Source organism: Clostridium sp. BJN0013 (assembly GCF_040939125.1).
Lineage (GTDB): Bacteria > Bacillota > Clostridia > Clostridiales > Clostridiaceae > Clostridium_B.
The window spans coordinates 1,670,153-1,722,821 of record NZ_CP162495.1; the positions used below are offsets into that span (position 1 = coordinate 1,670,153).

A 52,669-nucleotide genomic window follows, 5' to 3' on the forward strand; every position below is an offset into this window, starting at 1 on the left:
TACCTTTGATTTTATTTCCTTTCATTTCAACATCTACTACCCGTGATATTAAGTTTAGTTTTATTCCTTTATCTAGAATGTATTTCCTCACAATTGGTTCGATTTTATTTACATCATACAACCAGGCGTGAGCATGATGTATTGTATTGCGACATATTTAGCGAACTATAGGACGAAGCGTGTGTTTTTTTTTTACTTCCCCATAACTGAATATCAACATCACCGGTATTGCCATTCCAGTAAACTTTATCGATTATATTCTCAAGTATAAGTCTTTTCTTAGAAGTGTCTTTTATCATATCAAAAGATGAATTAAATTCATGTAATGATTTTTCTATTATTTCAAAGTTTAATTTCTTCTGTATGTTTTCTTGTTTAGTATCTTTAGACTTCTCTAGTTTTAGATTTAATTTTTTTATTTCATTTCCTAAGGATTCAATTTTATCTTTTATAAATTCAGATGCAATAGAATTATTTGCATTTGTATGAGATAGCTGTTCCAATAATGTATTTATTTGATCGCTTTTATCTTTAATTTCTTTAGTTATTGTTTCAGTAAAATTATTTTCAATAGACGCTGCAGCTTCGTTCTTGGCAACTTGTAATTCTTTTAGTATCTTGGTTGTATTTAGTTGTTTAATATTTTCGATAATGGCCTTTTCAAGCTCTGGACCTTTTACATTAGGATTATTGCATCTATTTTTGGCTGAATGAGCTTTCATTGTACACATATAATAATAGATTCTTTCACTTCCATCTTTTTTAGGTCTGCCATAGCTTACGCGCATAGGAGCACCACACAAAGCACATTTTAAAACCCCGGATAATAAAGATTTTTTAGAAGTTCCTTGTCTTGGATTGGCTTTCTTTTTATTTTTATTTAAACGAAATTGAACCTCTAGCCAGGTACTGCTATCTATAACTCCTTCGTGTTTTCCTACTGCAGCAATCCATTCAGTCTTTTTTTTAAGAACATACTTTGAATTACGTTTATTATAGGTCATAATACCATTACCATTAGGAGTGCCGCATGTAATTATGCCCGAATCTGATAAATATTTAAAAACTCCATCATCTGACTTAACATACACAGGATTTCTTAAAATATCATTTATAGACATAGATGCAAAATCTCCTCCGTTTTTACCCCTTATATTATTAGATAATAAGTATTTAAGAACTAAGGATATAGAGCCAAATTCTATATATTTATTGTAAATTAATTTAACTTTTTTAAGTTCTTCTTTTACAGGGGAAAGTTTATACATAGATTTTTCTTTCATTTCAGAGTTGTAATAAAGTATTTTTTCAGAGTTAAATCCTAGAGGAGTTTGCCCCCCAAGCCATCTTCCTGTTTTGGCAAGTTGAATCATATTATCTCTAATTCTCTCTGCTATGGTCTCCCTTTCTAGTTGGGCAAATACAGAGGCTATATATACCATAGCTTTACCCATAGGAGTAGAAGTGTCGAATTGCTCTTTTATACTTACAAAAGATATGTTATGTTGTTGTAGCAATTCTAATGTAGTTGAGAAGTCAGCGACATTTCTGCTTATTCTATCAAGTCTGTAACACATTAGGACGTCAAATTTTTTCTTTTTTACGTCTTTCAATAGTTCTTGAAACTTAGGCCTGTTTGTATTTCCACCTGAAAAGCCCTCATCCTCATATATTATAAAATTGTCATCTTTTAAATTTAAATTTTTTTCTCCATATTCTTTGCAGAGCTGAATCTGATTTTCAATAGATTCACCTTTGCCTGTGAATAATGATTTTCTACTATATATGGCTGCTTTTATGATAATCACATCCCTAAAAAATACTATAATTTATAAAAATAAATTTAAATGAGTTTAAATTTAATATAATTGTGGTATAATATATTTAAAAGAAGCCGTTGCGGTTTTAAGCAGTTTGTTTTTAGTTATTAAAGATGCACTTTGTAGGAAGGGTGCATTTTTAATTTTTTGAGTTTTTATCTTCAGCAGTTATAGAAATTTCATTTTCAGTTAACTTATGAACCGAAGACTTACCTTTAATTTCAAGTCTATCTTTTAAATATGTTCCTACAATCACCATAGCTGTTAAGCCAAGTGATGTAGCACATATAAATCCTAATGCAATGATAGTTTCACTCAAATTTGCCACCTCCTCTGTTGTCAGATTAACCGCAACGACCTCTTTTGTAAGAGATAAAACACTGGGAGGTGACTAACTAAAAACATTTTTATTCTCTTGGTAAATATTATAACATATTTTAGCTATAGCTTAATAATATATTTTTGTATAAATTAGATAAGATATAATGGATAATTCAACATATTTAGATAAAATATATATATTTTTTTATCTAAATATGGACAAATAGTTAACTATTTGTTACAATGTAATAGAAAATACATAATTTAAATAAAGGAACATTTGCAGTTCCTTCATTTAAATTAATCTTTTATTTATTAAATTTATATCAAATAGGTTTATAGCTGTAAGTTTTTTAATATCTTTTCTTTAAATCATTTAACAAACGCCTTGATCCAAGGTGGCTGATTGTTCGTCTTTATTCTTATCCAGGCTCTGTTTAAGTTTAAGTAGTTCAATATATTTTTCAGCTTCCTTTTTTAAATCATCATCTAAAGAAGTTATATCATCTATTAGTTTTTTATCTATTTCGGAAATTTTAGATTCATCAATGTTTCTATTATTTGAATTACCTAGTAGATAATCTATGTACACGTTAAATTTAATTAATATATCTATTTAATACTTCAATCAATCTATCTGAATATGAGTATAAATCATCTAAAGAATTTAATTCGTATTTTGTATGAGTTTTATCTTCATTGGGTAATGTCAGTATTTTTTTTACGTTAAGAGATAACCTGCAGATCCACTTTCTTGTATTACCATCAAATAAGACTCCAAAATATGATTCAGTATCTTTATATGTAATATGTGATAAATCGATAGTATTTCTAAGAATTGATTTTATTATTGCGTATGCTTCAAGTTCTTCTACTGTAGTGAGAACTTTATACTTATTTTCCACGATATCATCTGTAACAGCAATTTCTTCTTTTGATTTATCATTAACTTCTGGATCTGTTCCTTTTAGTGTTTCTCTAAATTTATCGCTCATAGTTTCATTAATAAATTGATTGAGTGATTTTTTTACTATAGGGATAAATTTTTCTATAATGGAAGATGTTCTTCTACCTTCGTATATTTCTCCTAATATATAATTAGCAAAATCCTCAGATGGTTTCTCTATTTGTTTTTTTAGAAAATCTTTTATAAGGCTTGTATATTTCAACTCTGATGCAGAATTAACGATGGCATCTATATCCAGTTCATCTTTAGAAAAGCGTTTTAAATATTCAATAGAACTGTCTTTTAAATCAAATAGATTAATTTCAAAGAATGGTTTTTCATCCATTTTATTTGGTTCATCTAAATCTGCGTAAAATCTATATTTTATACCATTAGTTAAAATTCTGAATTTAGCTGGTGACGTGGTATAATATCTAAAAAGTTGAGAGCCATGTTTATCAAGATTATCATTGCAGTCTTTTGCCTCCACAAGAATTATAGGAGCCCCATTTATAAGGATTGCATAATCAACCTTTTCACCTTTTTTTACACCATAATCAGCATCAAATTCAGGACAAAATTCTAGTGGATTAAAAACATCATAACCTAGCATTTGAAAAAATGGTAATATTAATGACTGCTTGGTTGCCTCCTCTGTTTTAATCTGAGTTACTAACATTTCAGCTCTATCTGATAATGCCTGTATTTTTTCTTTGATTTCCATTCAACTTCATCCTTTCTCATATGTTACATATAATTACAAAATTTTCTCAAAAGTGTAAAAATAAAAACTCAAAATTATAAACTTGAGTAAGTTACTTAATGCTATACAATTTATTAGCTATATTATCGGCAGAGAGCTCCATACACGTATACTGCATGTCCAATCCTATTATGTATCCGATACTAGGCATATCTTCAGCTATATGTTTTACTTCATGCAAGAAAACATGGCATTGAGTTTCATAATTTACATTGCCATTTAGTATGAGATGATAATTTTCACGTCTGCTTAAATAAACAAAACCTAATGTATTTGCTGGAATGCTGAAGGCTATGGTGGTCTTTATATCAAATTCATTCATAACTTCATAGAAAGGAATGTCTTCGTTTAAAAGTGCCCTTAACAAAGGCTTATCCAATATGTCCATAATATCATCCCCCATAACATTACAATTTAGTCTCTGAAATTTTTATTGGATAATTCTTTTATAAAATCGTAGGCTTTTTCACCTTTAGTTGATGTTTTAGAAATATTTTTAATAGCTCTATCATGCAAAGTGTAGTTTCTTTCTATTGTTTCATTTACTTCTGCAAATTTATGATCCATTTGCTCAGATAAATTTTTGTGACCTTCAGCCAGTAATTTTATATCTTTGCCTTGTTTTTCAAGCAGTACTGAATTCTTTTTAACTTCCGATTCTACAGAATTTATTCTCTCATTTACATTTTTAAATCCGTTTTGCATTTCAGTATGTATGCTTTTAAGATTCTGTTGCATTTCAGAATACATTTTAGTCATAAGATCAAAAGTTTTATCTTCTTCCACATTACTTCCCCCTTTCAATATATTTTATAGATGTGATATATGTTTATCCGTCATTTCTATCTTCTTCATCTTCAATTGCTTTTATAATTCTTATTATTTTTTTTATATCATTAGGAGGCATAGCCCTAGTTTGCTTAAATAGTAGTTTTAAATCTTCTCTATCTTTTAATGAATCCCAAAACTGAGCCAATTCAGGATCGTCATTTAAAGATTCAGTTATTTTATCGGCGGAGTCATATGAATTTTTAACATCCGTTCTTCCAAGTAAATAATCTATAGAAACGTTAAAATAATCAGCTATTTTTTTCTTTATAGAATCACTAGGAATTCTTTTGCCTGATTCGTATTGAGACAATGTTGTATTAGCTATGTTAAGTATTTTAGCCAATTCCAATTGGCTTATAGATTTTTCTTCACGTAAAATTCGTATTCTATTTCCTAATATATTATTTTCCATCTATTATTTTCCTTTCACAATTAGTGAATTTAAACTTATTATAGCAGATAGTTTATTAAAATATAATATTTTTCACAAAATGAGAATAAAGCATTGACTTTCTCATAATGTGAAAGTATAATAAAGATAAAGACTTTGCTTATTGTGAAACAAGGAGGTGATTGGAACGAACAATAAAATGAAATTTTATAGGCAAAAAAATAATCTAACTCAAGAAGAAACAGCTAAAAAGTTAGGTATCTCAGTTAGTGCCTATAATATGATAGAAAACGGTAATAGAGGAATATCTCTATTAAGGGCAAAGGAGTTAGAAAAAATATTTAAAGCTACAATGGATGAAATTTTTTTTAATAATAGCTTTCACAATAAGCAAAATATACAAGAATTCCAAAAGGAGGTCGTGTGATGGATGCAAAGCTCCATCTACCTAGCAGATTTAAGGTAAGCTATATCCATGATATTCTTACCAGTGGCACTTTCAATAAAAGCTACATCTTTTGACAGTATATCAACATCTTTTTTTATTGATTGTATATCACCGAAAATATTAGCTAAATCATGCTTCATATTTTCCTGTTCAGCTTTTATGACATCTACTTTATGTTCAAGAGCTTTAAGAATTTGAGTATTTTCAGATGTTTGAGATTGAAGTCCATCAAATTTGGATTCAAGCCCGTTAAGTTGAGATTGCATTGATTCGAGGACTTTTAATATTTTTTCTTCATTGTTCATGGAATCATTCCTTTCGATTTATTTTAAATACCAAAATCAAATATAGCTAATTCTCAGATGTAGAAAACTTGTTAAAGTTTTCAAGGAAATCATAAGCTTTTTCGCCTTTAGTTACAGCAGCTTTAATTGATTTTACATCACCGGATAATTCAGCAACAGCATGGGTTAAATTATCTATTTCAGCCTTATGTACTTGGGAGCTATGTTCTAATGCTTTGAGGATCTGAGTATTCTCTGATGTTTGAGATTTAAGACCATCAAATTTTGATTCAAGTGTACCAAATCGAGATTCAAGATTATTAAGACGTTCGTTGGTTTTATTTTGAGAATCAAGTATTTGTTGTAATAGTTTCTCGGTAGAAGGCATTTATATCATATCCTTTCAGAATTTATTTTAGGGATTGTATAAATTTAGATAACAACTCCAATTGCTCTGGACTAAGGTCACGAATAGCATCAAGTAGATTTCTTATTTCAGGAGTAATAGAAGATGAATTGAAGAAATCACTAATACTTATTCCAAAATAGTTGCATATTTTAAATAGATTATCTAAAGATGGTAATTTATTTCCGTTTTCAATTTGAGTTATGTATGAATTTGATAGACCTAAATCAAGACTTAATTTTCTACTAGAGATATTTTTACTCAATCTTAATTCAGTTATTCTTTTAGCAACAAAAGCTACATCATTCATAATATACCTGCTTTCTAATAGTTAGCATACTTAAGTTTATTTTATTAATTTTTATCCTTTTAAACAACGTAATTAATATAAATGCTAACTTTTAGTAAATATTTATATTGACATGCTAACTTAAAGTAAGTATAATGTAATTAAAGTTAGGAGGTGCATTTAAAAATGAACCTAAAAAATAATATTAAAAAATATAGAGCACAAAAAAATTTATCGCAAAGAGAGCTGGCAGAAAGAGCCAAAGTAACTCCTGCCTATATAGCGTTATTAGAAACTGGGGATAGAGAAAATCCATCTACAAATATACTGTTAAGGCTATCCATGGTATTAGAGGTATCAGTAAGCGAACTTTTGGGGCTAAACGAAGCAAAGGAGGTCGTGTGATGGATGAAGAGCGACAGGTTAATGAGACTGCTCCTGAAGTATCAGTTAAAGAGCAATCAGATTATACAACTGAATACAAAATAGATAAACCAGTACGTTTAATATTAACTACTGATAAAAATTTATATGATGAAATTATTAATAAAAGTAATGGGATACCACTTCCTATGGTTTGCTCATCTACAAAGGCCGTGGGAATTTGTTTAAGTCAATCCGGTCAGGCTTTGTACTTGGTTCAAATCCCTGTGGGTAAATAGGATCATCTGCTTTGTTCCATACAAATTGAATGAAAGTATGTACTTTAGCAAGATCCCAAGTACCATTGCATTTCCATCCAAGGGATGTGAATTTATTAAAGACTTCATCAAATTCAGATTGTTTCATACGTTCAATTGACAAATTGAATATATGCTCTTTCATTAATTATCACCACCTTTCTAAATATCAAAATCAATATTTTGAAAAACAGGTGATTTGAAAAACTCATACAAAGGAATTTCAACACCATAGCATATTTTTAAAATGGTTTTAAGTTGAGGATTTTTACTTTTACCATTAATTATACTATCTACCGTTGATTGTGTGAGTCCCGAAATAGATGCAAGTTTATTTACACTTATGTTTTTATTTTTGCATAGTTCAAGTATTCTTTCAGCTGTAGCTTCTGATATGTTCAATAATAACACCACCTGTTAACGAATTACCGTTAAAACAATTATATCAAAATAATAGAAAAACTTTTAACGATAGATCGTTGACAATTTATAAAAGTAATAATATAATAATATTAACGATACATCGTTAAGAAGTAAAAAGGAGGTTCTTAATAATGTTCGGCAAAAAACTTAGACAAGTAAGAACTAAACTCAAATGGTCACAGGCATTTTTATCTAAGAAAACCGGCATACCGCAAACTACAATTAGTGATATAGAAACCGGTAAAAGTATAGCCAATGTTGAACAAGCACTAAAGCTATCCCAAGCCCTAGAAGTACCGATAAGTAAACTGCTGGAGTTAGATGAAGTAAAGGAGGTCGTGTGATGAATGCAGATATTTTAAAAAGCTTAACAGAGCAATTTAATTTATTAAAAAATCAATGTCAGGAAATAGTTTCAAGCGAAACAATCGAACCTGAGCAATATGATTTTTTAATAAAAGCTTCTTTAGCTATGATTGATATTACTAACTGCTTGTCTGGTTATTATCAATTGAATCAAGAGTCTTACAAATAGACTTAATGGCGCTAGTAACAGTATTAATATTTGCACCAAAACCCCAGGAAACTGTATTGTTGTTATTTATAGTAGTTTTAGGGTTAGAGTTAATCATAGCAATGACAACATCCACAGCGAGTTCTTTATTGGTTTTTGACATAATAACATTCATTCCTTTCGCTGTGCTCAAGGCACAAAAATTAATGAAAGAGTGATTAAAATTACCAATTACTGTGAATAATATAGACAAGTATACAGGTGTACTACAGAGCACGGCGGGGTGAGTGTGATTGCACTTCACTGTAATCCGTATAATAACATGTGCCGATTACTCTTTTAAGTACAAATAAGTGTGCCCTAGGGCACGTAAGTTAATCTTTGTTTAAACAAAGACCGTTTAAAAGTATGAGTATTCAGTCAACACCTGTGTACTTTATTTTTTTATTTGTAGGTGATATAAATGTTAAAAATCGTTTATTCTATTTGTTGCGGTATTGATGTTCACAAAAAATTTGTAGTTGCAACTGTAACATCAACCAATGAGAATAACATCACTACCTATGCAACCAAACAATTCAGTACTTACTCAAAGAATCTTTTCCATTTAAAAGAGTGGTTATCTGAGCATAACTGTAAAGAAGTTTGTATGGAAAGCACCGGAAAGTACTGGATACCTATCTATAACATACTTGAAGATTCCTGTAATATTACTCTGGCTAACCCAAAGTACGTTAAAAACATTCCCGGCAAAAAAACTGATAAAAAAGATTCTCTATGGCTTGCAGACTTACATAAGCATGGATTAGTTAAAGGAAGTTTTATTCCTCCAAAGGCCATAAGAGAACTACGAGACCTTATGCGCTATCGCTTTAAACTTACAAATTTCCGTTCAAGTGAGAAAAACAGATTCCAAAATTCATTAACAGTTTCAAATATCATGATTTCAAGCGTAGTATCAGATACCTTTGGTAAATCATCATCAGCTATAATTAAATATGCCATGGAGCATCCTGATAAATTAGATATAGACTATACTCAATTTCTACACAAGAGTATGTTATCTAAGGCTGACGAAATTAAGATTGCTATGCAAGGAAGCATCTCTAAAAATCAAACAGCAAAGATGTCTGTATGCTTGAATCATTATGATTATATTAACAATTGTATTTCTCAACTTGATACTGCCATTTCATTAATTTCAAGTGAATTTAAGTCACAAATTGAGCTTATTGCTTCTGCCCCTGGGATAACTACACAATCTGCTACAACTATAATTTCTGAAATTGGAGTGGATATGTCAGTCTTTCCAGATGCTAAACATCTGTGTTCTTGGGCAGGTCTTACACCACAAAATAATGAAAGTGCTGGCAAAAAGAAAAGTGTTCGTATAAGCCGTGCCGGAGCTTATTTAAAGCCAATACTTATTCAGTGTGCTAATGCAGCAATAAAAAACAAGTCCTGCCCATACTTTAAATATCGTTATGAAAGTATAAAGAAAAGACGTGGGCACAAAAGAGCAATTATTGCTATAGCAAGAATGCTTTTAACCTGTATTTATAATATGCTTTTAAAAAATGAAGCCTTTGATAATTCTATTTATGAAAAATATCTAAAAAGAGAAAACACTTCTCGACATTTTCAACCTGATATAGATAGAATTATTTTATTTCTTCAAGCTCAAGGCTTTGAAGTAACAAAAGTAAGTCAAGAGATATCACCGAAAATAAGTTGATTTTTAATTATAAATAATATAAGTCTCTTTTTTTGACCTCATTTTAATAGGTCTTTTTGTCATGTTCAAAAACACCTGAATTTCTTTCAAGTTACCTCCCGTCCTTGAAAGCCTTGGCAGTTATTTTAAGAGCTTCAAGTTGGGAAGGGGTTAAATCCTTAGCACTATTTAAAAGTTCCTTGAGTTCAGGGGTAATGTTTTCTAATTCAAATTGAGAATCAGAAGAAAAAAGTTCAACAAGGGTGATATTAAGGGCTGAACATATTTTCGAAAGCGTAACTATGGTAGGGGATTTCTTACCAAGTTCAATTTCGCTTATTGTGGATTGTCCAAGACCTGCTTTTTTAGCAAGTTTATCAGCACTTAGATTTTTAGATGTTCTTATATTTCTAATTTTTTCACCAATTTGCATTTTTTAAACCGTCCTTTTTTATAATCGCTATAGCAATTATAACATATATTTTTATAATATTTTTATCGCTATAGTATTGACATTAAATCGCCAAAGCGATAAAATACAATTACAGGAGGTGTTCAAGGTGAATAAACTTACTAAGTTGAGAGAATCAAAAGGTTGGTCTCAACAAAAGCTAGCTGATAAATCAGGAGTATCACAAGCATATATAAGTGAACTGGAACTCGGGAGAAAAAATCCCACAGTTAAAATATTGCTAAAACTATCCCAAGCCTTAGAAGTATCGGTAAGTAAGTTGCTGGAGTTGGATGATACAGAACCAACTCAAAAAGAAGTAGTATAGCCAACTCACACAATAATTAAAACTGCATATAATACTGTAGCTAAGTATGCTTAAAAATACCGGGGAGGTGTTATTTTGCAAAAGCCAATAAACGTAAGAGTCCATTATCCAGAAGATCCTAAGCTGCTTGATGAATTGGAAACAAGGAAAGCAAGATCTTTTGTTAGGGCATTAGTGAGTGAATATGAACTACCTCCTGACCAGATAGATGAACTTATAGAAAGAATAAAGGAAAAACAAACAGTGGCTAGTTAAAGATTCATCTACCAGGGATAACAAACAAGTTAACTAAAGCTTAAATATCTTAATTTATATAATAAGTATATTTAAAGTAACAACTTAAATATAACAAACTTTAAAGTAGATATAAATATGGTAAAATCTACATTTTAAAAAATATCTATCAAAGATTCTACAGCGAAGGGAGGTGACAGAAAGAGTGATAGGAACTGCAATAAAAGAAGCTAGGGAAGAAAGGGGGATGACACAAGAAGAATTAGGGCAACTAAGTTTTTTATCAGACAAAATGATAAGCGCTATAGAGACAGGCAGGAGGAGACTAACAAAAGAGAATTTAAAAAACATTTGTAAAGAGCTTGATGAACCAAGGCTTTATTTTGAAGCAGCAAGTGAAGTTACTGGTGATGTTTTTACATTACATTGGTTGGATGGTGAAGCTACTGATTTACACAGGGCTTCTGTAAAGGACAAGGTAATAGAAGAATTAGACGAAGCAATAAAAGCAATAAATTTAACAAAACTTTATAAAAAACCAATTTGTTGTAATTCAGAGGATAAAGAAATTATAGAAGAAAGCATACAGGAGACAATAGATGTTTACATTGCAAGTGCTATTTACATAGCAATAATGTGCAAAGAATATAGTGTAAATATTAAAGGAATGTTTGATCAGCAGAAAGAAAAAATGATTACTCGCAGATACATTAAAAGATAAGAATATCCGCTACTATATAAAAATTATTTTGTAGATAAATGCAAAAACTTCTCCAATATATTCTATGCTGCAAAGTAAAAATTATTACTATTAAAAATAAAAAACGAAAGGATGGTCTAAGTTGGCAAAATACAAACTACGTGAAAAAGTAAGATTTGAATTTAAGTGCCACGAAACCAGGGTAGGAACTATAAAGAAAGTTAAAAAAGGATTGTTCGGTACTAAGTATCTAATTACAGTTGCATATTCAAGTTCTTTATTAGGTACAAATTCAAATACATGCTTTTACTGGATGAAGGAAGATAAAATAATTGAGAATCTTCCACCTGGTTATAAAGGGTGGTACTAGAGGTGACACACAATGAGGATAAAGGATTTGCTAAATTCCAGACAGGAATTTGGAAACACAGCAAGAACAATTGTTAAAACGCTATGTTACCCATATGATGATGCGGATTACTACGCCGATTCTTTAGAAAGATTACCATTAAATAAATATTCTGAGGAATTGAAGAATATGGAACGACCATGTAGGAGGAAAAGGAGGAAGGTAGATGTTTAACCAGAGATACAGAGCTTACCTTAAAGCCACAGGTATAGACCCAAGCAAAGTAAGAGGATATCAATACATGGCGTGGCTTGAAGATATGTGGGACCAATTTGTGGAGGAGAAAGGTATCAAAACAGATTTTAACTTAGATGGGGAATATGCTGGTGAATTTGACAATTGGATGGAGAAGAAAGTTGGGAAGGAGGCAGTATGAATGGATTTAAGTAAATTATCTACAAATGATTTAAAGAACGCTATCTGGACTTATAACAATGGTATGGTTCCAATTGGAGGGCTAGATGTAATGCGATATCGCAAGGAGCTTATTCTTAGAGGCGAAGATGGCAAAGGATATGGAGAGGAGTAGTAATGAAGTACTTAGATAAAAAAGGTAATGAGATATTTGTAAGTACTGGCTTAGGCAGTGAATACGGAACTTTTAGAAAAAGTAAGAATGGTGGATTGCACAGAGTGAAGTCTCCATCAATGCCAATGGTTTCATCCAGAGAAGAGGCACAGGAAAATTTAGATGCGTGGGCTAGGAAAAATGGATTGAAGGTAGCAGGAAAGCAGGTGCAGTCATGACCATAGAAGTTGCTAGAGATAAGTTACATGAATGTATTGATTTATATGACTTATCAGGTATTAGAACTTTAGAAGTTAGTCAGGAAATGGACGAGCTTGTAAATGCAGAAATGAGAAAAATGAAGGAGGGAAAATATGACACAGCTAGGAACTCAAGTGATGGGAATATACAGCCTTATAGCAGTTATTGCACTAGCTATATATCACACAATCAGATTTAAAAGAGAAGATGATGCAGAGAATCAATTAACCATAGTTGTTTTGATACCGGTGATTATATTCTTGGCAAATGTTATTTAAAGAGGAGGCAAATAGATGAGAGACAAAGAGTTTGTGAAGCTGCAGAAGGAAAATAAAAATCTAAAAGCACTTTTAGAAGAAAGCTTTGATTTTATAGAATTCTATAGAGAAAGAGCAAGGTACTTGGAAGGTGTGTACAAGCAGTTGGATATTAAGAAGGATTAGGAGGTTGGAGTAGATGCAAAGAAAAATTGAATTCAGATGCTGGGATAAATGGACAAAACAAATGTTACCAGTGTTAAGTATAGATTGCAAGGAAACTTATTCTTCGGAAAGAGGAAATATCGTATTAATGCAGTACACAGGATTGAAAGACAAAAATGGTGTAGAAATTTATGAGGGCGATATAGTAACAGATGGCATAATTAATTACGTTGTTGCTTTTTATATGGGCTCATGGCGTTTAAAACGAAATATAAAGGGTGACACATGGTGGAAATCTTTATACAGATATATTACAAACTATAAGTATAAAGTTATTGGTAACATTTATGCTAACCCAGAGCTTTTAAAAGAAGGTGAGTAACATGGATGCACTTACAGAAGATAAGCTTGAAATGGCAGTAAGGTTGTATTTCAAAGGATATACATTAAACGAAGCCCTTGAAATAGTAAGACATGATGATGTATGCCTAGATAGTGATGGTAAGCTCTATGAACCATATACAGGGAGAACTGTATGTGAGGATGTTGGAGATGCAACTGATAAACAGATAGCACAGTTATTAAAGATAAAAAGAGAGTCCTTATAAAAGGACCATAAATAATAAATCGTTAACCCCATTCTACCGCAGAATGGGGGAAAAATCAAATATGGGAGAGAATGATATATGATTTCTTTATATATTATGTAGCAGTGTGATTTATGTGAGTAGTATTTATTACTTCTATAGAAAAAAGTAAATATGTAGGAGGGGCAAAAGTTGTACAAGGTATTGACCAAAACTAAAGATATGACAGAAATAGAATGGCTAAAGAGCAGGCAGCAAGGGATTGGAGGCTCTGATGCAGGGGCAATCCTTGGAGTGAATAATTATAAAACGCTCTTTGATGTATATATTGATAAAACTCAAGACATAGTTGAACCAAACGAACAAAGTGAAGCTGCTTATTGGGGGATAGTGCTTGAACCTATGGTAGCAAAAAGATTTTCAAAAGAAACTGGTAAAAAAGTAAGAAAGAGAAATGCAATACTTCAAAGTATAAAATATCCTTTTATGACTGCAAATTTAGATAGAGAAATAGTTGGAGAGAAATCATTATTGGAATGTAAAACTACAAATGCATATCTGGCTAAGGGCTGGGAAAGTGAAGAAATACCAGTAAGCTATCTGGCACAGGTTATGCACTATCTGGCTGTTACAGGGGATGAAAAGGCATATATAGCCGTGCTTATAGGCGGACAAAAGTTTATATACAAGGAAGTCCAAAGAGACGAGGAACTTATAAACATAATTGTGGCCAAAGAAAAAGACTTCTGGGAAAACAATGTACTTAAAAGAGTGCCGCCTAAGTTGGATGGTTCTGATGCGGCAGAAAGATATTTAAAAGAAAGATTCAAGGACTCAGTTCCGGGGACGGTTGTAAATCTAAAATCTGAATATAAGGACAAGATTAGAGATTACCTTGAACTTAAAAATACAATAAAAACCCTTGAGCTGCAGGCAAAAGAAATTGAAAACAATATAAAACTTGAGCTAGGCGAGGCAGAGATTGGGTATGCACATAAATATGAAATTGACTGGAAGAGTATAACTGCTAATAAATTTGACAATAAAAGATTTAAGAAGGACCATCCGGAACTATTTAAGCAATATTTGAATACCAGTTCCTATAGAAAATTCAGTATCAAGGAGGTACAAGTATAATGGGAAATCCAGCATTTAGAACGCTTATAAATAGCTTTAATGCTCAATTGAAGACTATGAATAATGAAGATTTTAAATTATATGATCCAAGCGATTGTGAGTATTTTATAGATTCTATATATTATGACAGTGATAAAGATAAAATAATGTGCAAGTTTAAGGAGGATAAAGAACAATGGCAACAACAGAGAGTTTAAAAAAGCAGCTTATAAAAAAAGAGTCTAAACCACCAAAAGATCCTTTTAAAGCACTTGTCTATTCGGCGGGGATAAAGAAAAGGTTTGAGGATATGCTGGATAAACAGGCAAATGGATTTATAACAAGTTTACTTAATTTAAAGCAGGATAAATTAAAAGGCTGTGATGACATGACAGTCTTGGGAAGTGCCTTAAAGGCAGCTTCCTTGAAATTACCCATAGATCCTAATCTGGGCTTTGCATGGATAATACCTTTTAAAAACCATGGAAAATTAGAAGCGCAGTTTCAGATAGGATATAGGGGATTCATACAGATGGCTCAAAGGTCGGCACAATATAAAAAGCTTAGTGTAACAGAGATATATGAAGGACAATTTAAGAGCTTTAATCCACTTACAGAGGAACTGGAGCTGGATTTAGAAAACAAGCAGTCAGATGCAGTTATGGGATATGCAGCATACTTTAGGCTTCTTAATGGATTTGAAAAAATAGTGTACTGGAATAAAGAAAAGGTAACATCTCATGCGAGGAGATTCAGCAAGAGTTTTGAAAAAGGACCATGGCAGACAGATTTTGATACAATGGCCAAGAAAACAGTACTTAAAAACATGCTTTCAACATGGGGAATTCTAAGTATTGATATGCAGGAAGCAATTACAAGTGATGGTAAAATAATTAGAACTAACGAGGACAATTATGAGGTACTTGAAGAGGAAAAAGAGTTAGATGCTACTGATGTGGAGTATACAGAAACAGAGGAAGAAGACAAGGAACAGGATGAGAAGGATTTGTATAAAGGCACACCGTTTGAAGAAGGTGCGGAAAGCTAGAATTATTTTAGAGATTACAAAGCAGGGCTGCCGGTACCGATCTGGCAGGCTGCTTAAAATTCCAATGCGGAGGAGAAATTATGAAGGAGACGTATTACTTCTCTCATGACTATAATGCCAGAAATGATCCCAAAATACTCGCCATGAGAAGCGAGTATGGAGCAGAAGGTTATGGATGGTATTGGATGATTATTGAGATATTAAGGGAACAGCCTGAATATAAACTTGAATATAATAAATACTTGTGCATTACGTTAGCAATGCAACTGCAATGCGACAAAAATGCATTGCATGAGTATGTAGAAAAATGCATAAATGAGTATAAATTATTTGAGTCTGATGGCACCTATTTTTGGTCAAATAGTTTGCTAAGAAGGATGTCTGAAAAGGATGCTAAAAATGATGCTAAATCAGAGAAAGCAAGAAAGGCTGCTAATGCCAGATGGCACAAGGATTCAGAGACTAAAAAAACTGATGAAAATAATACAGAAAATGATGCTAAAAAAAATGCTAGTGATGCGCCTGCAATGCATGAGCAATGCATAGCAATGCTAAAAGAAAAGAAAGGAAAGGAAAAGAAAATAAAAGATAATGTTGTTATTAAAAAAGAAAATAAAGAAAAAGAGAACTGGGTAGTAGCACTCGATTATTTCTGTCAAAAATCAGGTAAGCCAGATGCTCAATTAAGAATAAGTGAAAGGGAAGCAGCCCAAAAAGTCTGTGAAGAGGTACCGATTCTTGAAACAGTCCTTAAGGGTATAGATAAAGCGTTTGCCGATTTTAAACCAGATACCGATTCTGATAAAATCAACAGCTTTAAATACTGTGTACCTGTAATAAAAAAGCTGTATGCTGGATTGCAAAATAAAAATTCTAAGAAAAATGGAGGTGGGAAGCGTGGAAGTTCTAAACAGGATACTGACTCAGGTGAGGACTCAAGCCCATACGACTTCTCAAGATTTGGGGGGTAGATCTGTGTATAAATGCCCTGTATGCCAGGATACCGGATGGGCGAAAACAAAAACAGGATACAGAAGATGTAGTTGCTACGAAAAAGAACATGCCAAAATGCTTTGGAAAAGTTTTGGGGTGGACCCTGCAAAGGTGAAAACTCTGAATGATTACAAGGGCTATGATGATGTCACTAAAAAAGCTTTGTACATGGCTAAAGCCTATATACGTGACTTTGAAAGTATCATGGATACCGAAGAAAATAGCTTTGCTTTATTAGGGCAATCTGGAGCAGGGAAAAGCCATATAGCAATAGCCATAGGTGCAGCACTTTTGAACCGAAAAAATCCTGTGCAGGTTATATATATGCCTTATCTTGAAGCTATGAGAGAACTTAAGGCAAATGTCAATGATGATGAATATTACTTGAGATTATCTGACAGGTATAAGAAAGCAAAAGTGTTGATTATAGACGATTTGTTTAAGGACAAAGTTAAAAATGGGCAGATGATTAAAGACAGGTACGGAAATAGAATAGGGCTTAGCGACGTTGATATAAAGCACATAATGCCAATTATAAATTACAGGTATTTTAATAAATTCCCAACACTGATAAGTACGGAGTGTACAATGGGGATTCTTGTAGAGCTTGATGAAGCACTGGCAAGGAGAATACTTGAACCTTGTGGAGATAACATAACGGTTTTCAAGGGTGCTGAGTACAATTATGGGATGAGGGAATTTGTTAGAAAGTGAGGAGGAAAACCAAATGAAATCAACAGGGATAGTTAGAAAAGTAGACCAGCTGGGTAGAGTAGTTCTACCGAAGGAGTTAAGAAAAAAATTGGATATGCCAGAGGGTGTACCGTTGGAAATGGTTGTAAATGGAGATGAAATTATTTTAAAAAAGTATAAGCCTGCTTGTATATTCTGTGGAGAAACAGAGGATGTTGTGAAGTGGAAAGGGAAAAAGGTGTGCCAGAGGTGCTTGGATAACCTTAAGACAAGTAGATTGAGGTGATAAAAATGGCAGTTGCATTCGAAAGGAAAAAAGAAACCCTTGACTTCGTAAGAGATAATTGGGAAATTATGCCCAAAAAAGATATGGCGAAGAAATTAGTAATAAGGACAAATGCTTTGAATATTTCAGCAAGAATGATGATAACGTAAAAATCAATTAATTAAAAAGGCGTCAAAAAAATTTAAAATTCCAAAATCCTTAGTAGAATCCTATTATTGTGAATGGAAAAATAAGTATATGGATTGTAATATAAAAGGATATAATCATAATCCGTGGCACAAGGATAAAAATGTGATGAGAGTTAGACAAAAGCAGAGGGTGAGGGCGTGAGAAGTAAATTAATAATCATAGAGAATGTCAGACCCATAAAATTTGGTAATCAGATAGGAATGAAGATGGATGAACTGGACAGAGGAACAATACCAGGAATATCTCAAAAAGAGAGGGCAGAAGGTAGAGAAACCAAAAGTAAAAAGGCAGAAATACAGGAATAAGGGTGTATGGCATGATGGAGTATATTTCAGGAGTCAGCTGGAGATGAAGAGGTACTGCCAGTTAAAACTTTTATTCTATGCTGGGGAAATTGCAGGATTTATATTGCAACCGGAGTTTATTATTCAGGAGGGCAAAGAAGAGAAAAGAGCTATAACTTATACTGCTGATTTTCTGGTTTTGAATAATGATGGTACCTACAGTGTTGAAGATACCAAAGGGTATGAAAGTCAGCAGTGGAGGAGAACGTACAAGCAGTTTAAATTGAGGTATCCAGATATTGATTTGAAAGTATTGAAAGAAGTGTGAGTATGGATAAGTCCAAGAAAATTCAAATAGATAGACTAGAAAAGAGCTTACAATGCCTAAAAGAAAAGCTATTACCAGATAGGCCAGAACAGTACAAGGCTATGGCTTCTGGATATATAAGACAAATTGAAGAATTGAGAAGGTGAACGTATTGAAACTAAAACTAATGGTACTTAGGAAGCTGATAGACAGTAAAGGTAATAAAATAGACAACCGTACAATGACCTGGGAGAATTGGAAAGATAAAGTTTTAGAAGAAGCAGGAGAGTTATGCAGAGCTCTCTCTTCTGGGAATAAGAAAGACATAATGGAAGAGGTGTTGGATGTTATTCAGGTGGGCATAGGAATTTTAGCGAAGTTGTTTAGAGAGAAAGTTGATATACCCCAAGGGCTTCATAGGCATAATAAAAAGCTTATAGATAGGGGTTGTGAGGCTTGTGGGGAGATTAGATTTAATGTTAGCAGGAAGTAGGTGGGGAAAATGAAATTATTAATTGGAAAAATTAAGAATGGTTGCAGTAAAGACTTGCAGGAACTAAGAGGAATTAAGCTAGTGGGATTTACAATAGACGAGGAAGATAAGAAATTACATGGAATCCATCCTATAAATTTAGGTGATATGGAAAAATTTTATAAGTTTAGTTTTGAAGGGCTTAAAAATGATATATCAGAGGATTATGACTACTGTATATGGTATTTGCTTGGGGAAGATTGTGAATTTGTATCCAGTATAAATCTAAATGAATTAGAAGATATAAGAGAATTTACCAAGGAAGATGATGAACTGTATGGAAAGAATCTTGAAGAGTTTAAGAAAATACACCACTTTTATGATATGGAGCAGCGAATCAAAGATGAAGAAAAAGCTGAAAATAAAGCCAACGAAGAGTTCCTGAAAGAAAAGAAACAGAAAATTGAGGTGCGTGTTCGTGGTGAGACTGAAACAATAGATGCTGTGATATATAAGGGTTTTGGCATACACAATCCATTGGGCATAGAAGATAGTTCTTTTAAAACCATAACAATTTTGGAAGGCGATAATAAAGGATTAGCCATGATACTTTATTGCAAAACCTCAAAGTGTGAAACTTTAATTGATGAGATGAGAGAATCTATAGGAGATAAGGCTGTTGCAAATGAAGATAGGGTTAAGTTAGCTGAAATAGTGAAGAAATATTAGAAGTTGATACGTACTTCAAATATTATATGATGAACCCAAACACTGGGGATTTGAGCATCCCCGGCACAAGGATTTATTATTGGAAAATGAAAATTAAAATGGAGATTAAAATAATACTTTAATAAACAGTATGTCCAAAATTAGATTTATTATACAGGGAATTTGAAGAAGGTGAGTAGATGGAACATTTAATAAAATTGGGTTATACGTTTATAGGAGTATGGGCTTTAATTAGCATAGTTGGGATAATAGGCTTTTATATAGTTGTTAGGAATTGCAAGAAGGAAAGTGCAAAGAGCTATAAGGAGTTTAAAAAGGAATGGGACAGGCATGGGAGGAGGTTAGAAAGATAATGGAAGTATTGATAGCAGAACGTAAACATATAGATTTAACCAAACACTGTAAAATAAGATATGTAGAGAGAGTGAAAGGAATAACTGGTGACTTTGCTGTTCAGGAATATATGATAGCCAATGATGAACGAATAATACAGGATGTAAATAAGATATTCACTTATTCCGATTTCCTGATAGAGGGTAAGATTGGTGAGGATAAGGTAGTCAGGAGATTTTATGTGAAGGATGATATACTCCTTGTTTTAAGTAAAGACGAGTCTGTGATTGTTACACTTATTAAAGTAGACTTTGGGTTCCCTAGGAAAACTAACAGGGGAATTGTTAAGGACCTTCTGGAGGAAATAAATTTACTGAAGGAAGATTTAGAGGAAAGTGAAAAATCTATAACCGATTATGTGAATGCTAGAAGTTTGGAAAGGGAAAGGTATTTCGATAAAATCCAACTGCTGCAGGAAGAAATTAATTCTCTTAGCTTAACCATAAAACAAATTGATGTTGATATAGAGAAGAAGAGGGAGAGTACCAAGGTTTCAAAACTTAAAATAAAGGAATATGTGAATATGATTTGCAATTCCAGGGCTTTTAAGGATGATTTGAAACAGATGGGTAAGTGAGAGATATAAGGAATAGACATAATTAAATAAGTTCATGGGAGGGAACTGTATGTTGGACAAAGAAACATTTAAAAGGACAGAAGGTAAGCTGTATGGCTATTTTAGAGATTTAAAAGAAATGGAAGCTTTGGAACTGGAATGCAAAGACCTTCAAGATCAGGAAGAGAGTATTCAATGGGATATAAAGCACTGTAATGTATATGTTGTTGCAGACAGCCACATGAGCCCTAGTTTTAGTGAAAAGGTACAGACAAGCCCTACAGGAGAAAGTACAGCAGAAAAAGGAATTGTTAGAGAAATTGAAAAGCTTGAGGATGAACTTGAGTATGTTGGAAGAAAGCTCCGTAAGAATATGGCCAGAATAAGGCAGTTAAAAAGAAATACAGCTCCGTTGAAGAAAGTACTGACAGTCCCTCCACTATCAGAAGAAATCATGCAATTCATTATTTATAAGTACAAGCTAAACAAGGGCGTCGGGTGGATAGCAACTGAAATGTATGGTGGTGTGAGAAGTACTGCCTACAGGTGGCGAGAGGACATACTGGAGGATATTGTGAAGTGGGAAAGGGTGTATAAAGTTGGATAGACATAATGTTGACAATATATATTATAATATAATTAGCTTTTTAATCGTGAAAGGAGAATTTTGATATGTATGATAGTGACATAAGATCATTTTTGTATAGAGATTTTTCAAAAGAACCAATGTATGTAAATGATACTAGCACTATCGTTGTGCCTGAAATGAGCATATTAAACGGCTATGTTAGGATAGACATAGCCGTAATCAATGGTTTATTTCATGGATATGAAATAAAAAGTGATATGGATACCTTGCAAAGGTTGCCTAGACAATCAGAATATTATAGTAAAGTTTTTGATAGAATGGTATTAGTAACAACCAAGAAATATGTGAATGAAGTAAAGAAAATAATACCCAAATGGTGGGGAATTAAATACTATAATGAAAATAAAGAGCTTAAAACTGTTAGAAAAGGACGTATTAATAACAAAGTAGATCCATTTTCAAGACTAACTATTTTATGGAAGGACGAACTTATAGAACTAATTGCTAGATATACAGACAAAAAATATAAGAGCAAAACAAAACGTGCTCTTATAGATATGATTTTAAAAGAAGTTCCAAATAATGAAATAATAGATTATACAAGGACTATAATTAAACTTAGATATAATTGGAGAGCTGTTTCAATATTACAGCTATGTGGTGAGCAGTAGAAATTGTAACCCAATCTCTGCTTCTACCAGGACCTTTTTTATTAATAGATTTGGTGTATATTTGATTATCTCCATATGAAAAGTCTTTTCCGTAGAAAAAATTGGAATTAACTATTTTAGCACACATGTCAAAAACTGAAACAATATAAGTATTTTTTATCCTGTCTTTTTTACCCTTTTGTACATAATAAAAATTATCAGTTGTATATTTTATTTTTGGCAGAATGCCATATTGAAGTTTTGAAAAGTCCATTTCTGTATCTGTAAATTTATTAACACCGTAGTCAGAATATATTAGTTTGTCCATTAAGTTTTTATATTCGGGGAGATTTAAAGCTTTATTAAATATACTAAATTCATATCTTTTATACGATTTTTCTTCACCTGCTTCTAAGGTACTTAAATTTTGGGGAAATGATGTAGATGAAATGATTATTTTGTTTATGTTATCATGATATTGTTCCAATTGGTGTAATACTTGATTTAATGCTACGTATTTTAAAGAAGCTGATTCCATATCTTGAACAAAAATTAAATCTAATATTATATCAATTTTTAAATTTGTTTCTTTTTTAAATATGTTTTTAAAAAATTCGGTATAGCTTAAAGAATCAAGAGGTTCAGGAATTGCTAATCTTATACATATTTCATCAAATTGGTCTTCTATAGAAGAAATGCTATTAAATAAATCATCAATATAAAATATAGGAATTATGTGCAGTGGTTTATTTCTTGAAGTTAATTTTTTATAAAAGTTAATATCTGTTTCCTCATAATGAGAAGTATCAATAAAAGCGTGCTCTAAGCCTGTTTCTTGTATTTGACTTAGCAAACTATTTGCATCTATTGCATCTACTAATTCAATTACAGGGAAAATTTTTTCAATCTGTTCTTTGCTCAACTTTTTGATAGAATCTTTTTCACCTGGCTTCCATTTTAATATAGGAACATATTTAATCATTTTTATCCCTCCTGTTTTTAATAAATATTATTAAACCAACTTTAAAGTATAAAATTTATTTATTTTAATAGTAGATTAAAATGTAAAATTATGCAATAGACAGCAAAAAAATCGTGAGACAAAAATGAGACAGATTTGAGACAAAAATAGGACAAAGTTGGGACAAAATTCATCTAAAAGTGTTATATACTATATATAGTCGATTATGGTTAAAATGAAAAATTGCAAACTGCATTGCAATAACTCATATACAAACTCTCCCTTAAAATAAACCTCTAGCCCCGAGGTTAAATGGGGCTGCCAATACGGGAAACCGTAAATAAAAATTATACTATATATGTGTGTATATCAGAAGGTAGGCACTGTTAAATCAGTGCTTATTTTGTATATTGTTTACAAATAGTTATTACATAGGACATTAATTTGTAACAAATACCGTATATAATAAATATTGTAAATGGCTTAAAATTAGTATCCCACGACATATAAATTTAAGCCAGTGTCTGTGGTTGCAGGGCACTTTAAACTTAAAATGCAACCGCCAGAAGTTCGTATACTAAATAATAGTCTCCTTTAAAAATAATGTAAGAAATAAGCACCCGTCATCTAGGGTGCTTATTTTTGTTGGAAAAAGTCAAATTATTTGAATATTGTGGATAATGTGTATAACTTGTGGATAATTTGTAGAAATAGAGCATAAAATAATAGGTTAAGGGAAGTGAGAGGTATGAAGATAAGAGAAATCCTGAAAGAAAAGCTTAACCAAGATAAAAAATTAAATAAAGGTAAATCCAGGAGAGGCGAATACCTCTCCTTTTATGATGTAGAAAAATTGATGAGGCATGAGTGCTACAGGAGGGTCAAGGGTGTTTTAAGGTAGAAATAAATATTATACATAAATATATAAAAGAGAGGTGGATATAAAATGAATTTAGAATCAATACCTACTAAAAAATTAATAAAGGAATTAAAAAGAAGAAAAGAAGCTAATATTTATGAAGTGAGTGATAATAGTCCTTATTATATATTAATACCTAACTTGATAGATGTGATAAATAATGGTTCTGCTACTATAATTGAGATTCACAAATAACTAGATAAGTAAAGCAGGACAGTACAAATGTCCTGCTTTACTTTAGTAATGATATTTAATTGTAAGCAATGGATCTTGTTGCCAAAAAGCATGCAAAAATGTTCTGTTTTCAATATTATCTTGTTTAATTGCCTGAGACGCTGAATTAGGAGCATTTTGACTCCAAGTTCCTGTAACGTTACTAGGAGCTACAGGAGGATCAAAAGGCATAGCAATTATAGCATGAATTTTGCTACCATTTTGCATAGAGAATGAAGCCATTGGTACTAAATTTTCTAATACAAATAAACCAGTATTATCTTTATTTATTGGTTTTGTAAATGAAAATTTGATTAATTTTGTTCCAGCAGGTATATCCTGTGAAGTCGTATATTGTGATAATTCGTAAATTTTATTGACTAATTCTTGAAGTATGCTTCTATTGTCAATAGCAGGATTCTGTAAGTACTGATCAGAAGCAGCCTTATATTGTTGCTTTAATTTTTCCAATGCTCCACTATCTATACCATCAAGAGTATACTGTAATTCAGCACCATTTTCTGTTGTCATTTTCGGTGACCACAATTCATCAGATTTCGGCAATAAAAACTTTCGAGAACTTTCCAGAGGATTTTTTAATCTTATTATGGTGGTAATCCTTGCAACATCATAGGCTTGACCAAATTGACTTGTTGGAGCGATATCAATATTTACTGCTTCTGAAACTATAGGTACGCTGATAGTCGGAGAAACTGGAGTTATGGCCATATAAAGACCTCCTTTGTATTTCAAAATATTGTAAGTAGACTATATTTGCTTACTTTTGTAAAAATAATGTTATATTACCTCCTTTTAATATAATATTCAACATAAAATATTGATATTCCTCTAAAATATAGAAATAATGTGGATAAATTATGAAGGATATTTGCTATTTTTGTAGAAATATTATACAAAAGGAGATGATATTAATGGCAACACTAAAACTTATTAGCGTAATAATAGCTGTAATTGTAGGTACGAATCAATTATTAGAGATTAACTTGAAAGAAATTCAGGTGTTTTTGAACATGACAAAAAGACCTATTAAAATGAGGTCAAAAAAAGAGACTTATATTATTTATAATTAAAAATCAACTTATTTTCGGTGATATCTCTTGACTTACTTTTGTTACTTCAAAGCCTTGAGCTTGAAGAAATAAAATAATTCTATCTATATCAGGTTGAAAATGTCGAGAAGTGTTTTCTCTTTTTAGATATTTTTCATAAATAGAATTATCAAAGGCTTCATTTTTTAAAAGCATATTATAAATACAGGTTAAAAGCATTCTTGCTATAGCAATAATTGCTCTTTTGTGCCCACGTCTTTTCTTTATACTTTCATAACGATATTTAAAGTATGGGCAGGACTTGTTTTTTATTGCTGCATTAGCACACTGAATAAGTATTGGCTTTAAATAAGCTCCGGCACGGCTTATACGAACACTTTTCTTTTTGCCAGCACTTTCATTATTTTGTGGTGTAAGACCTGCCCAAGAACACAGATGTTTAGCATCTGGAAAGACTGACATATCCACTCCAATTTCAGAAATTATAGTTGTAGCAGATTGTGTAGTTATCCCAGGGGCAGAAGCAATAAGCTCAATTTGTGACTTAAATTCACTTGAAATTAATGAAATGGCAGTATCAAGTTGAGAAATACAATTGTTAATATAATCATAATGATTCAAGCATACAGACATCTTTGCTGTTTGATTTTTAGAGATGCTTCCTTGCATAGCAATCTTAATTTCGTCAGCCTTAGATAACATACTCTTGTGTAGAAATTGAGTATAGTCTATATCTAATTTATCAGGATGCTCCATGGCATATTTAATTATAGCTGATGATGATTTACCAAAGGTATCTGATACTACGCTTGAAATCATGATATTTGAAACTGTTAATGAATTTTGGAATCTGTTTTTCTCACTTGAACGGAAATTTGTAAGTTTAAAGCGATAGCGCATAAGGTCTCGTAGTTCTCTTATGGCCTTTGGAGGAATAAAACTTCCTTTAACTAATCCATGCTTATGTAAGTCTGCAAGCCATAGAGAATCTTTTTTATCAGTTTTTTTGCCGGGAATGTTTTTAACGTACTTTGGGTTAGCCAGAGTAATATTACAGGAATCTTCAAGTATGTTATAGATAGGTATCCAGTACTTTCCGGTGCTTTCCATACAAACTTCTTTACAGTTATGCTCAGATAACCACTCTTTTAAATGGAAAAGATTCTTTGAGTAAGTACTGAATTGTTTGGTTGCATAGGTAGTGATGTTATTCTCATTGGTTGATGTTACAGTTGCAACTACAAATTTTTTGTGAACATCAATACCGCAACAAATAGGATAAACGATTTTTAACATTTATATCACCTACAAATAAAAAAATAAAGTACACAGGTGTTGACTGAATACTCATACTTTTAAACGGTCTTTGTTTAAACAAAGATTAACTTACGTGCCCTAGGGCACACTTATTTGTACTTAAAAGAGTAATCGGCACATGTTATTATACGGATTACAGTGAAGTGCAATCACACTCACCCCGCCGTGCTCTGTAGTACACCTGTATACTTGTCTATATTATTCACAGTAATTGGTAATTTTAATCACTCTTTCATTAATTTTTGTGCCTTGAGCACAGCGAAAGGAATGAATGTTATTATGAAGATAATAAATAGAATTAATCTATCAAGAAATATGTATGGATTAGTTCAATGTAATATATACACCTTTTTAGCTAAATATAAAAATACTAAAAATAGTAAGTTAAAAAAGTTTGTTATAATGCTAAAGTTCTTTTTTAGTTTTTGTAAGGTTACCCAGAAAAGTTTTGAAGAATTATGCAAAGATGCATACCCAATACTTTCTAAATCAAGGAATATATTTACAGATCATGCACAATTACAGTTTAAGGAATTAGAAACTATATTTAAAATAGAGCGAAAAAATCATTGATTTAATATATTAACACGTTAGGTCTTGATACTTAGATATCTTTATTGTATTAAATCCAAAACAAAACGAATAGGCAGGTGGTGACAATGTAGAGATGGCAGATAAGGAAACCGTAAGAAAAGAATATGAAACTGGAAAATATACTTTTAAGCAGTTGGCAGATAAATTTAATATAAGTCAGGGAACTATAAAAAGTTGGGCTAAAAGAGATAAAGATAATGGGCAACCATGGAAAAAGGTTGCAACCAAAACAAAAAACCAAAATAAAAAGGTTGCAACCGAAAAAGAAGTTGCAGTAGAAGAAAAAGAGCCTGTTTTTGAGGAAGTTCAAGAAGTTTTAAATAATCCTGAACTTACTGATAAACAAAGGCTTTTTTGTGTTATATATGCTAAGAGGCAAAACGCTACTAAAGCATATCAAAAGGTGTATAAATGCACTTATGAAACAGCAATGATATGTGGTAATAGATTGTTAAGAAATGTTAAGGTAAAAGAGCAAATCAATAAACTTTTAGAGGCTGAGTTAAATAAGGAATTTCTTAAAAGAGGACTAATTCAACAATATAAAGATATTGCCTTTTCAGATATAGGTGATTATCTTGAATTTGGAAAGAAAAAAGTACCTCAATGGACCAAAGACAAGGATGGCAAGTATATTCCTGTTATAGATCCTAACACTGGAGAACAAAAAATAAATGAATACAGCTATGTTGACTTGAAAGATAGTGTAGATTTAGATACCAGTATAATAACAGAAGTATCAGAAGGAAAAGACGGAATTAAGTTCAAGCTTGCTGATAAGATGAAAGCTATGGAGATTTTATCTAAATTGAGTAATCTGTTATCCGATGAAGAGAAGACAAAACTTGAATTAGAGTATAAGAAACTCCAAGGGGAAAAACTTAGGGTTGAGATTGAGAAGGTTAAAAATCCTGATAAGGATAAACAAAATGCTTTAGCTGATGCAGTGCTTAAAAAAATGAGTAAACGGAATGATACTGAAAATGGATAATAATTTTTGGGCAAATGTAGTTGACACCTATTATGATGATCCTATAGGCTTCTTTGAGGACATACTCAACTTTTCTCCTGATACTTGGCAGGGCAAAGCTGCAGAAAGCGTTAGGGATAATCTTAAGACAGCCATACGTTCTGGACAGGGCGTTGGGAAAAGTGCTTTAACTGCATGCTTGATGATTTGGTATATAGCTATGCATCCTTATTCACGAATAATTGCCACAGCTCCTACCAAACAACAATTGCATGATGTACTTTGGGCAGAAATAAGTAAATGGCTCACGGGGACTATACTTGATGGGAAAATTATATGGAAGAAAACCAGAGTAGAAATGAGTGGTTATGAAGCTGTATGGTATGCAACTGCTAAAACTGCTACAAGACCTGAAAATATGCAGGGTTATCATGAACAATATATGCTCTTTGTTGTTGATGAAGCTTCTGGTGTAGAAGATAAAATATTGGAGGCGATACTTGGTACATTAGGCCATGAAGATAATAGATTACTTCTTTTGGGCAATCCGACAAAGACGACTGGAGTATTCCATGATGCTTTTTATAAAGATAAAATTGATTATTATACTATTAAAGTTAATGCAAGAGATGTCAAAAGGACCAATAAGAATAACATAAAATCACTTATCAGAAAGTATGGGGAAGATTCCAATGTTGTAAGAGTGAGGGTTGATGGAGATTTTCCTAAGCAAGAGGATGATGTATTTATACCTCTTGAGTTTATAGAACAGTCCATAATGACAGAGTATATTGAATGTGAAATACAAAGCATTGATATAGGTGTGGATGTTGCTAGATTCGGAGATGATGATACTGTAATAGCTCATAAGGTGAATAATAAAATTTTGCCATTAAAAATCAGAAGAGGACAGGATCTTATGAGAACATCAGGTGATGTTCTTTTTTCATGTACCAGTTTAAAAGAAAAGTATCCTGGATTCTTTATGCATGGAGGCAAGATAAAAGTAAAAATTGATGATACAGGTCTAGGCGGTGGAGTAACTGATAGAGTTAGGGAAGTAATAAGAGATAAGAATATCAGTTGGATAGAAGTATATCCGGTTAATATGGCTCAATCTATACACCATAAATTTTACTATGATATAACAACGTATCTCTGGAGTGTAATAAGAGATTTAATTGATACTTCAGAAGGAAGAAAGTGTGAACTCATACTTCCAAATGATGATGATCTAGTAGGTCAGCTATCCTGCAGAAAATATATTTATCATTCTAGTGGGAAAATAAGACTTGAATCTAAAAAAGAAATGAAAGACAGGGGATTGAAAAGTCCCGATAGGGCAGATACAGTTACACTTGCTTGTTTGCCAGTGAGAGAAAATGCTAATGAAAGAAGGAGAGGGGGTAGAGCCGGTAAAATATGAATAATAGGGTGGTAGTAAAAAAAATAGTTGTAAATGATGCATTAGGGCAAAGTAGACAGATAGACAAAGATCCTTTTACAGGGCTGTATAACAATGGGGTTATAGCTCCACTCTATGATCCTGAACTTCTAATAAGACTACCAGAGCAAAGTGATATACTACAGCAGTGCATTGATGCTTATAAAACTAATATAGTAGGTTTTGGATATAGTTTTAAATATGATATTGATTATGATAAATCGGATGAAGCAATCAAGAAAGTATTGGATTTAGAGTGGAATAAATATGACAATTTCTTTAAGTATTGTAATTTTGATGAATCCTTTGTTGAAATCATGAAGAAGGTTATTGATGATAGGGAGAAGCTTGGATGGGGAGCTATTGAAGTTATACCAGATGTATTAGGTAATCCTGCAGGATTTGAACATATACCAGGGCATACTGTAAGAATCTGCAAAAGAGAAGATACTTTGGTTGATATTGATGTAATTATAACTGATGAAGACGGAAAAGAAGTGACTATAAAGAGGAAAAAGAAGTTTAGAAAGTTCGTCCAGATAAGAGGAATCAATACCGTTTATTTCAAAGAATTTGGGGACCCACGAGATATGGATTGCAATACTGGTGAATATGGCAAGGATATTCTAGAAGAAAGAAAAGCAACCTCGATAATGTTTTTCAATATTTACTGTCCTTATACAGAGTATGGATTACCTAGATATTTAGGAAATATATTAAATATTGAAGGCACCAGAAAGGCTCAGGAACTCAACTATAATTACTTTGATAATGGCAGACATATACCTTTAGCTGTAGTAGTTGAAAATGGTCAATTGACACAAACATCTATAGATATGCTTAAAGATTCAAAGGGCGAGAATGCACAGCATGGGTATTTAATACTTGAAGCTGAAGGATTTAAAGATGGTGATGGATTAGTAGGGACAGAAGAAAAGGCTAACAAAGTTACTATAAGATTTGAGAAATTGGCAGAAATACTTCAAGACGATGCACTGTTTCAAGAGTATTGTAAAAATAACAGGACTAATATACGGTCAGCTTATAGGCTGCCACCTATTTATACAGGTGAAAGTCAGGATTATAGCAGGGCTACAGCAGATACTGCAAGACAGCTTACAGAAGAACAGGTATTTCAACCTGAAAGAGAAGATTTAGGATTTAAGCTTAACAATCTTTTAAAATTAAAACTAGAAATTAAAAATGTTTCAATGATTTTTAAATCTCCGAGAATAACAGATAACGGAGAAATAGCAAGGGCTTTATATCCTTATATAACATGTGGTGCAGCAACTCCCAATATGGTTCTGGATGAAATGGGACAACTTCTAGGAAAAGAATTTGATCAGTTTGAGGGTGATTGGGCTAATCAACCACTGCAAATAACATTAAAGCAGCTGGATTTGCAAAAACAAGCCCAACAATTGCAAAATGCTGTTCAGAAATCAGATGAAAATAAAATACTTGAGGCTTTAAAAGATATTCAAATATCAGTAGAAGGAGCTTTAAAAGATGAGTAAGAGTGACGTGCTATTGGCATTTTCAAATGGATTAAAAAAAGCTATAGCTAAACTTGACACTGATACAAATGATTATTTTGCAAAGGTTAATGGTAATAAAATATGGATAAAGGATGCAGAACAGTTTGCCAGAGATGTTGAAAAAGCAATGATGATTTTCTTTAATAAACAAAAAGGTAATTATATATCCAAAATAAAGAGTTCTTTGAAAGATTCTGAAGTATATGAAGATATAGAAAGGGAAATAGAATCTCTTTTGTTTTCTGGTGATAGTAGTAATGAGTATATAAATGAACTAAAAGATAAGGTTCAACCTTTAATAGAAAAATATATCAAGGAATTAAGTGAAAAATGTTTAAAGAATTTAGCTGAAACTTTTAAAGCAAAGATAAAAATTCAAGATCCTGATTGGGAATATGGAGATAAAAAGCCTTCATATTTTGATGAAAAGTTATTTAATAAAAATTCTGCAGCGTGGGTTGAAAATCATGTAATTAAATTTTCTCCAGAAGTACAAAGGACAACGCATGATGCTGTAGTAAATGCTATAAAAGAAGGATATGAAGCAGGAGAGACTATAGATGAGTTGGCCGATAGACTTGATAAATTACCTGCATTTGATAGGAACAGAGCTATAAGAGTAGCGCGAACTGAAACCATAGCAGCAAGTAATGCTGGAGAATTTGAAAGCTATAACCAGAGTGATTTTGTAATAGGTAAACAATGGCTTTCATCTCATGACGGTAGGACAAGGCCAGACCATGCGGCAGCTAATGGGCAAAAGAAGAAATTAGATGAACCTTTTAATGTTGGTGGGTATAAGCTTATGTTTCCTGGGGACAGTTCATTAGGTGCTTCGGCGAAAGAAGTGATTCATTGCAGATGTACTATGGTACCAATATTTCAAGGTGAAAGTTTAGATTAGTAGGAAGGAGGAAAATGAGTGGGAGTAATTATTTTTTTCTTTATATTAAGTTGTGTTGTTATAGCCATAGGACATATATTTTATTGGGGGTTTTCAAAGAAAAACTTCCAAAGGTTAACGAATAAGGTATATGATGAGGTTACAGAGGATTTACAAGCTATAGGAAGTATACTGTTTCTTATTGGATATATGAGTTTAATAGCAAGTGTTTTGGCTTACATTATATTCTATAAAATATTTTAGAAAGGTGGGAATATACTAGTGGATTTGTTTAAAAATTGTGATGAGAAAATAGCAATTAATCTATCTTTAAAGGATGGTGCAATGCATCCTAAGGTTATTATCGGTGATCTTGATATATCAGATAGGGTGAAAGGAGTAAAAATTGTAGGAGGAGCAGGCATAATACCATCTATAGAGTTGAAATTGATACCTGAGGAGGTAGATATAACTATGGATGAGGTGCCTATATTACAGGAAAAAAATATAAAGGATTTTTCCTTAGAAGAGATTACAAAGGAAGTAGCAATAAGAATGTGTGAACAGCTTGTAAAAGATAATAGTAAAATGAGGTGGTAAATGATGCCAGCTAAAAACTTCGAAGTAAAAATAGCTAAAGTAGATGAGCAAAATCATATAGTTGAAGGGGTCGTATATAGACCATCAAAAGTATTCAAGGAAGATGGCACTCCAGAGGATTATGTTGATACCCAAGGGGATTGGGCAACCGTAGAAGATGTAAAAAAGGCATGTCATACTTTGAGTAAAAAGTTGGCTTTAACTCAGTCTATAGCTAAGGCGGGAGTTGACAAGAGCCATAATGAAAAAGGCGGCTATGGTTTTGTAGTAGAAAATTATATAGCTAAAACGGATATTCCTGATATAAATGCTAAAGCTGATGACTGGTGTGCTGCAGTGGAAGTTACAGATGATTCGACATGGCAGCAAGTTCTAAAAGGAGATATAACAGGTTTTAGTATTGGTGGTACTGCCGTTTATGTAAAGCCTAAAGAAGGAGGTGAAGGAAGTGCCGAGAATGACTGATATGGATATTAACTTTATATCTCTTGTAAAAAAGGGAGCTAATAAACAGAAAATACAGATTTATAAAAGTGACGATTATATGCCTGAAACCAATGATTCAAATGATGAGGTTAAGGGCTTTTTTAATGTGGTAAAATCATTTTTTACAGGAAAAAATATAGTGCAAAAGGCTGATAAGCCAAAGCCACCGACAGATTTTGCTGGAGCTATAGCTGCACAAGACGTATCAGATAACCTCGATAATGCTAGATGGACTTTAAGGACAGTCATGTACAATATATTGGCTGATGATACTATAACAGATAAAAAAAGCCAAATAGGTACACAGATTGATTCTTTTAAAAATTATGTATTGAATCAATTGGATCAAGTTGGCATTAAAAAATGTGCAGATCAATTAAAAGGTGAGCCTATTGAAAAAGCAGGAAAAAAAATATCCACAGCGAGGCTTGATAATATTAAAGGTGCCATAACAGCACTTCAATTAGTAGTAGATGAAGTATCTACAGAAACAGAAGGGGGAGATGGAGAAGTGAAAAAAGAGGATGTAACTGAAATAATGAAATCAGCTTTAAATGAGAGCTTGAAACCTATTACTGAAAGATTGGATAAAATTGAAAAGGAGGATTCTACTACATGTCCAAGTTGTAAGGCAGCAGTAAAACCAGAAGATAAGTTTTGTTCAAGCTGTGGTAAGGCGTTAAATGCAGCAGCGACATCTACTAAAAAAGAAGATACAGAAGATACATCTGAGATAATAAAGGCAGTTATAGAGGATGCACTAAAGCCAGTGAATGAAAGAATTGAAGCTGTTGAAAAATCAAGGGGTATATCAAAACAGGCAGAGTCCGGTAGTGATGAAATTACGGTTAAAAAAGAAAATGTATTTGCAGGATTAGATATATAAGACCAGCTAGTAAAAGTCAATAGTTAATTTAAAAAATTTATTTACTAAATTTAAGAGCAAAAAAGAGCATGGCAAACAAACCATAAAAAAATACGAACTATGGCAAATTTTTACTAAAACTAAATTGGAAATAATTTATCCAATTTGGACCATAATTAATTTGTCTAAGTGGTTAAGAAACTGATCTTGAAAAATTAGTAACATACATTTGGTTGTGCAGTTTTGGTTCACGAATTTCATAAGGCTTTTGATCTCTAAGAACTGCAAATATGTACTTTACAAGTTTGTGCATAATTGCACAAAGAGCAACTTTCTTCTTCTTACCATTTAAGTTTTTATTGCGATACTGGTAAAGAACACTGTTAATTGGTTTACCAGTTTTGGATTTTCTTATTGATGCAAGAGCAGCAGCATAAAGTGCTCTTCTACCAAAGCGTGTACCACGCTTGGACATTTTATTTTGGTCACTATTAAATTTCCCGGATTGACTAACTGAAGGGTCAATTCCAAAGAAAGCAACCATTTCTTTTGGATGCTTGAACCTTGTAGGATCGCCTATTTCACTCATTATGGTTACAGCTGTAATAAAGCCTATACCTTTGAAAGAAAGAAGCAATGCTATGTTGTTCTTAAATGAAGCAGGTGTTGAGTCATTTTTAACTGCTGATTCTATTTCATTTACTAGAGTTTCAATTTGTTCATTAATGATGTTTAAAAGCTTTATATTTATGCCTATAGTTACTTTAAAGGAATTATTGGTTATTCCTATTTGTACAGCACTTAGTGCAGCGTTTAAAAGTTTGTTATATGTGTTTGTACACCAGTCAATTGATTTACAAGAATTTTCCTTTAGTAAAGCAATTAAATCATCTTTTGGTGCATCAACAATTGCTTTAGGGGATGAAAATTTACTTAAAACTGCTAATGAAGTAACACCAGCTACGTCAGAAAAAACATTATGATATCCAGGAAAAAACGTTCTAAGATCAGAAGATAACTTTTTCTTGAACTGGGAACGGTTATCTATAAGGCTGTAGTAATCACGACAAAGTGATCTTACAGCAAATATTGGGATATCTAAATAATCAGACATTTTTATATTTTGAAATTTTGCTATGTTTGCAATAGTTAAGGCATCCATTTTATCATTTTTCACTTTTCTTATTCCTAAATTTTTGTTACTATTAGTAATAAGAGGATTTATAACGAAAGTTTCTAATTCGTTATTCTTTAGGAAGTGGAAAAGAGTTAAATGGTAAACACCAGTTGATTCCATGAAAAGTGATGGTTTCATGGAGAACTCTTTTTCCACTTTTCTCATTTCTTTGAGAAGATAAGAGAAACCATCAGAAGTGTGCATTATCTTGAAAGCCTTTCTATAAACTGCTCCATCAGGGGCTAGTATTGCAACCATAGAATAATCAGCAGAAACATCGATACCTACTACAGGTAAATTAAAAAATTTTGACATTGTAAATATCTCCTTTTCATATATTTTTGAAGATAGAACAGAGTATCCATACCTAACAGTGAGCTAACAACCTCGTTTGTGACACGAGTAATTCTTCCGCAAGGGAAGAAACTCAACCAGCTAAACATCTAATCTCACTGATGGAATGATACGCTTTTTCACGGGTATAGGAACTCCGAAGGAGTCCTCCCAGGAGGAATACATCTAACCTCTATTCAGAAGATATTATACAATGATTTAACTATTAATCAAGTTACCCTTGTGGAAGATACACTCTTATTATTTTTAGACTTACTAAAGGATATTGCAATTTCCAGAACGGAACTTGAGATGTACGAACAATAATTAATTTATATTTATAAATATCCGTTAGTAGAGATGATCTAATCTCTATTGATTGGTACAACTATATTATACGAGGAGGAATTTAACATGTCAGGTTTAAGTAATGAACAAATAATAAATAAAGCAGCAGTAACAGCCGCAGGTAAAACTACAGGGATGCTGAACCCCGAACAGTCAAGGGCTTTTTTAAAAATGGTATTTGATGATAGCTCTTTTTTAGGGGAACTTTCTCATCAGACAAGAAGAGCTACAAAAGGTACTATTGAAAAACTAGGAATTGGTAGAAGACTTTTGAGACAGCAGGTAGAGGCAACTGATACCCTCTCTGGAAAAGGTGTAGACCCAATTTTGGGTTCAGTGCCTTACAGTTGTACTGATGTAGTACTTGGTGCTGAAATATCAGAAAAATTTTTAAGAGAAAATATTGAGCAGGAAGGATTTGAAACTACTTTTATGGGAATGATAGCAACCCAGGTTAAAGTGGATATGCTTGATTTAGCTTTCAATGGAGACACTGCAGTAGATGTAGCTAATCCCGATCATGACTTCCTTGTAATTGATGATGGCATAGTAAAACAACTAGGGACAGGAGCACATATACTTGATGCAACTACTATAGGAGCAGATTTTACAGATAGCATATTTACAGGTGCATTGAGGGCTTTACCATCCAAATACTTTAATAAAGAGAAATATAGATGGATTGCCAACAATGACATGTATATAAGGTGGATTGAATATTTAAAGAAAAGAAATACAGCTGCAGGGGATATGGCTATACTTAATGGAGCTAACATAAACCCATTAAATGTTGAATGGAGGATAGTTCCAAACTTCCCTGATAACAAGATAATACTTGCAGATCCTTCAAACTTTACTATAGTAAATACCTATGATATAAACCTAAGAAAAACTGTTGAGGGCAAGGAAGCAGTATATAGAGATATGAGATTTTATGCATTGCATCTAAATATGGACACTATAATACTTGAAAAAGATGCTGTTGTGAGTGTAAATAATATTCCGCAAATTGCAGCAGCTTAATATTTGGAGGTGGAGAATATGATAAAAGTGGAATTAATTAAAAATTGTATTTATCATGCTCCTTCTCACGTCTTTGATTATAGAGACAAAAATACAAAAATTCAGGAGGTAAGTAATAAATTAGGGAAAGTACTTCTTGAATCAGGATATTTCAAAGAAGTGAAAGAGGCACCTGATAATGATTCGGGAGAAAATCAGAATCCAGGAAATAATACAGAAGAAAAACCAGGGAAGTAAGGTGTTCGATAATGGATTATATAACCTTAGAGGAATTGAAAGATATAGTGGCAAATGATCATATGGTGTTAAAGAGTGATACAGCATTGAAACTTTTGATTGATACAGGTAAGGAAATAATCGATAACTACTGTGGCAAAGAATTTACTGAACCAATTCCATCTACAGTTAAAGTCGTCAATGCAGAAATAGTCAATGTACTTTTGAATGACAGCAGTAAAGAAAGTGAATCTAATGGTGATTATTCCTATAAGGTCAATTCCAAGGCGTATGAACAGATACTTAAAAAGTTAGATGGATTCTTCGGAAATCCAGAGCCAATTAGTAAAAGCAATTCTATAAGATGTCAGGTGATATAAAATGTCTTTAATGGGAATGTTTAATCGAAGTTTCACAGTTTCCAGAACTTCAACTGATACTAATCCTGTAACTCACATTGTTGAGCCCAAAGCCCAGACATTAGGTCCATATGTCTGCAAAATAGGACGAGCAAATGGAAATGTTATTCAGTCTTCTCCCCAAGCTGTATTTACCCAATCCTTACGTCTGTACACTTTAATAAATGCCGATATAAAGACAGGTGATGTTGTTACAGTTGGCAATACTAAATATATTGTAAATAATGTATATCCTTGCAATGGACACCACATTGAAGCAGATATAACCTTTAAGCAGGAGGTGTAATATGGGTTTTGACGTAGATGGATTAGATGAATTTAAACAAGAATTGTTAAAGTTAGTCAATGAAGAATTTAAAGTAGAAAAAAAGAAAGAACTGACTAAAATAGGGTTAATGGCTGAAAGAGAAATAAAACACTTTGTTCCTGTGGATACAGGAAGGTTGAGAGCCTCAATAAATACACAACTTATAGATGAGAATACCGCAGAAGTGGGTACTAATGTCAAATATGCTAAATGGGTTAATGATGGTCATATGCTAGATTCAAGATTTATACCTAAGACATCATTACAAGCAAATGGTGGAAAGGCATGGAGAAAACTAAATATAAATACTACAGTAGAAAGTAAGGTTGGTTCCACCAGCTATATAAACGAGACTATAAAATTACCAATAACTGATAGTAGGGTAAAAGGATTTAAAACCCACCCACAATATATTTTAGGAAGACATTTCATGGAAAAAGGATTGCAAAATGCAGAACCTAAAATTATACAAGAATTAGATAACTGGTTAAACAAGCTATTTAATAAAGCAGGTGATTGACATTGGATGATTTAATAAGTGCTGTAGCTGCTGTTATAGCAAGTAAAAATTCTTATCCAATATATATAGATGACATAGGAGAGGACTTTAAAAGACCCTCTTTTTTTATTTATAGGATTTCGGATTTGGATACACCAATGAATCGCTGGACTTATAACACCAATGCAATTATTCAAATAGTATATTTTAGCCCTCTTGATGATTACTACAACATTATAAGTAAATCAGATCAGTCAGGAATTATTAATACCTTAAAGCATACTTTTATGACTGCTATGGGTATTAAGTTTGGCACTAGGTTTGCCCATTTAGAAAAGACAAATGTGGATTACACAGGAGACAAGGATATATTCTTGCAACTAATATTTAACATAACTTATGGTACTAGACAGGAACATGAACAAGCACAAAATGCCCAGCTTATGGGAGAAATCAATTTTAATATAAAGGAGTGAAAAATTGATGGGAGCACCAAGTATTAATATAGTATTTAAAGAGTTGGCAACAAGTACTATTGAACGTGGTGATCGGGGCATAGTAGTTTTACTTTTAAAAGATACGGTCCCATCTACCAATCCAATAGTAATGAGTGCTGTATCAGATATTCCTGATACACTTACGGATGCCAATAAAAATCAGATAACCCTAGCTTTTATGGGATATGTAAATCCACCTAAGCAGGTTATAGCTTATGTAGTGGCAACAGATACTACAGATTATACAGAAGCACAGCACTATCTGGAGACTATTAAATGGGACTATTTTGCTTTCCCTGAAATAGCAGATGCAGATGTTACACCTTTTGCTGCATGGATTAAAGGTTTAAGAGATAATATAGATAAAAAAGTTAAGGCAATACTTCCAAATTGTCCATCTGACCATGAGGGAGTAATTAATTATGCCAATAACAACAATAAAGAAGGGGATAAGACTTATACAGCAAAAGAGTACTGTTCCAGAGCAGCAGGGTTAATAGCAGGAACACCACTTACTATTAGCGCCACTTTTGCACCGTTAAATGAGTTGGACGATTGCGACCATTTAACTAAGGCTGAAATGGATGCTGCGGTTGATGCAGGTAAATTCATTCTAATGAATGATGGCGAAAAAGTTAAAGTTGTAAGAGCTGTAAATAGCCTGGTAACTACTACAGAGAATAAAGGCAACAAATTCAAGAAAATTAAAATAGTAGATATTATGGACCTTATGTATGGAGATATAAAGAAAACTGTAAGTGATAAGTATATAGGTAAAGTTACTAATGACTATGACCACAAAGTTTTACTTATGAGTGCTATAAGTGTTTATTTTGAGCAATTAGAAATATCGGGACTTTTAGCAAAAGGCTCCAGCAGTGTTTATATTGATTTAAAAGCGCAATCAGCCTATTTAAAAAGTGCTAACTATAAAATGCCTGACGGTAGAACAGTTGATGATATGACTACGCAGGAAATCAAGGAAGCTAATACAGGAGATAAAGTATTTATAGGCGCAGGTACAACTATATTGGATAGCATGGAAGATGTTTCTCTAAATATTGCAGTATAGGAGGTGTAGTATATGGCAAATACGGGAAATTACAATGAAGAAAAGACAATGTATGGAAACAATGGCAGCGTGTTTTTGGATGATTCACAAGTTGCAGAAGCTACAGCCCTTCAAGCCAAGTGTAAAGTAAATAAAGTAGAAGTGCCTATGTGTGGTACAAATTCAAAAAAATATAAGCATGTTGGTTGGGATGGCAGTGGCACCCTTACTTTAAATAAAGTTAGTTCCAGAATGATGTTGCTTATGGCTGATAATATGAAGAATGGAATTGAAACTGTATGTACTATAATTAGCAAAATAAGCGACCCGGGCAATGGTGGTACTGAAAGAGTTAAGCTGTCAGGGGTGAAGTTTGATGAATTGACACTAGCAGACTGGGGAGCCAACAAAATGGGAACTGAATCAGTACCTTTTACTTTTGAAGATTATGAGCTACTAGACACTATTGACCCAAGTACAATAACTTCAACAACATAAAAGCAATCATAGAGTTAGATTTACGGTTGCTTTTTTTATTGCTTTAAAATATAAAAAATAAAATTATTAGGAGGAATAAAATATGAGTAATAAAATAGATTTATTGTTAAAGGTAGATAAGAACAAATTAACTAGACCTGAGCAAGAGGTTGAAATAAAAAGGCTTTCTGAAATATTAGGAGAGCCTTTTACTGTTACTTGTCAAGCACTTACCGCTGACGAATTTAAAGAATTGGATGGTACCAAGACACCTAATGAAGATATGGTTATAAAAGGGGTTATAGATCCCGATTTTACTAACCAACAAGTAATTGAATATTATGGTGCGGTTACAGCGGCAGAAGCAATAGATGCAATATTTTTACCTGGAGAAATCACTTCCTTGGTTAAAGTTATAAGCGATTTGAGTGGTTTTGGAACTGATGCAATAAAAGAAATAAAAAACTCATCAACTCAGGTGGCGAAGTAACTCTTATGTATGAGCTATGGAAAGCCAAGCATATTACTTTACCATCTGAGTTTTGGAATGCATCGGAGGGAGATAAGATTGTATTAAGAGCCTTTCATGATTACGAAATAGAAGAAAAGAGTGAGGAAAGGAGGCGAATGTTGAATAATAAAGTTCCTGTTTTCCCAGCAGTTATCATATAATCCCTCTATAAGGAATTTTGTCATAAAATTGGACAAGATATATATTTTTTGTTACAATATTGTTGATAAAATATGAATTAAGGGGGATTAAATTATGTTTAAAAAAATATCAGTTGTTATAGGAGTACTATTCATATCGATTATTTTCGTAGGGTGCTCAAGCGAAAGTCAACCGTCGAAAGTAGGAGAAAGTAAATCAGATGTTCAAAGTACCCAAACAAAAAGCGATCAAACTCAAAACTCACAAGCAAAAACATTTAAGGTTGGCGACGTTGTGCAATTGAATGATTATAAAGTAACAGTTAATAGTGTTAGGACTTCTCAAGGGGATGATATATTTCAACCAAAGCAAGGAAATGAATTTTTATATGTAGATTGTACTATAGAAAATATTTCAAACCAGCAACAAACTGTATCATCTGTAATGATGTTTAGAGTTGAAGACAAAGATGGGAGATCTTATGAGCAGACTATTACGACAGACGGGAATGGACAATTAGATGGAGACGTAGCACCGGGTAGGAAAATAACTGGAGAGTACATAGTTGAAGTACCTCAGAACAAAACAGGACTTGACTTAGTATTCGATAGTTCATTAATTTCAGGTGGACAAGTAATTGTTAATTTAAATTAATGTGTTTAAGAGAGAACCACTCATCTGGTTCTTTTTCTTATGCCCACAAGGAGGTGGGAGATTGGCAGAGATAAGAGCTAGAATCGTATTAGAGGATACTATGAGTTCTCAAATAGTTGAACCTATAGAAGCTGTTAATAAACTTACGGAAAGTGCGAAAGTGGCCAATAATGTCATTGATATGATGACAAAGAAAAATATAAATATAGATACAACTAATGCTATTAACGAAATTAAGAGTGTTACGGAAAATATTTCATCTGCTAACAATGTTATAGACCTTATGTCTAAAAAGAAGGTAGATATAAATGTTGATAATACCATTAATAAGATTAATGAAGTAAAAAATTCAGTTAATTCTACAGCTGAAGTTATTGATATGGTATCAGGAAAAAGAATAGACATGGATACTGCTTTAGCTAACAGTAAAATAGGTGAATTAAAAAATAACATTAAAGAAGTAGTAACACATCCATTAAATATTCCAATCAACGCCACTAATAAGACTAAAGAAGTTATTTCTAAAGTTAAAGGTGATATGGCTAGTATAAAATCTACTTTATTATCTATTAGTGCAGTAAATAAAACAGTAGGAGTTGTATCTAAGGTTAAAAGCGAATTGCTGAGCTTAGCAAAATTACCTGTGACAATAGCCATTAAAGCTAAAGATGAAACTTCAACAGTAATATCTAAGATTAAGGATAATTTATTTAGTATAAAAACTTTAGCAGCCACAATGGCAACGAATGCGGTAGGAAAAGCTACTATAGGTGCAGCTTCTAATTTAGAGCAAGAACAAATAGCTATGAAACATTTTATAGGTTACAATAATCAAAGTTCTAGTCAAGCAGATGTTCAGAAAATGACTGATTCGTATATTTCACAACTTAGGACAGAGGCAAATATCACCCCATTTGGAACCAGCGAAGTTATAGCAGCAGGACGTAGAGCCGTGAATATAACTTCAGGGGATACCAAAGCTGGTATGGATTTAGTAAAACTTTCTGAAAATATGGCAGCACTTAATCCAGGAAAATCCGTTATGGATGCTATGGAAGCCCTTGCAGATTTAAAAACTGGTGAAACTGAAAGAATGAAAGAATTTGGTTTTAAAATATCCCAAGACGATATTAATAAAGCAGGAGGTGTTGACAGTTATTTCAAACAACAAACAGGTTCTGAGGGTAATATAGGAAAAGTTTTTGCAGGTGGAGCAAAAGAATTAAGTAATTCTACTGCTGGAAAATGGAGTACTGTAACAGGAAACTTAGAAACCATAGGTGCAAATTTCGGCAAAGCTTTTTTGCCTGTTATAAATAAAATTCTTACACCTCTTGCAAATTTACTTGATAAAAATTCTGATAAATTTACTAAATTCGGTCAAAATGTTATAAAAATAGGTGGCAAAATAGGAACGGCTTTAACGCCTGCTTTTAATTCTATATCTAAAATAATAAAATCTGTAGGAGAACCAGCGTTCAAATCTTTATCTAAAATAGTTCAAACAGTGGTTTTGCCTGCTTTTAAATTTTTAGGCAATATTGCTAAAGAATATGTAATTCCGGCGATATCAGCGGTGGCTGGTGTTATAGCAAAGTATTTACCTCCTATAGCAAATTCTTTTATTAAATCCTTCAACAGTATAAAACCACATTTAGAAAAATTTTGGAATACAATAAAAGTGAATATTATTCCCATAGTTCAAGATTTATGGGGAAAATTTAAAGAAGCTATGCCAGGAATCCAAAAAGTAGTAAGCGTAGCTTTTGATGTTATAGCGAAAGTGGTAGGAGTAGCCTTAGATGTTATAGGAAAAGTTGCACCAGTAATAAAAGGAATATATGATTTTATAGCTCCGATTTTAGGTTGGATTATAGATTTATTCAATAAAATAGCCAGTGCTATAAAAGATGTTTATGATTGGTTTAATAAATTAAGAGGTAAAAAAGAAGAGACTACAAATACATCGGCTACCGATTTATCAAAATTAGGCGTACCAGGATTAACTTCAGCGGGAACTCTAAAATCTTCTGATAAATCATCAAGTAATTCTACGGATTTATGGAAGTATGTAACCAGGAAAAATGCTTTAGGAACCTCTTATTTTGAAGGTGGCCTCACATATATAAATGAAAATGGAGATGAAATAGTAGATCTTCCAGCAGGTAGTAAAATACACAGCAATAGAGAATCGAATAATATATTAAAAAATATGCAATTCCCTAATAAGGATATTACTTCTGGTATGTGGAATCATAATAAGTCTATGGCTCCCGAAGTTGCTAAATGGGGTCAGGATATACCAGAAGGTATGGCAAAAGGAATAAGACAAAACACTAAAACCGTAACAGATGCCACTACTTTTATGGCTTCAAAAATAAGGGAATTAATTCATTTCACTTCACCAGACAAGGGGCCTCTTGCCGATTTTGATACTTATTCAGTGGATATGTTAAAGACATTCGGGAATGGGATACAAAATAATACGAAACTTGTAACTAACCCTACAACTAATATGGCTACAGGGGTGAAAACTGTATATAAAGATTTATCTACTCAAAGCTTAACTTATGGACAACAGGTAGTTCAACAATTAGGGTTAGGAATAAAATCAAGTGAAAATAATTTGGTTGCCATAGTCCACGAATTAACTCAAAAAGTTATAAATGCTTTTACGGGACCAGATGGCTTTGACATACGCAGTCCTTCAAGAAAGTTATTTAGCATAGGTGCAAATGTAATACAAGGTTTTATAAATGGTTTAAGCTCCAAAGATGCTTTAGCTTTTTTTCAAAATAAAATAAGTGGTGCGATATCCAACGTAGGTGGAAATGTATCCGGATGGTTAAGTGCCGCATTAGCTATTACAGGAACGCCAATGTCATGGCTTCCAGGATTATTGCAATTAGTTAAAAGAGAATCCGGTGGAAACCCTTTGGCTTATAACAGTATAAGTGTTGGAGGAGAACATGCGACTGGACTTATGCAGATGCTAAAGAGTACATTTATGGAAAATATGTTTCCTGGACTAAGTGATATAGCGAATCCGGTTGCCAATGCCGCCAGTGCAATAAGGTATATAAAGAAAAGATATGGTAACGTAATGAACATACCCAATTTGTTCTCCGGAAACTATAAAGGCTATGCCGTAGGACTTACAAGGGTGCCAAAAGATAACTTTCCTGCGCTTTTACATGAGGATGAAAGGGTGCTGACGGCTAATGAAGCACGAAATTATGATAAAAAGAATAATGGTATTCAGGTGATAATTCAAAAGCTCGCAGATAAGCTTGTAATAAGAGAAGATAGTGACATAGACAAGATAGCTACAGCCATAGCTAAAAAACTTACTATTGCAGAAATGAATATATAAGGAGGTTTGCAAAATGGATAGAAATATGGAATTTTGGTTAAAGCAGGATGATATTCCTTCCAATTATATTCATCTCCCTGTACCTCCTGGGAATTACAATCTTAATTGGGCTAATAATAACAGCTCTTTTTTAGTTGAAGGAATGGGAGAGGTAAGTTTTCTGGGAAAGCCAAAACTAACTGAAATAACCCCTATAGAAAGCTTTTTCCCTTATAGATACAATACTTATTGCCAATATAAAGATTTCCCTGCTCCGGCAGATTGTGTAGTAACAATTCAGAAAATGAGATTATCCGGTAAACCAGTTCGTTTTATAATTACAAAAACCTTAGTAAATATCCTCTGTTCTATTGAGTCTTTTCAATTTGGTGAAAAGGACGGGACAGGGGATATTTATTATACACTACAATTAAAAGAATACAGGGTGTTGAAATGATTAATTTATATTCTCTTTATAACAGCCCTAGTCAAGGGCTTATACACACAAAAATAACTAACTTCTGTAAAACCATTGTATGGAGTGGGGATAAAGATTCCATAGCAAGAAAGCTTGAAATTACTATGGCTTATGGCATATGGGATAAAAACCAGCCTAATGTACAGATAGGTCCAGGTACTTTAATCTGGATGGTAGAGGATGAAAAAGAAATTTTCAGGGGGCATGTATTTGACAGGGAGATAGATTCTGATACTCAGGAACTTAAATTTGTAGCTTTTGACTGTATGATATACCTTACAAAGTCTAAGAGCAGCCACAACTTTACTAATATAACACCTGAAGAAATAACAAGAGTAATTTGTGGGGAAGCAGGAGTATTTTGTGGGGATATAGGGGTTACAGGACTGAAAATAGATTTATTAGCAATGGAGAAAACATTTTATGATACCGTAATGATGGCCTATACAAAGGTATGGCATTTCAACGGTGGAAGGTATAACTTTTATCCATTTATGAATAGAGATGTCCTTGAAATAATGAACATGGGTGTACCTATCGATAATTTTGTTATAAAACCTGAACTGAATTTAGGAAAAACAACTTATTCCGATTCCATAAGCAATATGATAAATAAGGTGAATGTATATAACAGCAAGGGTGAATATGTGGGTACTGCATGGCAGCGTGATTGGATAAAAGCCTACGGAATACTTCAAGATGTGTATTCTGCTCCTGATGATGATAAGGACCCTATTACCACAGCAACAAATATGCTGCATGGCGTAGATGAAACTGTGGCTGTAAATCTTATTGGTGATACCAGATGTACAACTGGTTGGGGGGTTAAAGTGCAAATACCCTATGTATATAATCTGATTGATACTGTAATGTGTATAGATGCCGATAGTCATACTTGGGAAGTTGGAACTGGCAAGTACACAATGGATTTAACTCTAAATTTTCAAACTAAAATGAAACTGGTGGAGGTGGATGAAGCAGCATGAATATAAGGAACCCTTACAATGATATACTTTTAAAAATGAGAAGACAGGGGGCGGCTTATAATCCCCCTTCTATTGATATTGGAAAGGTAGTAACTCCTAACCCTTTGACAATCCAAATAAATGATACGCCACTTACTAAAAAAAAACTCCTGGTATCAGATTTTTTACTGAGCAGTTATAAAAGGAAGATAAAGATACCTCCCACAAGTGCTACAGGGTCTACGACAGATGGCAGCATAACATCTATAGGGATACCTGATGCAGAATTGAACTTTACAGATGGCCTTAAAGCCGGCGATATGGTAGCCTGTCTAGCTACCTCTGATGGACAAAAATATATTGTATTATGCAAGGTGGTAAGCTTATGAGTATATTACCTGCATTGGATGTAAATATAGATGATGTGATAAATCAAAGTATTGAAGATTCTTCAAGTATACTTGCAATACCCAGAGAATATGCATGGGACTTTGAAAATAATGATTTTCTTCTTAAAGATGGTAAATTTGTTATAGTGGAAGGAAAGGAAGCTCTTAAGGTATGGATGTGGAAGGCTCTACACACTGTAAAAATGAGATATAGTATTTACTCTGATAATTACGGTCATGATTTGGATAGTTTAATAGGCCAGGGGTTTAGCAGTGGATTAATTGAAAGTGAAGCCAGGAGGATTGTATGGGAATGCATAAGTTTAAATCCTCATATAACAGGCATAGAAAATTTTAGCACCACATATGATGGAGACACTTTAACAATTAGCTTTACGGCTCTTACAGATCAGGGGGAGGTGGATATGGATGTATAGTGAATCGGAAGAAACTATAAAAAGCAGAATGTTAGGGAATATATCTGACAGTGTAGATAAAACAGAAGGTTATCTTGTATATGACAGTGTAGTTGCTGCAAGCAAAGAGTTTGCAAAAGCCTCTACTGAATTAGATAGTATAGTTGACAAGTTTGATCTAAGCAAAGTTAGTGGTGATGAATTGGAATTAAGAATAAAACAGAGGACAGGTCAAACCAAAAATCCTGCCAAATATGCAACGGGAATTTTAGATATAACAGGAACTGCAACTATAGCTGAGGGGGACTTATTTCAAACACCTAATGCAATACAGTTTAAATCACTGGAATTCAAAACTATAACTGAGAGTGGAACAATTGAAATACAAGCTGTAATACCGGGAAGTAGTGGAAATATACCGGCCAACCAAATAACCATTATGCCTGTAGCTATAAGTGGCGTAATCAGCGTTATAAATTCTTCAGCAACTCAAGGAGGTTTTGATGCTGAAAGTGATGCCCATTTACTTGAAAGATATTATGAAAAATTACAAAATCCGGACACAGGAAGCAATATAGCTCATTTTCAAAACCTGGTTAAAGAATATCCCGGTGTTGGAGATGTTAAAGTTTATCCAACTTGGAATGGAAATAATACCGTAAAGCTTGTAATTATAGATGCAAACAAGCAAGTTCCCTCTGAAGAATTTGTAAATGCAGTACAAAATTACATGGACCCATTAGGTGAGAATTGGGGACTAGGATATAGAGAAGCACCGGCATTTTGCTATACAACAGTTGAAGGAGCTGCAGCCAAAACTATAAATGTAAGTTTTACAATTGTGAAAGACACAAATTATACGGATGAACAAAGGCTTGCCAATGTTCAGGCAAGTATAACTGAATATTTAAAGACTTTGGCATTTGTAGATGATGCCGTAGTTTCCTATGCTAAAATTGGTGTGGCAATACTTGACAGTAAAGGAGTGCTGGACTATTCTAATTTAACTGTAAATGGAGGAACAACAAACATTCCAATATCATTAACAAAAACTTTATGTGAAACTCCAATATTGGGGACGGTGGCAATAAATGAGTAATACTGCGTTGAAAAGTTATTTACCTCAAATGCCTGCAGATACTAAGATATTTGATGAAGTATTAAACAGCGAAGATACTGAATTTAACAATATGTACGGCAATATTGATGATATAAAGGCTCAATTAAATATAGATACTGCAACATGGGCCTTAGATATATATGAAAGAGAACTAGGTATAATTACGGATTATACAAAAGCCTTAGATTATAGAAGAAGTGTAATAAAATCCAACTCCAGAGGTACAGGAAAATTAAATGCTGCACTTATAAAACTTGTGTGTGATTCTTTTTCAAATGGTGATGTGGAAGTTACTTTTGATGGTATTATTCATATTGCTTTTGTTAATGTTTATGGGGTACCTTCTAACATGCAGGATTTAAAAAACGCAGTTAACGAGATAAAGCCTGCTTACTTATTGTTAGATTATATTTATATCTATATGACTTGGAATGAATTTGATAATTATAATAAAACTTTCGATCAATGGGATGCATTAAACCTAACATGGGATGAATTTGAAGCTTATAAAGGATAGGGGAGTGAATGAAAAATGCCTAGCGCTAACAAAACACCAAATATAGGATTAAACCAATGGCAGGGAAATGAGTATCCTAAGAGGCAGGATTTTGTAGATGATAATGCTGCTGTTGATTTGGAAATGGTAAAAAAGGCATCTTCTACACAAGACGGAAGAATGTCTAAAGAGGATAAAGTAAAACTTGATGGTATAAGTGCAGGAGCCAACAAAGTGGAACAGTCTAGTACTAATGGAAACATAAAAATAAATGGAACAGAAAAAACAGTTTACACTCACCCTGGAAGTGGTACCAATCCTCATGGAACGACAAAGAGTGATGTAGGACTGGGAAATGTAACAAATGATGCTCAGGTAAAAAGAACAGAGATGGGGGCTGACAGTGGAGTAGCTACATTAGACAGTTCTGGAGTAAATGCACAGGCTCCAAAGGTTCATACACATACAAAAGCACAAATAATTGATTTTCCAACTTCTATGCCAGCAAATGGCGGTGATGCTGATACTGCAACAAAATTAGCGACGCCTAGAACAATATCTTTGGAAGGAGATGCCACAGGAAGTACTACTTTTGATGGTTCTGTTAATAAGAGTATAACTGTGGTACTAGCAAACAGTGGGGCAACCGCAGGGACATATACTAAACTTACTATAGATGCAAAGGGTAGGGTTACTTCTGCAACAACTTTAAGTGCTTCAGATATACCTAGTTTGGATTGGAGTAAGATAACATCTGGAAAGCCTACAACATTAGCAGGATATGGAATAACAGATGCAGTAAGTAAATATGTTGGGGTATCAGTAGGGACAGATTTAAATACGGTTCTTACATCTGGTTTTTATAGACTACATGGTACAACATCTGGTTATACTAATATACCTACAGGTGCGGATATTAGTTATGGTCAATTAATTGTGTCTCGTGGTTTAAGTTCTGTATTTCAAATTATTACAGGACACAATGATAATGAATATTACATGAGACAAGGAAGCATGGGAGAAGGCACAGATACAAATTTTGCAGATTGGCAACCTTGGAGAAGGATTTGGCATGACGGTAATTTTAATCCTACTACTAAAGCAGATAAAACAGATACTTATACAAAAGATGAAGTTGATAATAAAATACTTTATCTAGGTACAACATCTAATTCGGGTAATGCCTATTCGGTATCAGCGCCAGAGGGATTTACATTAAAAGATAATCAATTGTTGATAGTTAAGTTTAATGCAGCTAGTACAGGAGAAATATCCTTGAATGTAAGCTCTACAGGAGTAAAACCAATTAAAGATTATTTTGGCAATGCTGTAACAAATGTGAGGACTAATCTACCGGCTATACTTTCATATGAAAGCAGTTCAGATTCTTTTATCTTATCGGGTAAAGGAGGTGATGGAGACGCATTAACTACAGATATAAGGCAAGGTAAAAAAGCTACTACCAGAGATGGATTTATAACAGGTACTTTACCCGTACAAGCTACAGGATCACAAACAGTAACACCAGGGACAAGTAATATAGTAAAACCAGCAGGAATATATGATGAAGCCATAACTGTAAAAGGTGAGCCTAATTTAATAGCGCCTAATTTAGTAGCGGGAAAAAGCTATTTTGGGATACAAGGAAGTGCTGATATAGAAAGCTTAGGAGGTAAGAAATATGCTAGTGGAACTGGAACATTTGATAGTATAGGGCATGCTTCTATTACTACATTAAATTTTACTCCATCAACTGTTATTATGTGTATTCCTAATTATAGAGGCAATGCAGGCACTTATTGGTTAGACATTCACTCCCCTATTATATCATACGTTCCTGGTAGTGGTGAAATCAGTAAGATAATTTTTAGCACAAACGGATTTTCCAGAAACGAGGATAATGATTTTATAAGTAATACAACTTATAATTGGTTAGCAATAGAATAGGAGAGTGATTAAATGAATTTAGGCAGAAGAATAATCTATGATAGCCAAACAGGAGCTATTATATTAGACACAGGAGAACAAATAGATGCTACAGAAGAAAGGCCAATCTGGAATGGAATAACATATATAGATTTAGATTATGGAGCATATTCAGATGAATTCAGCAGGGTGATAAAATATCATATAGATGTAAGCACAAAAGCAGTTGTATTTGATGAATTAAGCCCAATACCAATAACAATGGATGGCCAAATAAAAACAATTTCACAGGCGCTTTTTATTTTCAACAAAGCCTTTACTAGTTCAAACCAAAACGCTGAATTAGTAGAGGCTATTATAAACGCTATAAATAGTTTGAAATCAAGTTAGGAGATTGAATATGTTAGGATATGATTTTTATAAAATGTTTTACACATTAGGTTATCTTACGATAGATGATTTAAAATGGGCTGTAGCAAATGGGGATTTAACAGCAGACCAGTTCAAAGAAATTACAGGGCAAGACTATATTGCATAATAGAATATGAAGGTAAAATAGGAGCTAGAGATAGCTTTTTTATTTTGCCTTTAAATAGGGAGATGAGAGAAGTGGGACAATGTGAGAAGTGCAAAAATAGGACCATATGTAAATTTACAGATATCTTTACTGAATTACAGGATAAGTCAAAACAGATAAACCAGTTAATTGATACTAGGCATCCTTTTAAAGTAGTAGCCAGTTGTAGCTTTTATAATCAGGATAATGTGGGTACATGCATTAATAATATAACGATGCCTGATAAAAACAATATAATTCCTACCGGTTACTATTAAATTTAATGCAACTTTAATACAAAGAGTTTTGGAGAAATCCAAAGCTCTTTTTTGGCGTTTAAGAATAACTGTAAGGGAGGTTTAAAGTGGAATACCTTATAAATTATTTCAAAGAATTTACAGGAAAATTACTAGCTATAGGGTTTACAAGTTCTACACTGGGGGCATTACTTACCTGGTGCTTTGGTGGGTGGGAAATGGGGATAAAAGTATTGGTGTCCTGCATGGTTTTAGACTATATTACAGGGCTTATGTGTGGATGTAAAGAAAAACATCTGAATAGCTCCAGGGGATTTAATGGCCTTAAAAAGAAATTTACAATACTGTTTGTTTTAATACTGGCGGTACTTTTAGACAGGCTCCTTGGGCAGTGCTGGACATTCCGTACTATGGTTATATATTTTTATGTGGCAATAGAGGGAATAAGTATATTAGAAAATTCGATTAAATTAGGTGTTCCAGTACCTAAAAAGTTGGAAAATGCACTGGAACAGTTGAAAAATAAATAGGAGGAAAAATATATGATTAAAGGAGTAGATATCAGTAACCTTAATGGTTCAATTAGTATAGACTCAATTAAAAATACCGGCCACAATTTTTTAATAGCCAAGGCCACAGAAGGAAGTACCTTTGTAGATAAATATTATAATTCTAATATCGCTAAAGCTAAAGCCCTGGGACTTATAACCGGGGCTTATCATTTTGCTAGATTTCAAGATAGGGCAAAGGCCATACAGGAAGCTAACTTTTTTAAACAGATTGCAGCAGGAGCCAAGCCAGATTTTGTAGTATTGGATTTTGAACAGCAATGCTCTGGAGATATGACAGAAGCATGTCTGACTTTCTTAGAAATAGTAGTCACTATAGCACCAGCACTTATTTATTGTAATCCAAGCTACATAAAAACACATCTAAATTCCAAAATAACGAAGTATCCTCTTTGGGTTGCCCATTACGAAGTAAATACTCCGTGTTTTACGCTGTGGAGTAAATATGCTATGTGGCAGTATACAGATAAAGGACAGATACCAAGAATAAGTGGCTACCTAGACTTAAACTATATGTCTGAAGCATTCTATAACAGCTTTGGTACAAGACAACCAGTAAAACCAGACCCACTTATAGAGCAAATTAAAGCACTG

General features: G+C 32.9%; 87 protein-coding genes and 1 pseudogene (2 of these 88 cut by a window edge). 70 read left to right on the forward strand and 18 right to left on the reverse strand.

Going from position 1 to position 52,669, the window contains the following annotated elements:
• The 8 genes and pseudogenes from AB3K27_RS08585 to AB3K27_RS08620 form a co-directional block, all read right to left on the reverse strand.
• A pseudogene (locus tag AB3K27_RS08585) lies at positions 1-136 on the reverse strand (FAD-dependent oxidoreductase); its annotated part reaches 404 nt to the left of the window's first position; the annotation flags it as partial.
• Entirely contained in the window at positions 114-1,799 is a 1,686-nt protein-coding gene (locus AB3K27_RS08590) for a recombinase family protein (protein ID WP_368491203.1), read from the reverse strand. The gene AB3K27_RS08590 and the pseudogene AB3K27_RS08585, both read right to left, overlap by 23 nt.
• Before the next feature lie 160 nt (positions 1,800-1,959).
• Positions 1,960-2,139 (reverse strand): hypothetical protein, encoded by a 180-nt coding sequence (locus AB3K27_RS08595; RefSeq protein ID WP_368490789.1) that lies wholly within the window; start codon positions 2,137-2,139, stop codon positions 1,960-1,962.
• Positions 2,140-2,517: 378 nt separating this feature from the next.
• Positions 2,518-2,733 carry a hypothetical protein gene (locus AB3K27_RS08600; RefSeq protein ID WP_368490790.1) on the reverse strand — a complete coding sequence of 72 codons (216 nt, stop codon included), beginning with the start codon at positions 2,731-2,733 and terminating at the stop codon, positions 2,518-2,520.
• A 7-nt stretch (positions 2,734-2,740) separates the two neighbouring features.
• The gene (locus AB3K27_RS08605; RefSeq protein ID WP_368490791.1) at positions 2,741-3,811 is read right to left on the reverse strand and encodes a type I restriction endonuclease; all 1,071 of its coding nucleotides are present in this window, start codon (positions 3,809-3,811) and stop codon (positions 2,741-2,743) included.
• 91 nt (positions 3,812-3,902) lie between these two features.
• Positions 3,903-4,238 carry a hypothetical protein gene (locus AB3K27_RS08610; RefSeq protein WP_368490792.1) on the reverse strand — a complete coding sequence of 112 codons (336 nt, stop codon included), beginning with the start codon at positions 4,236-4,238 and terminating at the stop codon, positions 3,903-3,905.
• Between the two features lie 26 nt (positions 4,239-4,264).
• Positions 4,265-4,636 carry a hypothetical protein gene (locus AB3K27_RS08615; RefSeq protein ID WP_368490793.1) on the reverse strand — a complete coding sequence of 124 codons (372 nt, stop codon included), beginning with the start codon at positions 4,634-4,636 and terminating at the stop codon, positions 4,265-4,267.
• A 43-nt stretch (positions 4,637-4,679) separates the two neighbouring features.
• On the reverse strand, positions 4,680-5,093 hold the full coding sequence (locus AB3K27_RS08620) for a helix-turn-helix domain-containing protein (RefSeq protein ID WP_368490794.1): 414 nt from the start codon (positions 5,091-5,093) through the stop codon (positions 4,680-4,682).
• A 178-nt stretch (positions 5,094-5,271) separates the two neighbouring features.
• Here AB3K27_RS08620 and AB3K27_RS08625 point away from each other — a divergent pair, with 178 nt between their 5' ends.
• Entirely contained in the window at positions 5,272-5,499 is a 228-nt protein-coding gene (locus AB3K27_RS08625) for a helix-turn-helix transcriptional regulator (protein ID WP_368490795.1), read from the forward strand.
• Positions 5,500-5,516: 17 nt separating this feature from the next.
• Here AB3K27_RS08625 and AB3K27_RS08630 read toward each other — a convergent pair whose 3' ends face one another.
• Genes AB3K27_RS08630 through AB3K27_RS08640 form a run of 3 tightly spaced genes read right to left on the reverse strand, consistent with a single transcriptional unit; the run spans position 5,517 to position 6,520 of the window.
• On the reverse strand, positions 5,517-5,825 hold the full coding sequence (locus tag AB3K27_RS08630) for a hypothetical protein (protein ID WP_368490796.1): 309 nt from the start codon (positions 5,823-5,825) through the stop codon (positions 5,517-5,519).
• Positions 5,826-5,871: 46 nt separating this feature from the next.
• Positions 5,872-6,192, reverse strand: coding sequence for a hypothetical protein (locus AB3K27_RS08635; protein WP_368490797.1), 321 nt, complete (start codon positions 6,190-6,192; stop codon positions 5,872-5,874).
• A gap of 22 nt (positions 6,193-6,214) precedes the next feature.
• Positions 6,215-6,520, reverse strand: a complete 306-nt coding sequence (locus AB3K27_RS08640) for a helix-turn-helix domain-containing protein (protein ID WP_368490798.1) — start codon at positions 6,518-6,520, stop codon at positions 6,215-6,217.
• A gap of 165 nt (positions 6,521-6,685) precedes the next feature.
• On the opposite strand from AB3K27_RS08640, the gene AB3K27_RS08645 reads away from it, so the two are divergent.
• Both AB3K27_RS08645 and AB3K27_RS08650 read left to right on the forward strand, forming a co-directional pair.
• On the forward strand, positions 6,686-6,904 hold the full coding sequence (locus AB3K27_RS08645) for a helix-turn-helix transcriptional regulator (protein WP_368490799.1): 219 nt from the start codon (positions 6,686-6,688) through the stop codon (positions 6,902-6,904).
• Complete coding sequence (locus AB3K27_RS08650; RefSeq protein ID WP_368490800.1) at positions 6,904-7,161, forward strand: hypothetical protein; 258 nt, start codon at positions 6,904-6,906, stop codon at positions 7,159-7,161. Before AB3K27_RS08645 ends, AB3K27_RS08650 begins: the two co-directional genes overlap by 1 nt.
• 180 nt (positions 7,162-7,341) lie before the next feature.
• On the opposite strand, the gene AB3K27_RS08655 is transcribed toward AB3K27_RS08650, so the two are convergent.
• Positions 7,342-7,581 carry a helix-turn-helix transcriptional regulator gene (locus AB3K27_RS08655; RefSeq protein WP_368490801.1) on the reverse strand — a complete coding sequence of 80 codons (240 nt, stop codon included), beginning with the start codon at positions 7,579-7,581 and terminating at the stop codon, positions 7,342-7,344.
• A 152-nt stretch (positions 7,582-7,733) separates the two neighbouring features.
• Between AB3K27_RS08655 and AB3K27_RS08660 the strand changes: the two genes are divergently transcribed.
• Both AB3K27_RS08660 and AB3K27_RS08665 read left to right on the forward strand, forming a co-directional pair.
• Positions 7,734-7,946 (forward strand): helix-turn-helix transcriptional regulator, encoded by a 213-nt coding sequence (locus AB3K27_RS08660; RefSeq protein ID WP_368490802.1) that lies wholly within the window; start codon positions 7,734-7,736, stop codon positions 7,944-7,946.
• On the forward strand, positions 7,946-8,137 hold the full coding sequence (locus AB3K27_RS08665; RefSeq protein WP_368490803.1) for a hypothetical protein: 192 nt from the start codon (positions 7,946-7,948) through the stop codon (positions 8,135-8,137). The genes AB3K27_RS08660 and AB3K27_RS08665 overlap by 1 nt, the downstream gene beginning before the upstream one ends.
• Here the strand turns inward: AB3K27_RS08665 and AB3K27_RS08670 are convergent.
• Positions 8,088-8,309 carry a hypothetical protein gene (locus tag AB3K27_RS08670; RefSeq protein ID WP_368490804.1) on the reverse strand — a complete coding sequence of 74 codons (222 nt, stop codon included), beginning with the start codon at positions 8,307-8,309 and terminating at the stop codon, positions 8,088-8,090. The genes AB3K27_RS08665 and AB3K27_RS08670 overlap by 50 nt on opposite strands.
• Before the next feature lie 270 nt (positions 8,310-8,579).
• On the opposite strand from AB3K27_RS08670, the gene AB3K27_RS08675 reads away from it, so the two are divergent.
• On the forward strand, positions 8,580-9,851 hold the full coding sequence (locus tag AB3K27_RS08675; RefSeq protein ID WP_368488380.1) for an IS110 family transposase: 1,272 nt from the start codon (positions 8,580-8,582) through the stop codon (positions 9,849-9,851).
• Between the two features lie 91 nt (positions 9,852-9,942).
• Here AB3K27_RS08675 and AB3K27_RS08680 read toward each other — a convergent pair whose 3' ends face one another.
• Positions 9,943-10,263 (reverse strand): helix-turn-helix domain-containing protein, encoded by a 321-nt coding sequence (locus AB3K27_RS08680; RefSeq protein ID WP_368490805.1) that lies wholly within the window; start codon positions 10,261-10,263, stop codon positions 9,943-9,945.
• A gap of 127 nt (positions 10,264-10,390) precedes the next feature.
• On the opposite strand from AB3K27_RS08680, the gene AB3K27_RS08685 reads away from it, so the two are divergent.
• The 28 genes from AB3K27_RS08685 to AB3K27_RS08820 all read left to right on the forward strand — a co-directional run bounded on the left by AB3K27_RS08685 (position 10,391) and on the right by AB3K27_RS08820 (position 22,056).
• Positions 10,391-10,609, forward strand: coding sequence for a helix-turn-helix domain-containing protein (locus tag AB3K27_RS08685; protein WP_368490806.1), 219 nt, complete (start codon positions 10,391-10,393; stop codon positions 10,607-10,609).
• A gap of 75 nt (positions 10,610-10,684) precedes the next feature.
• On the forward strand, positions 10,685-10,864 hold the full coding sequence (locus AB3K27_RS08690; protein WP_368490807.1) for a hypothetical protein: 180 nt from the start codon (positions 10,685-10,687) through the stop codon (positions 10,862-10,864).
• 184 nt (positions 10,865-11,048) lie between these two features.
• Entirely contained in the window at positions 11,049-11,564 is a 516-nt protein-coding gene (locus tag AB3K27_RS08695; protein ID WP_368490808.1) for a helix-turn-helix domain-containing protein, read from the forward strand.
• Between the two features lie 121 nt (positions 11,565-11,685).
• On the forward strand, positions 11,686-11,913 hold the full coding sequence (locus AB3K27_RS08700; protein WP_368490809.1) for a hypothetical protein: 228 nt from the start codon (positions 11,686-11,688) through the stop codon (positions 11,911-11,913).
• 12 nt (positions 11,914-11,925) lie between these two features.
• Complete coding sequence (locus AB3K27_RS08705; RefSeq protein ID WP_368490810.1) at positions 11,926-12,126, forward strand: hypothetical protein; 201 nt, start codon at positions 11,926-11,928, stop codon at positions 12,124-12,126.
• A complete protein-coding gene (locus AB3K27_RS08710; protein ID WP_368490811.1) occupies positions 12,119-12,328 on the forward strand; it encodes a hypothetical protein in 210 nt (69 codons plus the stop codon). Before AB3K27_RS08705 ends, AB3K27_RS08710 begins: the two co-directional genes overlap by 8 nt.
• Positions 12,329-12,481, forward strand: coding sequence for a hypothetical protein (locus AB3K27_RS08715; RefSeq protein WP_368490812.1), 153 nt, complete (start codon positions 12,329-12,331; stop codon positions 12,479-12,481).
• A 2-nt stretch (positions 12,482-12,483) separates the two neighbouring features.
• On the forward strand, positions 12,484-12,699 hold the full coding sequence (locus AB3K27_RS08720; RefSeq protein ID WP_368490813.1) for a hypothetical protein: 216 nt from the start codon (positions 12,484-12,486) through the stop codon (positions 12,697-12,699).
• Entirely contained in the window at positions 12,696-12,920 is a 225-nt protein-coding gene (locus tag AB3K27_RS08725) for a Spo0E family sporulation regulatory protein-aspartic acid phosphatase (RefSeq protein ID WP_368490814.1), read from the forward strand. Before AB3K27_RS08720 ends, AB3K27_RS08725 begins: the two co-directional genes overlap by 4 nt.
• A 94-nt stretch (positions 12,921-13,014) precedes the next feature.
• Positions 13,015-13,164, forward strand: a complete 150-nt coding sequence (locus tag AB3K27_RS08730; RefSeq protein ID WP_368490815.1) for a hypothetical protein — start codon at positions 13,015-13,017, stop codon at positions 13,162-13,164.
• Positions 13,165-13,177: 13 nt separating this feature from the next.
• Positions 13,178-13,525 (forward strand): YopX family protein, encoded by a 348-nt coding sequence (locus tag AB3K27_RS08735; protein WP_368489288.1) that lies wholly within the window; start codon positions 13,178-13,180, stop codon positions 13,523-13,525.
• A gap of 1 nt (position 13,526) precedes the next feature.
• The gene (locus AB3K27_RS08740) at positions 13,527-13,751 is read left to right on the forward strand and encodes a hypothetical protein (protein WP_368490816.1); all 225 of its coding nucleotides are present in this window, start codon (positions 13,527-13,529) and stop codon (positions 13,749-13,751) included.
• A gap of 171 nt (positions 13,752-13,922) precedes the next feature.
• The gene (locus AB3K27_RS08745; RefSeq protein ID WP_368490817.1) at positions 13,923-14,867 is read left to right on the forward strand and encodes a YqaJ viral recombinase family protein; all 945 of its coding nucleotides are present in this window, start codon (positions 13,923-13,925) and stop codon (positions 14,865-14,867) included.
• The gene (locus AB3K27_RS08750) at positions 14,867-15,064 is read left to right on the forward strand and encodes a hypothetical protein (protein ID WP_368489292.1); all 198 of its coding nucleotides are present in this window, start codon (positions 14,867-14,869) and stop codon (positions 15,062-15,064) included. Before AB3K27_RS08745 ends, AB3K27_RS08750 begins: the two co-directional genes overlap by 1 nt.
• A complete protein-coding gene (locus AB3K27_RS08755; RefSeq protein ID WP_368490818.1) occupies positions 15,043-15,894 on the forward strand; it encodes a recombinase RecT in 852 nt (283 codons plus the stop codon). The genes AB3K27_RS08750 and AB3K27_RS08755 overlap by 22 nt, the downstream gene beginning before the upstream one ends.
• A gap of 80 nt (positions 15,895-15,974) precedes the next feature.
• Positions 15,975-16,865: a DUF4373 domain-containing protein gene (locus AB3K27_RS08760; protein WP_368490819.1), complete on the forward strand. Its 891-nt coding sequence runs from the start codon at positions 15,975-15,977 to the stop codon at positions 16,863-16,865.
• Entirely contained in the window at positions 16,822-17,601 is a 780-nt protein-coding gene (locus AB3K27_RS08765) for an ATP-binding protein (protein ID WP_368490820.1), read from the forward strand. Before AB3K27_RS08760 ends, AB3K27_RS08765 begins: the two co-directional genes overlap by 44 nt.
• 13 nt (positions 17,602-17,614) lie before the next feature.
• Positions 17,615-17,866: an AbrB/MazE/SpoVT family DNA-binding domain-containing protein gene (locus tag AB3K27_RS08770; protein WP_368490821.1), complete on the forward strand. Its 252-nt coding sequence runs from the start codon at positions 17,615-17,617 to the stop codon at positions 17,864-17,866.
• Between the two features lie 5 nt (positions 17,867-17,871).
• Positions 17,872-18,015, forward strand: coding sequence for a hypothetical protein (locus AB3K27_RS08775; protein WP_368489295.1), 144 nt, complete (start codon positions 17,872-17,874; stop codon positions 18,013-18,015).
• Positions 18,016-18,192: 177 nt separating this feature from the next.
• Positions 18,193-18,360 carry a hypothetical protein gene (locus AB3K27_RS08780; protein WP_368491305.1) on the forward strand — a complete coding sequence of 56 codons (168 nt, stop codon included), beginning with the start codon at positions 18,193-18,195 and terminating at the stop codon, positions 18,358-18,360.
• Positions 18,361-18,397: 37 nt separating this feature from the next.
• Complete coding sequence (locus AB3K27_RS08785) at positions 18,398-18,667, forward strand: DUF1064 domain-containing protein (protein ID WP_368491135.1); 270 nt, start codon at positions 18,398-18,400, stop codon at positions 18,665-18,667.
• A gap of 2 nt (positions 18,668-18,669) precedes the next feature.
• Complete coding sequence (locus AB3K27_RS08790) at positions 18,670-18,813, forward strand: hypothetical protein (RefSeq protein WP_368490822.1); 144 nt, start codon at positions 18,670-18,672, stop codon at positions 18,811-18,813.
• Entirely contained in the window at positions 18,810-19,139 is a 330-nt protein-coding gene (locus AB3K27_RS08795) for a MazG-like family protein (protein ID WP_368489297.1), read from the forward strand. Before AB3K27_RS08790 ends, AB3K27_RS08795 begins: the two co-directional genes overlap by 4 nt.
• 9 nt (positions 19,140-19,148) lie before the next feature.
• Positions 19,149-19,847: a hypothetical protein gene (locus AB3K27_RS08800; protein WP_368489298.1), complete on the forward strand. Its 699-nt coding sequence runs from the start codon at positions 19,149-19,151 to the stop codon at positions 19,845-19,847.
• Between the two features lie 179 nt (positions 19,848-20,026).
• Entirely contained in the window at positions 20,027-20,200 is a 174-nt protein-coding gene (locus AB3K27_RS08805; protein ID WP_368489299.1) for a hypothetical protein, read from the forward strand.
• Entirely contained in the window at positions 20,167-20,817 is a 651-nt protein-coding gene (locus AB3K27_RS08810) for a hypothetical protein (RefSeq protein WP_368489300.1), read from the forward strand. Before AB3K27_RS08805 ends, AB3K27_RS08810 begins: the two co-directional genes overlap by 34 nt.
• A 49-nt stretch (positions 20,818-20,866) precedes the next feature.
• Positions 20,867-21,403 (forward strand): transcriptional regulator, encoded by a 537-nt coding sequence (locus tag AB3K27_RS08815; RefSeq protein WP_368489301.1) that lies wholly within the window; start codon positions 20,867-20,869, stop codon positions 21,401-21,403.
• A gap of 65 nt (positions 21,404-21,468) precedes the next feature.
• Positions 21,469-22,056 carry a sce7726 family protein gene (locus AB3K27_RS08820; RefSeq protein ID WP_368489302.1) on the forward strand — a complete coding sequence of 196 codons (588 nt, stop codon included), beginning with the start codon at positions 21,469-21,471 and terminating at the stop codon, positions 22,054-22,056.
• On the opposite strand, the gene AB3K27_RS08825 is transcribed toward AB3K27_RS08820, so the two are convergent.
• Entirely contained in the window at positions 22,004-23,017 is a 1,014-nt protein-coding gene (locus AB3K27_RS08825; protein WP_368489303.1) for a hypothetical protein, read from the reverse strand. The two genes, AB3K27_RS08820 and AB3K27_RS08825, sit on opposite strands and share 53 nt — an antisense overlap.
• Positions 23,018-23,744: 727 nt before the next feature.
• Here AB3K27_RS08825 and AB3K27_RS08830 point away from each other — a divergent pair.
• Positions 23,745-23,897 (forward strand): hypothetical protein, encoded by a 153-nt coding sequence (locus AB3K27_RS08830; RefSeq protein WP_368490823.1) that lies wholly within the window; start codon positions 23,745-23,747, stop codon positions 23,895-23,897.
• Positions 23,898-23,942: 45 nt separating this feature from the next.
• Positions 23,943-24,110: a hypothetical protein gene (locus AB3K27_RS08835; RefSeq protein ID WP_368490824.1), complete on the forward strand. Its 168-nt coding sequence runs from the start codon at positions 23,943-23,945 to the stop codon at positions 24,108-24,110.
• A gap of 42 nt (positions 24,111-24,152) precedes the next feature.
• Here AB3K27_RS08835 and AB3K27_RS08840 read toward each other — a convergent pair whose 3' ends face one another.
• Positions 24,153-24,857, reverse strand: a complete 705-nt coding sequence (locus AB3K27_RS08840; RefSeq protein WP_368490825.1) for a hypothetical protein — start codon at positions 24,855-24,857, stop codon at positions 24,153-24,155.
• Positions 24,858-25,060: 203 nt separating this feature from the next.
• On the opposite strand from AB3K27_RS08840, the gene AB3K27_RS08845 reads away from it, so the two are divergent.
• Positions 25,061-25,219: a hypothetical protein gene (locus AB3K27_RS08845; protein WP_368490826.1), complete on the forward strand. Its 159-nt coding sequence runs from the start codon at positions 25,061-25,063 to the stop codon at positions 25,217-25,219.
• Positions 25,220-25,222: 3 nt separating this feature from the next.
• Here the strand turns inward: AB3K27_RS08845 and AB3K27_RS08850 are convergent, their stop codons facing one another.
• Complete coding sequence (locus AB3K27_RS08850; protein WP_368487573.1) at positions 25,223-26,494, reverse strand: IS110 family transposase; 1,272 nt, start codon at positions 26,492-26,494, stop codon at positions 25,223-25,225.
• A gap of 270 nt (positions 26,495-26,764) precedes the next feature.
• Between AB3K27_RS08850 and AB3K27_RS08855 the strand changes: the two genes are divergently transcribed.
• The 9 genes from AB3K27_RS08855 (at position 26,765) to AB3K27_RS08895 (ending at position 33,919) form a co-directional block, all read left to right on the forward strand.
• Positions 26,765-27,088, forward strand: a complete 324-nt coding sequence (locus tag AB3K27_RS08855) for a hypothetical protein (RefSeq protein WP_368490827.1) — start codon at positions 26,765-26,767, stop codon at positions 27,086-27,088.
• A gap of 94 nt (positions 27,089-27,182) precedes the next feature.
• Positions 27,183-28,100 (forward strand): DUF1804 family protein, encoded by a 918-nt coding sequence (locus tag AB3K27_RS08860; protein WP_368490828.1) that lies wholly within the window; start codon positions 27,183-27,185, stop codon positions 28,098-28,100.
• Positions 28,093-29,505 (forward strand): DEAD/DEAH box helicase family protein, encoded by a 1,413-nt coding sequence (locus AB3K27_RS08865; RefSeq protein WP_368490829.1) that lies wholly within the window; start codon positions 28,093-28,095, stop codon positions 29,503-29,505. The genes AB3K27_RS08860 and AB3K27_RS08865 overlap by 8 nt, the downstream gene beginning before the upstream one ends.
• The gene (locus tag AB3K27_RS08870) at positions 29,502-31,043 is read left to right on the forward strand and encodes a phage portal protein (RefSeq protein ID WP_368490830.1); all 1,542 of its coding nucleotides are present in this window, start codon (positions 29,502-29,504) and stop codon (positions 31,041-31,043) included. Before AB3K27_RS08865 ends, AB3K27_RS08870 begins: the two co-directional genes overlap by 4 nt.
• Positions 31,036-31,968: a phage minor head protein gene (locus AB3K27_RS08875; protein WP_368490831.1), complete on the forward strand. Its 933-nt coding sequence runs from the start codon at positions 31,036-31,038 to the stop codon at positions 31,966-31,968. Before AB3K27_RS08870 ends, AB3K27_RS08875 begins: the two co-directional genes overlap by 8 nt.
• A gap of 18 nt (positions 31,969-31,986) precedes the next feature.
• Complete coding sequence (locus tag AB3K27_RS08880; protein WP_368490832.1) at positions 31,987-32,211, forward strand: hypothetical protein; 225 nt, start codon at positions 31,987-31,989, stop codon at positions 32,209-32,211.
• Positions 32,212-32,229: 18 nt separating this feature from the next.
• Positions 32,230-32,547 carry a hypothetical protein gene (locus AB3K27_RS08885; RefSeq protein WP_368490833.1) on the forward strand — a complete coding sequence of 106 codons (318 nt, stop codon included), beginning with the start codon at positions 32,230-32,232 and terminating at the stop codon, positions 32,545-32,547.
• Complete coding sequence (locus tag AB3K27_RS08890) at positions 32,548-33,012, forward strand: XkdF-like putative serine protease domain-containing protein (protein WP_368490834.1); 465 nt, start codon at positions 32,548-32,550, stop codon at positions 33,010-33,012.
• The gene (locus tag AB3K27_RS08895; RefSeq protein ID WP_368490835.1) at positions 32,996-33,919 is read left to right on the forward strand and encodes a hypothetical protein; all 924 of its coding nucleotides are present in this window, start codon (positions 32,996-32,998) and stop codon (positions 33,917-33,919) included. Before AB3K27_RS08890 ends, AB3K27_RS08895 begins: the two co-directional genes overlap by 17 nt.
• A 172-nt stretch (positions 33,920-34,091) precedes the next feature.
• Here AB3K27_RS08895 and AB3K27_RS08900 read toward each other — a convergent pair whose 3' ends face one another.
• The gene (locus AB3K27_RS08900; protein WP_368487541.1) at positions 34,092-35,390 is read right to left on the reverse strand and encodes an IS110 family transposase; all 1,299 of its coding nucleotides are present in this window, start codon (positions 35,388-35,390) and stop codon (positions 34,092-34,094) included.
• 432 nt (positions 35,391-35,822) lie between these two features.
• Between AB3K27_RS08900 and AB3K27_RS08905 the strand changes: the two genes are divergently transcribed.
• The 24 genes from AB3K27_RS08905 to AB3K27_RS09020 form a co-directional block, all read left to right on the forward strand.
• The gene (locus AB3K27_RS08905) at positions 35,823-36,779 is read left to right on the forward strand and encodes a hypothetical protein (protein ID WP_368490836.1); all 957 of its coding nucleotides are present in this window, start codon (positions 35,823-35,825) and stop codon (positions 36,777-36,779) included.
• Positions 36,780-36,797: 18 nt separating this feature from the next.
• A complete protein-coding gene (locus tag AB3K27_RS08910; RefSeq protein WP_368490837.1) occupies positions 36,798-37,016 on the forward strand; it encodes a hypothetical protein in 219 nt (72 codons plus the stop codon).
• Between the two features lie 11 nt (positions 37,017-37,027).
• The gene (locus AB3K27_RS08915; protein ID WP_368490838.1) at positions 37,028-37,375 is read left to right on the forward strand and encodes a hypothetical protein; all 348 of its coding nucleotides are present in this window, start codon (positions 37,028-37,030) and stop codon (positions 37,373-37,375) included.
• 1 nt (position 37,376) lies between these two features.
• A complete protein-coding gene (locus tag AB3K27_RS08920; RefSeq protein WP_368490839.1) occupies positions 37,377-37,700 on the forward strand; it encodes a DUF3599 family protein in 324 nt (107 codons plus the stop codon).
• A 1-nt stretch (position 37,701) separates the two neighbouring features.
• Positions 37,702-38,241: an HK97 gp10 family phage protein gene (locus tag AB3K27_RS08925; RefSeq protein ID WP_368490840.1), complete on the forward strand. Its 540-nt coding sequence runs from the start codon at positions 37,702-37,704 to the stop codon at positions 38,239-38,241.
• Between the two features lie 2 nt (positions 38,242-38,243).
• On the forward strand, positions 38,244-38,696 hold the full coding sequence (locus tag AB3K27_RS08930) for a DUF6838 family protein (protein WP_368490841.1): 453 nt from the start codon (positions 38,244-38,246) through the stop codon (positions 38,694-38,696).
• 7 nt (positions 38,697-38,703) lie between these two features.
• Positions 38,704-39,789 carry a phage tail sheath subtilisin-like domain-containing protein gene (locus tag AB3K27_RS08935; RefSeq protein ID WP_368490842.1) on the forward strand — a complete coding sequence of 362 codons (1,086 nt, stop codon included), beginning with the start codon at positions 38,704-38,706 and terminating at the stop codon, positions 39,787-39,789.
• Between the two features lie 12 nt (positions 39,790-39,801).
• The gene (locus tag AB3K27_RS08940) at positions 39,802-40,266 is read left to right on the forward strand and encodes a phage tail tube protein (RefSeq protein WP_368490843.1); all 465 of its coding nucleotides are present in this window, start codon (positions 39,802-39,804) and stop codon (positions 40,264-40,266) included.
• Between the two features lie 82 nt (positions 40,267-40,348).
• On the forward strand, positions 40,349-40,735 hold the full coding sequence (locus tag AB3K27_RS08945; protein ID WP_368490844.1) for a hypothetical protein: 387 nt from the start codon (positions 40,349-40,351) through the stop codon (positions 40,733-40,735).
• A 5-nt stretch (positions 40,736-40,740) separates the two neighbouring features.
• Entirely contained in the window at positions 40,741-40,917 is a 177-nt protein-coding gene (locus AB3K27_RS08950) for a hypothetical protein (RefSeq protein ID WP_368490845.1), read from the forward strand.
• A 94-nt stretch (positions 40,918-41,011) separates the two neighbouring features.
• On the forward strand, positions 41,012-41,551 hold the full coding sequence (locus tag AB3K27_RS08955; RefSeq protein WP_368490846.1) for a DUF4352 domain-containing protein: 540 nt from the start codon (positions 41,012-41,014) through the stop codon (positions 41,549-41,551).
• Positions 41,552-41,612: 61 nt separating this feature from the next.
• A complete protein-coding gene (locus AB3K27_RS08960; RefSeq protein WP_368490847.1) occupies positions 41,613-44,924 on the forward strand; it encodes a transglycosylase SLT domain-containing protein in 3,312 nt (1,103 codons plus the stop codon).
• Positions 44,925-44,937: 13 nt separating this feature from the next.
• Positions 44,938-45,360, forward strand: a complete 423-nt coding sequence (locus AB3K27_RS08965; protein ID WP_368490848.1) for a hypothetical protein — start codon at positions 44,938-44,940, stop codon at positions 45,358-45,360.
• Positions 45,357-46,367 (forward strand): terminase, encoded by a 1,011-nt coding sequence (locus AB3K27_RS08970; RefSeq protein WP_368490849.1) that lies wholly within the window; start codon positions 45,357-45,359, stop codon positions 46,365-46,367. The genes AB3K27_RS08965 and AB3K27_RS08970 overlap by 4 nt, the downstream gene beginning before the upstream one ends.
• Entirely contained in the window at positions 46,364-46,735 is a 372-nt protein-coding gene (locus tag AB3K27_RS08975) for a DUF2577 domain-containing protein (protein WP_368490850.1), read from the forward strand. Before AB3K27_RS08970 ends, AB3K27_RS08975 begins: the two co-directional genes overlap by 4 nt.
• Complete coding sequence (locus AB3K27_RS08980) at positions 46,732-47,172, forward strand: DUF2634 domain-containing protein (protein ID WP_368490851.1); 441 nt, start codon at positions 46,732-46,734, stop codon at positions 47,170-47,172. The genes AB3K27_RS08975 and AB3K27_RS08980 overlap by 4 nt, the downstream gene beginning before the upstream one ends.
• Entirely contained in the window at positions 47,165-48,250 is a 1,086-nt protein-coding gene (locus AB3K27_RS08985; protein WP_368490852.1) for a baseplate J/gp47 family protein, read from the forward strand. Before AB3K27_RS08980 ends, AB3K27_RS08985 begins: the two co-directional genes overlap by 8 nt.
• Complete coding sequence (locus AB3K27_RS08990) at positions 48,243-48,788, forward strand: putative phage tail protein (protein ID WP_368490853.1); 546 nt, start codon at positions 48,243-48,245, stop codon at positions 48,786-48,788. The genes AB3K27_RS08985 and AB3K27_RS08990 overlap by 8 nt, the downstream gene beginning before the upstream one ends.
• Positions 48,789-48,803: 15 nt before the next feature.
• Positions 48,804-50,714, forward strand: coding sequence for a pyocin knob domain-containing protein (locus AB3K27_RS08995; RefSeq protein ID WP_368490854.1), 1,911 nt, complete (start codon positions 48,804-48,806; stop codon positions 50,712-50,714).
• Positions 50,715-50,726: 12 nt separating this feature from the next.
• A complete protein-coding gene (locus tag AB3K27_RS09000; protein ID WP_368490855.1) occupies positions 50,727-51,083 on the forward strand; it encodes a hypothetical protein in 357 nt (118 codons plus the stop codon).
• 10 nt (positions 51,084-51,093) lie between these two features.
• Complete coding sequence (locus AB3K27_RS09005; RefSeq protein WP_083585765.1) at positions 51,094-51,231, forward strand: XkdX family protein; 138 nt, start codon at positions 51,094-51,096, stop codon at positions 51,229-51,231.
• Between the two features lie 44 nt (positions 51,232-51,275).
• The gene (locus AB3K27_RS09010) at positions 51,276-51,527 is read left to right on the forward strand and encodes a hypothetical protein (protein WP_368490856.1); all 252 of its coding nucleotides are present in this window, start codon (positions 51,276-51,278) and stop codon (positions 51,525-51,527) included.
• A gap of 137 nt (positions 51,528-51,664) precedes the next feature.
• Positions 51,665-52,036, forward strand: a complete 372-nt coding sequence (locus AB3K27_RS09015) for a holin family protein (RefSeq protein ID WP_368491136.1) — start codon at positions 51,665-51,667, stop codon at positions 52,034-52,036.
• Between the two features lie 12 nt (positions 52,037-52,048).
• Positions 52,049-52,669, forward strand: the 5' portion of a protein-coding gene (locus tag AB3K27_RS09020) for a glycoside hydrolase family 25 protein (RefSeq protein WP_368490857.1). 300 nt of this gene lie beyond the right edge of the window; only the first 621 of its 921 coding nucleotides appear in the window; its start codon is at positions 52,049-52,051; its stop codon lies off the right edge, out of view.

Coding starts and splice junctions, on each gene's coding strand:
- AB3K27_RS08605 (WP_368490791.1), bottom strand. CDS start 3,811: ATGGAAATCAAAGAAAAAATACAGGCATTATCAGATAGAGCTGAAATG.
- AB3K27_RS08610 (WP_368490792.1), bottom strand. CDS start 4,238: ATGGACATATTGGATAAGCCTTTGTTAAGGGCACTTTTAAACGAAGAC.
- AB3K27_RS08620 (WP_368490794.1), bottom strand. CDS start 5,093: ATGGAAAATAATATATTAGGAAATAGAATACGAATTTTACGTGAAGAA.
- AB3K27_RS08625 (WP_368490795.1), top strand. CDS start 5,272: ATGAAATTTTATAGGCAAAAAAATAATCTAACTCAAGAAGAAACAGCT.
- AB3K27_RS08630 (WP_368490796.1), bottom strand. CDS start 5,825: ATGAACAATGAAGAAAAAATATTAAAAGTCCTCGAATCAATGCAATCT.
- AB3K27_RS08635 (WP_368490797.1), bottom strand. CDS start 6,192: ATGCCTTCTACCGAGAAACTATTACAACAAATACTTGATTCTCAAAAT.
- AB3K27_RS08640 (WP_368490798.1), bottom strand. CDS start 6,520: ATGAATGATGTAGCTTTTGTTGCTAAAAGAATAACTGAATTAAGATTG.
- AB3K27_RS08645 (WP_368490799.1), top strand. CDS start 6,686: ATGAACCTAAAAAATAATATTAAAAAATATAGAGCACAAAAAAATTTA.
- AB3K27_RS08650 (WP_368490800.1), top strand. CDS start 6,904: ATGGATGAAGAGCGACAGGTTAATGAGACTGCTCCTGAAGTATCAGTT.
- AB3K27_RS08660 (WP_368490802.1), top strand. CDS start 7,734: ATGTTCGGCAAAAAACTTAGACAAGTAAGAACTAAACTCAAATGGTCA.
- AB3K27_RS08665 (WP_368490803.1), top strand. CDS start 7,946: ATGAATGCAGATATTTTAAAAAGCTTAACAGAGCAATTTAATTTATTA.
- AB3K27_RS08675 (WP_368488380.1), top strand. CDS start 8,580: ATGTTAAAAATCGTTTATTCTATTTGTTGCGGTATTGATGTTCACAAA.
- AB3K27_RS08680 (WP_368490805.1), bottom strand. CDS start 10,263: ATGCAAATTGGTGAAAAAATTAGAAATATAAGAACATCTAAAAATCTA.
- AB3K27_RS08705 (WP_368490810.1), top strand. CDS start 11,926: ATGAGGATAAAGGATTTGCTAAATTCCAGACAGGAATTTGGAAACACA.
- AB3K27_RS08710 (WP_368490811.1), top strand. CDS start 12,119: ATGTTTAACCAGAGATACAGAGCTTACCTTAAAGCCACAGGTATAGAC.
- AB3K27_RS08715 (WP_368490812.1), top strand. CDS start 12,329: ATGGATTTAAGTAAATTATCTACAAATGATTTAAAGAACGCTATCTGG.
- AB3K27_RS08720 (WP_368490813.1), top strand. CDS start 12,484: ATGAAGTACTTAGATAAAAAAGGTAATGAGATATTTGTAAGTACTGGC.
- AB3K27_RS08725 (WP_368490814.1), top strand. CDS start 12,696: ATGACCATAGAAGTTGCTAGAGATAAGTTACATGAATGTATTGATTTA.
- AB3K27_RS08730 (WP_368490815.1), top strand. CDS start 13,015: ATGAGAGACAAAGAGTTTGTGAAGCTGCAGAAGGAAAATAAAAATCTA.
- AB3K27_RS08735 (WP_368489288.1), top strand. CDS start 13,178: ATGCAAAGAAAAATTGAATTCAGATGCTGGGATAAATGGACAAAACAA.
- AB3K27_RS08740 (WP_368490816.1), top strand. CDS start 13,527: ATGGATGCACTTACAGAAGATAAGCTTGAAATGGCAGTAAGGTTGTAT.
- AB3K27_RS08750 (WP_368489292.1), top strand. CDS start 14,867: ATGGGAAATCCAGCATTTAGAACGCTTATAAATAGCTTTAATGCTCAA.
- AB3K27_RS08755 (WP_368490818.1), top strand. CDS start 15,043: ATGGCAACAACAGAGAGTTTAAAAAAGCAGCTTATAAAAAAAGAGTCT.
- AB3K27_RS08760 (WP_368490819.1), top strand. CDS start 15,975: ATGAAGGAGACGTATTACTTCTCTCATGACTATAATGCCAGAAATGAT.
- AB3K27_RS08770 (WP_368490821.1), top strand. CDS start 17,615: ATGAAATCAACAGGGATAGTTAGAAAAGTAGACCAGCTGGGTAGAGTA.
- AB3K27_RS08775 (WP_368489295.1), top strand. CDS start 17,872: ATGGCAGTTGCATTCGAAAGGAAAAAAGAAACCCTTGACTTCGTAAGA.
- AB3K27_RS08790 (WP_368490822.1), top strand. CDS start 18,670: ATGGATAAGTCCAAGAAAATTCAAATAGATAGACTAGAAAAGAGCTTA.
- AB3K27_RS08800 (WP_368489298.1), top strand. CDS start 19,149: ATGAAATTATTAATTGGAAAAATTAAGAATGGTTGCAGTAAAGACTTG.
- AB3K27_RS08805 (WP_368489299.1), top strand. CDS start 20,027: ATGGAACATTTAATAAAATTGGGTTATACGTTTATAGGAGTATGGGCT.
- AB3K27_RS08810 (WP_368489300.1), top strand. CDS start 20,167: ATGGGACAGGCATGGGAGGAGGTTAGAAAGATAATGGAAGTATTGATA.
- AB3K27_RS08815 (WP_368489301.1), top strand. CDS start 20,867: ATGTTGGACAAAGAAACATTTAAAAGGACAGAAGGTAAGCTGTATGGC.
- AB3K27_RS08820 (WP_368489302.1), top strand. CDS start 21,469: ATGTATGATAGTGACATAAGATCATTTTTGTATAGAGATTTTTCAAAA.
- AB3K27_RS08825 (WP_368489303.1), bottom strand. CDS start 23,017: ATGATTAAATATGTTCCTATATTAAAATGGAAGCCAGGTGAAAAAGAT.
- AB3K27_RS08830 (WP_368490823.1), top strand. CDS start 23,745: ATGAAGATAAGAGAAATCCTGAAAGAAAAGCTTAACCAAGATAAAAAA.
- AB3K27_RS08835 (WP_368490824.1), top strand. CDS start 23,943: ATGAATTTAGAATCAATACCTACTAAAAAATTAATAAAGGAATTAAAA.
- AB3K27_RS08840 (WP_368490825.1), bottom strand. CDS start 24,857: ATGGCCATAACTCCAGTTTCTCCGACTATCAGCGTACCTATAGTTTCA.
- AB3K27_RS08845 (WP_368490826.1), top strand. CDS start 25,061: ATGGCAACACTAAAACTTATTAGCGTAATAATAGCTGTAATTGTAGGT.
- AB3K27_RS08850 (WP_368487573.1), bottom strand. CDS start 26,494: ATGTTAAAAATCGTTTATCCTATTTGTTGCGGTATTGATGTTCACAAA.
- AB3K27_RS08860 (WP_368490828.1), top strand. CDS start 27,183: ATGGCAGATAAGGAAACCGTAAGAAAAGAATATGAAACTGGAAAATAT.
- AB3K27_RS08865 (WP_368490829.1), top strand. CDS start 28,093: ATGGATAATAATTTTTGGGCAAATGTAGTTGACACCTATTATGATGAT.
- AB3K27_RS08870 (WP_368490830.1), top strand. CDS start 29,502: ATGAATAATAGGGTGGTAGTAAAAAAAATAGTTGTAAATGATGCATTA.
- AB3K27_RS08875 (WP_368490831.1), top strand. CDS start 31,036: ATGAGTAAGAGTGACGTGCTATTGGCATTTTCAAATGGATTAAAAAAA.
- AB3K27_RS08890 (WP_368490834.1), top strand. CDS start 32,548: ATGATGCCAGCTAAAAACTTCGAAGTAAAAATAGCTAAAGTAGATGAG.
- AB3K27_RS08900 (WP_368487541.1), bottom strand. CDS start 35,390: ATGTCAAAATTTTTTAATTTACCTGTAGTAGGTATCGATGTTTCTGCT.
- AB3K27_RS08905 (WP_368490836.1), top strand. CDS start 35,823: ATGTCAGGTTTAAGTAATGAACAAATAATAAATAAAGCAGCAGTAACA.
- AB3K27_RS08910 (WP_368490837.1), top strand. CDS start 36,798: ATGATAAAAGTGGAATTAATTAAAAATTGTATTTATCATGCTCCTTCT.
- AB3K27_RS08915 (WP_368490838.1), top strand. CDS start 37,028: ATGGATTATATAACCTTAGAGGAATTGAAAGATATAGTGGCAAATGAT.
- AB3K27_RS08920 (WP_368490839.1), top strand. CDS start 37,377: ATGTCTTTAATGGGAATGTTTAATCGAAGTTTCACAGTTTCCAGAACT.
- AB3K27_RS08925 (WP_368490840.1), top strand. CDS start 37,702: ATGGGTTTTGACGTAGATGGATTAGATGAATTTAAACAAGAATTGTTA.
- AB3K27_RS08935 (WP_368490842.1), top strand. CDS start 38,704: ATGGGAGCACCAAGTATTAATATAGTATTTAAAGAGTTGGCAACAAGT.
- AB3K27_RS08940 (WP_368490843.1), top strand. CDS start 39,802: ATGGCAAATACGGGAAATTACAATGAAGAAAAGACAATGTATGGAAAC.
- AB3K27_RS08945 (WP_368490844.1), top strand. CDS start 40,349: ATGAGTAATAAAATAGATTTATTGTTAAAGGTAGATAAGAACAAATTA.
- AB3K27_RS08950 (WP_368490845.1), top strand. CDS start 40,741: ATGTATGAGCTATGGAAAGCCAAGCATATTACTTTACCATCTGAGTTT.
- AB3K27_RS08955 (WP_368490846.1), top strand. CDS start 41,012: ATGTTTAAAAAAATATCAGTTGTTATAGGAGTACTATTCATATCGATT.
- AB3K27_RS08965 (WP_368490848.1), top strand. CDS start 44,938: ATGGATAGAAATATGGAATTTTGGTTAAAGCAGGATGATATTCCTTCC.
- AB3K27_RS08970 (WP_368490849.1), top strand. CDS start 45,357: ATGATTAATTTATATTCTCTTTATAACAGCCCTAGTCAAGGGCTTATA.
- AB3K27_RS08975 (WP_368490850.1), top strand. CDS start 46,364: ATGAATATAAGGAACCCTTACAATGATATACTTTTAAAAATGAGAAGA.
- AB3K27_RS08980 (WP_368490851.1), top strand. CDS start 46,732: ATGAGTATATTACCTGCATTGGATGTAAATATAGATGATGTGATAAAT.
- AB3K27_RS08985 (WP_368490852.1), top strand. CDS start 47,165: ATGTATAGTGAATCGGAAGAAACTATAAAAAGCAGAATGTTAGGGAAT.
- AB3K27_RS08990 (WP_368490853.1), top strand. CDS start 48,243: ATGAGTAATACTGCGTTGAAAAGTTATTTACCTCAAATGCCTGCAGAT.
- AB3K27_RS08995 (WP_368490854.1), top strand. CDS start 48,804: ATGCCTAGCGCTAACAAAACACCAAATATAGGATTAAACCAATGGCAG.
- AB3K27_RS09000 (WP_368490855.1), top strand. CDS start 50,727: ATGAATTTAGGCAGAAGAATAATCTATGATAGCCAAACAGGAGCTATT.
- AB3K27_RS09005 (WP_083585765.1), top strand. CDS start 51,094: ATGTTAGGATATGATTTTTATAAAATGTTTTACACATTAGGTTATCTT.